Below are 56,504 nucleotides of genomic sequence, written 5' to 3'. Positions count from 1 at the left end.
CTGAAGGTGTCGTGGCTCGGACACCCATGCTTCAGCTCGACGATCTCTTTCAACTCGTCTTCCCGGCCCTCCACGAATTCAGCAATGTCCACACAGCTTTTGGCACCGCACAGTGTCGCTGCAAGCGCCAGGAACAGAAGTTCAGCAAGATTATGCCGCGCATTGATATCGCGCGGATCACGAACCTCTCGCAGGATAGACATAACAAACGGCACTGCGGCCTCCTCTGCAACGAGAAAGCCTCTCAAGAATCCCTCTTTTCCTGCTTGGCAAGTGCCAATCAACTTATCTGCGATTCCCCTGCCCTCAAGGGGGGAGATTGGATGGCACGATTGCCGTCGCCAATCTCCAGCGTTGAAGAAAAGGTGCTGAGCCTCAAGCTGCCAATCTCCCCCCTTGAGGGGGAGATGGCCGGCAGGCCAGAGGGGGGTGCCTGGGCGCCAAGTTTTCCAATGACAACTCACTTGGAGACTTTCCAATGAGCACCGCCACCCGTTCCATGCCCCGCACCATCGGCGCCCACGCGATTCTGTTGACCTACACGGTGATCGCACTGTTTCCGGTGATCCTCGTCATCATGAACTCGTTCAAGTCGCGCGCGGGCATCTTCGGCGCGCCATTGACGCCGCCGACGCCAAAAACCTTCGACCTGATCGGCTACACGACCGTGATCGGCCAGGGCGACTTCATCCACTATTTCCAGAACAGCCTCGTCGTCACCGTCGCCTCGCTGTTCTTCGTGCTGTTGTTCGGCGCCATGGCTGCCTTCGCTCTGTCGGAATACCGTTTTCGCGGCAATTCGCTGATGGGGCTCTATCTGGCGCTCGGCATCATGATCCCGATCCGCCTCGGCACGGTCGCCATCCTGCAGTTGATGGTGGCGAGCGAGCTGGTCAACACATTGACGGCGCTGATCCTGGTCTACACCGCGCAAGGCCTGCCGCTTGCCGTCTTCATCCTGTCGGAATTCATGAAGCAGGTGTCCGACGATCTGAAGAATGCCGGCCGCATCGACGGCCTGTCCGAATACACCATCTTCTTCCGGCTGGTGCTGCCGCTGGTACGGCCATCGATGGCAACCGTCGCCGTCTTCACCATGATCCCGATCTGGAACGATCTGTGGTTCCCGTTGATCCTGGCGCCATCGGAGGAGACCAAGACCGTGACGCTCGGCGCGCAGCTCTTCCTCGGCCAGTTCGTCACCAACTGGAACGCCATCCTGGCCGCACTGTCGCTGGCGATCATGCCGGTGCTGATCCTCTACGTCATCTTCTCGCGGCAGCTGATCCGCGGCATCACGTCCGGAGCGGTGAAGTGAGCGGAGACCTACAAATCTCCGTTGGAGCTTTCACCCCACCCGGCGCTGCGCGCCGACCTCCCCATCAAGGGGAGGTAGAAGGTCAGCGCTTTATTCTCGATCGTCCGGGGTCTCAGTTCAGAGCAGTTTCTTTGGCAGTGGGACATTCACGCCAACGTCCTACCTCCCCTCGATGGGGAGGTCGGCGCGAAGCGCCGGGTGGGGTGACACCCTCGAAGGAAGCAACTGGAATTTGGAGTAGCTAGGTGACATCTAAACCACCTCTTCGCGTCGTCGTAGCCGGGCTTGGCAATATGGGTCGCAGCCATGCGCTGGCCTACCATACCAATCCAGGTTTCCAGATTGCGGCGCTGATCAATCGCTCCGACGTGCCGCTGCCGGACGGGCTGTCTGGTTATGGCATCAGGCGCTCCTTCGATGACGCCCTGCGCGAGGAAAAACCCGACGTCGCCTGCATCGCCACCTATTCCGACAGCCATGCCGACTATGCGGTGAAGGCCTTCGAGGCCGGCTGCCATGTCTTCGTCGAAAAGCCGCTGGCAACGACCGTGGCCGACGCCAAACGCGTCGTCGCGGCGGCCAAGGCCAATGGCAGAAAACTGGTGATCGGGTACATCCTGCGCCATCACCCATCCTGGATCAGGCTGATCGCCGAAGCGCGCAAGCTCGGCGGCCCCTACGTCTTCCGCATGAACCTCAACCAGCAATCCTCAGGACCCACCTGGGAGACGCACAAGCAATTGATGCAGACGACGTCGCCGATCGTCGATTGCGGCGTGCACTATCTCGACGTCATGCTGCAGATCACCGACACGAAGCCGGTCGAGGTGCGCGGCATGGGCGTGCGGCTGACCGACGAGGTCGCGCCGTCGATGTACAATTACGGCCACCTGCAGGTGCTGTTCGATGACGGTTCGGTCGGCTGGTACGAGGCCGGCTGGGGGCCGATGATTTCGGAAACGGCCTTCTTCGTGAAGGACGTCATCTCGCCCAATGGCTGCGTGTCGATCGTCATGAAGGAGGGTGTGAAGTCGGATGACATCGACACCCACACCAAGACCTCGACCATCCGCCTGCACAGCGCCGCGACCGGTGCGGACGGCAGGTTCGTCAAGCCGGACGAAATGCTGTCGATGGAGGGCGAACCCGGCCATCAGGACCTCTGCGACCTCGAACAGGCCTTCGTGCTGAAGGCGATCCGCGAGGATCTGGATCTCACCAAACACATGGACGACGCGGTCAAATCGCTCGCCGTCTGCCTTGCCGCCGACGAGAGCGTGCGCAGTGGAAAGGCGGTGCGATTGTGAGAGAGCAATTGCCATCGAAGGTTGCGCTCTATGGCGCCCCCCTCTGGCCTGCCGGCCATCTCCCCCTCAAGGGGGGAGATCAGATGTCGGCACTGCCTTCGCCAATTATCAGCGCTGCAAAGTGGCGCGAGGCCTCGAAGCTGCCAATCTCCCCCCTTGAGGGGGAGATGGCCGGCAGGCCAGAGGGGGGTGCCTTGGCTCCCGCTCATCAATTTGGAGGACTGCCGTGGGCTCGCTGAACATCGAGAACGTGAAGAAGGCCTTCGGGCCGGTCGAGGTGCTGAAGGGCATCAACCTCGAAGTGAACGATGGCGAATTCGTCGTCTTCGTCGGCCCGTCCGGCTGCGGCAAGTCGACCTTGCTCAGGGTCATTGCCGGACTGGAGGATTCGACCTCGGGCCGCGTCGTCATCGACGGCGCGGACGTCTCGGCCACACCGCCGGCCAAGCGCGGCATCGCCATGGTGTTCCAGACCTATGCGCTCTACCCGCATCTGACGGTGAAGAACAATATGGGCCTCGGGCTCAGGCAGGCCGGCACGCCCGCCCCGGAGATCGAGCGTCGCATCGGCATCGCGTCGTCGATGCTGTCGCTGGAACCCTATCTCGGAAGGCGGCCGGCCGAGCTCTCCGGCGGCCAGCGGCAGCGTGTCGCCATCGGCCGCGCCGTGGTGCGCGAGCCAAAATTGTTCCTGTTCGACGAACCGTTGTCGAACCTCGACGCGGCGCTGCGCGTCAACACAAGGCTGGAGATCGCGCAGCTGCATCGCCGGCTGAAGGCGACGATGATCTACGTCACCCACGACCAGGTCGAGGCGATGACGCTGGCCGACAAGATCGTGGTGCTGAACGCAGGGAAAATCGAGCAGATCGGCGGTCCGATGGAGCTCTACAATTCGCCGGCAAATGAGTTCGTCGCCGGCTTCATCGGCTCACCGAAGATGAACTTCGTCGACGGCGCCCGCCTCGGCGAAACAGCCAAGACCATAGGCGTGCGGCCGGAACATCTGACCGTCGATCCGAAATCCGGCGCCTGGAAGGGAACGGTGGTGCACGCCGAGCATCTCGGCGCCGACACCAATCTCTATCTCGATTGCGAGAAGGCCGGGCTGATCACGGTCAGGATTTTCGGTGTCTATGATGCCGAACCGGGCGCCACACTCTATGCGACGCCGGATCCGGCGAAGACGTATCGGTTTGGTGCTGATGGGAAGGTGCTGAAGTAGGCGGCGGCGCAGCCCCTCACCCAGCCTCCGCTTCGCTCGGCTGACCTCTCCCCGAGGGGAGAGGAGATTGCCAGCGCCGCCGCTCACCTCTTCTCCCCAGCGGGGAGAAGGTGGCCGCGAAGCGGCCGGATGAGGGGGCAGCGCAACCTTGCAGATCTTAAACGTCCGCCTTGAACGTCTGCTTCTGCTGGCCCAACCCTTCGATGCCCAGTTCCACCACGTCGCCAGCCTTCAAGAACACCGGCGGCTTCATGCCGAGACCAACGCCGGGCGGTGTGCCTGTCGAAATAATGTCGCCGGGGTGCAGCGACATGAACTGGCTGAGATAGGAAACCAGGTATTTGACGCCATAGACCATGGTCTTGGTCGAGCCGTTCTGCATCGTCTTGCCGTTGACGGTCAGCCACATCTTGAGGTTCTGCGGATCCGCTACCTCGTCCTTGGTCACCAGCCATGGGCCGGTCGGGCCGAACGTGTCGCAGCTCTTGCCCTTGGTCCACTGGCCCTGCCGCTCGGCCTGGAAGGCGCGTTCGGAGACATCGTGGGCAACGCTATAGCCGGCGACATAGTCGAGCGCATCGGCCTCGCTGACATATTTGGCGGTCTTGCCGATGACCACGGCCAGCTCGACTTCCCAGTCGGTCTTCTCCGAGCCGCGGGGGATCAGCACGTCATCATCCGGCCCGACAATGGCCGAGCTTGCCTTCATGAAGATGATCGGCTCCGGCGGCACGGTGGCGCCGGTCTCGGCGGCATGGTCGGAATAGTTGAGGCCGATACAGATGAACTTGCCGGTGCCGGCAACGCAGGCGCCGAGGCGCGGGCTGCCGGAAACCGCCAGCAGCGACTTCGGATCAAGCTTGGCGAGTGCCGCCAGCGATGCCGGATCGAGTGCCTTGCCACCGATATCGGTGACGTGAGCGGAGAGATCACGGATCGTTCCATCCACATCGAGCAGGCCGGGACGTTCGCTTCCCACCTCGCCATAGCGCAGCAGTTTCATCTAAATCCTTCTCCTGATTGCGGCCTCGCGGCCTTTTGCAAACTTTCCGCCAAGGCGATTGCTCCTTCAAGGAACCGGCGGACCGTACCCATCGACCTGAATAGGGACAAGCGCGATCGCCATGCAAGATAGCCGGCGCGCGGGATTTTCAGACTCTTCGATCCCCTGTTAAACGCGGGGAAAGGGCCAGATCGTCCTGCTCGCGCAAGATTTCCGCAGTCAGATCGACCAGCCGCCGTCGATATTGTAGGCCTGCCCTGACGTATAGGTGGCACCGGCCAGGTAGACGGCGAGATCGGCGATCTCCTCCGGCGTGCCGAGCCGGCCCATCGGCTGGCGGGCGATGAAGGCGGCGCGGGCGGCATCGTAGTCGCCTTGCGCATGCATGCGGTCCTGCAGCGACGGGCTCTCGACCGTGCCGGGGCAGATGGCGTTGCAGCGTATGCCCTTGCCGACATAGTCGGCGGCGATCGCCTTGGTCAGGCCGATGACGGCGGCCTTGGTCAGGCCATAGACGAAGCGGTTGGGCACGCCCTTGGTCGAACTGGCCAGCGAGGCCATGTTGATGATCGATCCGTCGCCGCGTTCCAGCATGCCGGGCAGCACGGCCCGGCTGGTGCGGATCATGGCGCGAACATTGAGGTTCAGCGCGAAATCGAGGTCGCCGTCCTTCATCTCCAGGATCGAGCCCGAATGGACGAAACCGGCGCAATTGAACAGCACGTCGACGACACCGATCTCGGCAAAGGCGGCGTTGACGGCTTCGTCGTTGAGCACGTCCAGCTTGCGGGCCTTGATCCCCGGCGTCGTGGCGAGTTCCGCCAGCAGTGCCTCGTTGATGTCGGTGGCATGGACGATGGCGCCAGCCTTTGCGAAGGCCAGTGCACTCGCTCTGCCGATGCCTTGCGCCGCTGCCGTGACGACAACGACCTTGCCTGCCAGATCCGCCATACTGCTCTCCTCGTCCACTGGGGATAGTCCGGGTCTACCTGCGGCTGGCCAAGGCGTCATGTGCCAGTCACGCGTGATCGTGCAGCCTGCGCCGTTGACCGTTCACTGATAAAGATGTTTTTTCTCGTTAAAGAACATCTGTCCGTGCGTCAACCCCGAACACGATCTCAACAGCACCGGCGGGACATCAATCGCCGTAAGGCACCCAGACATTCTTGACCTCGATGGCGCGGCGCAGGAAGGCGTCGCCGGCGGCTTCGTCGGATGTCCAGTCGAGGCCGCGGCCATTGCCGCTCCAGACCCGCTTGAGGTTGCCGATGGACTCGGCTTCCGCCTTGGCGCAGGTGTCCGCATCGGCGAACACCCAGAGCCCGTCGACATCGTCATGCTTGGCCAGCACCCCGGCAAGCTCGGCGCTGCGGCCGGTGACGATGTTGATGGCGCCGGCCGGCACATCGGAATATTCGATCACCTGGTAGAGATCGGTCGCCAGCAGCGGATAGCGCTCGGACGGCACTGCCACCACCGTGTTGCCCATGGCCAGCGCCGGCGCGACCAGCGAGATCAGGCCGAGCAGCGGCGAGCTATCGGGAGCGACGATGCCGACGACGCCGACCGGCTCGTGCAGCGCCAATGTCACAGCACGCGCCGGCGGCTGGTGCACGCGGCCCTCGAACTTGTCGGCAAGGCCGGCATAGAGGAACAGCCGCTCGATCGACTGTTCTACTTCTTCCCGCGCGGCCTTGGCGGTCGCACCCGTAAGTTCGGTCAGGCGAGCGGCGAACTCGCCGGCACGGCCGGAAAGATTCTCGGCCAGATAATAGAGCACCTGGGACCTGTTATAGGCGGTCGCCTCCGGCCAGGCCGTGGCACCGCGGGCGGCAGAGACGGCATCGCGGATATCCTTGCGGCTGCCGAGCCCAACTTCGCCGGCAAGCTTGCCCTTGGCGGTGGCGATGGCGAGCGAATAATTGCCGTCCGGCCGTACCTGCTTGCCGCCGATGAACAGCTTTGCCGTGCGGTCGATTGCCGAGCCGTCGGCCTGCTCGACTGGCTGCGCCGAGAGCGTCGCCGGCTTGATGACCGGCCCGAGCGGCAATTTCGCCGTGAGATATTCGAACATGCCTTCGCGCCCGCCTTCGCGCCCGAAACCGCTTTCGCGATAACCGCCGAAGCCACAGGCGGCGTCGAACATGTTGGTGCCGTTGACCCAGACCACGCCGGCCTTCAATTGCGGCGCGACGTGCAGGGCAAGGTTGACGTTTTCGCTCCACACCGAGGCGGCGAGCCCGTAGCGCGTGTTATTGGCAAGCTCGATCGCCTCCTCGGTGTTGCGGAAGGTCATGGTCGCCAGAACCGGGCCGAAGACTTCCTCCTGAGCCAAAATATTAGCCGGCGAAACACCGGTGGCGAGCGTCGGCAGATGGTAGTAGCCGGTGGACGGCAACGCCGCATCCGGCTGCCAGCAGACAGCGCCTTGCTTGGCGCCCTCGGCGACCAGGCCCTTGACGCGCTCGAGCTGTGTAGCATCGACCAGCGGGCCGATATCGGTGTTCTTGTCGAGCGGGCTGCCGACGCGCAGCCGGCTCATCCGCGTCTTGGCCTTGGCGATCAGGGCGTCGGCGATGCCCTCCTGCACTAAGAGGCGCGAACCGGCGCAGCAGACCTGGCCCTGGTTGAACCAGATGCCGTCGACCAGGCCTTCGACGGCGCTGTCGAGATCGGCATCCTCGAAAACGACGAAGGCCGACTTGCCGCCGAGCTCGAGAGACAGTTTCTTGCCCGAGCCGGCCGTGGCTTTCCTGATGATCTTGCCGACCTCGGACGAGCCGGTGAAGGCGATCTTCTGGATGCCGGGATGATTGACGATGGCCACGCCCGCCTCAGGCCCGCCCTGGACGATGTTGACGACGCCCTTCGGCACGCCGGCGCGTTCGCAGATCTCGGCAAACAGGATTGATGTCAGCGGCGTGAACTCGGCCGGCTTCAGCACCACGGCGCAGCCGGCGGCGAGCGCCGGCGCGATCTTCCAGGCCAGCATCAGCAGCGGAAAGTTCCACGGGATGATCTGACCGACCACGCCGACACCCTTATGGCCGGGGAAATCCTTATCCAGTGCCTGCGCCCAGCCGGCATGGTGGATGAAATGGCGGATCGCCAGCGGCACGTCGATATCGCGGCTTTCGCGGATAGGCTTGCCGTTGTCGATTGTCTCCAGCACTGCGAACAGGCGCTGGTGGCGCTGCATGGCGCGGCCGATGGCATAAAGCACCTTGGCGCGCTGATAGCCTGAGGCGGCCGACCACTTCGGCAACGCCTTGGCGGCGGCCGCAACGGCCAAGTCGATATCGGCGGCACTGGCATCCGAGACCTTGGCCAGCAGCTTGCCGGATGAGGGGTCGCTGGTCTCGAAAGTCTTGCCGCCGGAAGCGGCTTTCCAGTCGCCGCCGATGAACAGCGCCTTGCCGAAATCGCGCGCGGCAAGCCACGCATCGGCCTCGTTGCGGGCTTCCGGCGCCGGGCCGTACTCCATGGCGTGATAGCGATCGAGGATATTCATCAGGGGCCTCCTTCACCCTCCCGCCTGGGAGGGTCGATCGGCATAGCCGATCGGGGTGGGTGTGGTACGCTCAAGCCATCGCGTGGCGATGATTGGCCGAATAATGACCGGTCAGATGGTGCTCGAGCTGGCGCTCGATGTCGGTCAAGAGGCTCGAGGCACCGAAGCGGAACAGCTCGGGCTCCAGCCACGGCCGGCCAAGTTCTTCCTTCATCAGCACCAGCCAGTCGAGCGAGACCTTGGCCGTGGCAATGCCACCGGCCGGCTTGAAACCGATGAGATAGCCGGTCTCTTCGAAATAGGCCCTGATGGCGCGCACCATGGCGAGGCCGACGGGCAGCGTCGCATTGACGCTTTCCTTGCCGGTCGAGGTCTTGATGAAGTCGGCGCCCGCCATCATCGCCACCATCGAGGCCAGCATGACATTGCGCAGCGTGGCGAGGTCGCCGGTGCCGAGGATGACCTTCAGATGCGCGTCACCGCAGGCGGCGCGCATCGAGACGATCTCATTGTAGAGCTCCCGCCACTTGGCGCCGAACACCAGGCCGCGCGGGATGACGACGTCGATCTCGTCGGCGCCGTCGCGGACCGAGGCCTCGATCTCCTGCAGGCGGGTCGACAGGGGTGCCAGGCCATGCGGGAAGGCGGTGGAGACGGCGGCGACATGGATGCCGGTGCCGCGCACCGCATCGACGGCGGTGGCGACGAAGGGATGGTAAACGCAGACGGCGGCCGGGCGGATGGTTTCACCCGATATGCCGAGACCCTCGACAATGTCGCGGCGGAACGGATTGATCGCCTTGGCGCAGAGCCGGCGCACGCGCTCCTCGGTGTCGTTGGAATTCAGCGTCGTCAGATCCATGCAGGCGACGGCCTTTAGCAGCCAGGCCGCCTGGTTGTCGGCCTTGATCGAGCGCCGCTTGGTCAGGCTGGCGACGCGGCGTTCCAGTGCCGAGCGATTGACGCTGCGCACCGATTCCATGAAGCCGAGGTCGAGCTTCATGCCTGGATTGCGCGCAATACGATGGTCGTGCGGGAGGGGGGTATTGGCGGCGGCGCGCGCCGGCAGCGGCGTCACCTTGGACGAGCCGACATCGGCCTCGCGGATTGTGCTGCTCATCTCCTGCCCTTTCATTCAGCGACGTGTGCCGAAGATAGCCCGTGAAGTCGCACTTCACGAGTCCTGCGGGCGGTCATAACCGAAAAAGGCGGCGGAAGCAGCAATTTTTGACCGTGCAGTCAAAAACGTAGACTTTGAGATGTTAGGCTCGGCTCAGCCGACGAAAGCGCGCTCGACAACGAAAGTCGCTGGATGGCTCAGCGAGCCTTCCTCGAAACCGAGGCTTTCGGCCAGCTCCTTGACGTCCTTCAGCATATGCATCGAGCCGCAGATCATGATGCGGTCGGTTTCCGGGTTGAGCTTGTCGATACCGAGATCGCTGTAGAACTTGCCGGAGCCGATCAGCGCGGTGATGCGGCCCATGCATGCCGACTCTTCGCGGGTCGTCGAATTGTAGAGCGTGACGCGCCCAGTGGTCAGCTCACCGATCAGCGGGTCGCTTTCAAGTGCCGCGACCAGCTCCTGGCCATAGGTCAGCTCGGCATTGTCGCGGCAGGTATGGGTCAGGATCAGCTGATCGAATTTCTCGTAGGTGTCGGGGTCGCGCAGCAGGCTGGCGAAGGGCGCAATACCGGTGCCGGTCGAGATCATGAACAGCCGCTTGGCCGGCGTCAGCGCGTCGACCACCAAAGTGCCGGTCGACTTCTGGCGCATGATGACGGTGTCGCCGACCTGGATCTTCTGCAGTTCCGAGGTGAGCGGGCCGTCCGGCACCTTGATCGAGAAGAATTCCAGCTCTTCGTCCCAGGCGGGGCTCGCCACCGAATAGGCGCGGTAAACCGGCTTCTCGGCATTGGGCAGGCCGATCATGACGAACTCGGCGGAGCGGAAGCGCAGCGACTGCGGACGGGTGATGCGGAACGAGAACAGCCGGTCGGTGTAGTGCTTCACCGAGACGACGGTTTCGGCATAGACGTTGGCCGGAATCGGGAACTGCAGCGGGCGGGCACCGACGGTGTTGAGAGCGGATGTGGTGTTCATCAAATCCAACCTTCTGGCCCAGCTCACGGACGCGGGCGCCAAACCTTCACTTGCGCGCCCGAACCATTCAAGTTCCGGCGTGCTGTTCGCACACTGCAAAGCGGCAAGCTCTTGTGTCCGGAATTTATTAGTATACAAACGATATTTGCGTCAAGATGCTCCCTTAAAACAGCTTTCCAAACTGACGCATATCCGTAGTCCGTGCATTTCGGGTTTCGACGATGGAAGAGAATTTTTCGGCGCAAGCGCGCGATTCCCAGGGAAATGTCGTTGCCGGTATCGATGTCGGCGGCACCTTCACCGACCTGCTCCTGATCGACGGACGCGATGGTGGCAGGGTGTATCTAGCCAAGACGCCGACCACGGTCGACAACCAGGCCTTCGGTGTCGTTTCGGCACTCGGCGCCACCGGATTTCCGATCGACGGCATCGACCTTATCGTGCATGGCACGACCACCACCACCAATGCGGTGCTCGAACGCCGGCTGGCGAGAACCGGCATGATCACCACGCGCGGCTTTCGCGACGTGATCGAGCTTGGCCGGCGGACGCGGCCTCAGGCCTATGGCATGACTGGCAGCTTCGTGCCGATCATCCCGCGCAATCTCAGGCTCGAAGTGTCGGAGCGCGTCGAGGCTTCGGGCGCGATACGCACGCCGCTCGACGAGGCCGAGATGCGCGACGCCGTTCAGGCGCTGATCGCGGCCGGTTGCGAATCCCTTGTCATCCATTTCCTGCATTCCTACGCCAACCCGGCACATGAACGGCGTGCCGTCGAAATCGCCGCGGAATCCTGGCCGAACGGCTACATCACGGCAGGCCATGCTTTGCTGTCGGAAGCACGCGAATTCGAGCGCGGCGTCACCGCCTCGGTCAACGCCTCCGTGCAGCCGATCCTAGAGCGCTATGTCGAGCGGCTGCGCAAGGAATTGGGTGCAAAAGGCTATGCCCGTGATTTCCTGATCATGAACGGCAATGGCGGCATGATCTCGGCCCGCTTCGTCACACGTGAATCGGCCAAGACCGTGATGTCCGGTCCGGCCTCGGGCGTCATCGCCGCCGCCTATACGGGCAAGCGCGCCGGCTTCGAAAACCTCGTCACCTACGACATGGGCGGCACCTCGACCGATGTGGCGCTGATCCGCAATGCCGAGCCGGCTGTCTCGAACGAGATCGAGATCGAATATGCCATGCCGATCCATGTGCCGATGGTGGCGGTGCACACGGTCGGCGCCGGCGGCGGCTCGATCGCCCGCGTCGATGCAGCCGGCCTGATCCAGATCGGCCCCGAAAGTGCCGGCGCCAATCCCGGCCCGATCTGCTACGGGCGCGGCGGCCTCGAACCGACCATCACCGACGCCAATCTGGTGCTAGGCAGGCTGGCGCCGAAGAAATTGCTGGCGGTCGAAAACCCGGTCACATCAGAGCGTGTCACCGGCATCTTCGAGGAGAAGATCGGCAAGCCGACCGGCCTGTCCGGCGTCGAGGCGGCGGGCGCGGTGCTGCGGCTCGGCAACATGAAGATGGCCGGCGCCATCCGCATGGTCTCGGTGTCGCGCGGCCATGACCCGCGCGATTTCGCGCTGTTCGCCTTTGGCGGCGCCGGTCCGCTGCATGCGACCGCTCTGGCGCGCGAACTCGGCCTGCCCCGGGTGCTGGTGCCGGCGCGGCCCGGCATCACCAACGCGCTCGGCTGCGTCGTCGCCGATTTGCGCCACGACTTCGTCAACACCATCAACCAGCCGGTGGCGGTCCTCGACGAAAAGCAGCTTCACGAGGTATTGGAACGGCACCGAAACGAAGGCGAGGAGCTGATAGCCAAGGAAGCTGTGAAGCCGGAGACGATCCGCGTCACCCACTCCGCCGACATGCAGTTCGTCGGCCAGACCCACATCATCAATGTGGCGCTGCCATCGTCGTCGGTGACGCGAGCGACGCTGCAGCTTCTTTTCGAAAAGGCCTATTTCGCCCGCTTCAAGGTCGAGCTGCCGGAAATCCGCGCCAATCTCGTCAACCTCAACACGTCTGTCACCGGCGTCCGCCCGGCGATCGACCTGTCGCGGCTGATCGACCCGGCTGGGCGTGCAACAACGCTCGACGAGGCGCGGCGCGAGATCCGGCCGGTCTGGTATGCCGGCCGCTGGCACGAGACGCCAGTATACGCACGCGAAAAACTACCGCTCGACGCGGTCATCGAAGGCCCGGCGATCCTCGAACAAATGGACGCCACCACCGTGCTCGAACCCGGCGACCGCGCACGCAGCGACGCTGACGGCAACATCATCATCGATATCGGCGAGGCCTGAGATGGAAAAACTCGACGCCATCACCCTTTCGGTCCTCCAGGCGGCTCTGCAGCAGGTCTGCGACGAGATGGACCTGACCTTTTCGCGCGCCGCCTTCTCGCCTGTCATCGCCGAGGCCAATGACCGCTCCGACGGCATCTATTCGGCCGTGGACGGCTCGCTGATCGCGCAAGGCAGCCAAGGCCTGCCGGTGTTCGTCGGCGTCATGCAGTATTCGACCAGGACGGTGATCGAGATGATCGCCGATGGCCGCTGCTTGGCCCCGGAGCCGGGCGACATCTACATCGTCAACGACCCCTATCTCGGCGGCACGCATCTGATGGATGTACGCTTTGCCATGCCGGTCTACCGCAAGGGCAAGATCTTCTGCTGGCTGTCGAACACCGGCCATTGGCCCGACATTGGCGGTTCGGTGCCGGGCGGATTTTCAGCCTCGGCGACCGCGGTCGAGCAGGAAGGGCTGCGGCTGCCGCCGGTAAAACTGTTCAAGAAGGGCGTGCTCGATCCGGAAATCTATGCCATCATCTGTTCCAACATCCGCGTTGCCGACCAACGCATCGGCGACATCAGGGCCCAGGCCGCCGCACTGCTGATCGGCCAGGACCGGCTCAACGGAATCCTGGATCGTTACGGTGACGAAACCGTTGTCGAGGCGATAGCCGAACTGCGCCGCCGTGCCGCCGAACAGATGCGCGCCAACATAGCGGCCATTCCGGACGGCACCTACCATTCCAAGGCGTTTGTCGATTCCGACGGCGTGGTCAACGAGCCGCTGACCATCGCGCTCGCCGTCGAGAAACAGGGCGACACGCTGACCTTCGATTTCGCCGGCTCGTCAAAGCCGTGTGCGGGACCGATGAACAGCGTGCTGGCGACCACCTTGTCCTCGGTCTACCTCGCCATGCGCCACATTTTCCCGGATGTGCCGATCAGCGCCGGCGCTTTCGAGCCGCTGATCGTCAAGAGGCCTGATGGCACGTTCCTCGACGCCAAATATCCGCGACCTGTATCGGGTTGTGCCGCCGAGGTTTCCCAGCGCATCGCCGAGGCGGTGTTCGCGGCGATGGTGCAGGCACTGCCGGAGAAGGTGACGGCGGCGCCCGCCGGCTCCAGCGGCAATTTCGCCCTCGGCGGCAACGACCCGGCGCGCGGCCGCGATTACGTCATGTACCAGATCTCCGGCGGCGGCTATGGCGGCAATTCAGGCCATGACGGGCTGACCAATGGCTGCTCGACCATCGGCATCTCCAAATCACCGCCGGTCGAGATCATGGAGCAGGCGTTTCCGGTGCTCTACCGCCACTACGCCCTGCGCGAAGGCTCGGGCGGCGCCGGCAAGCACCGCGGCGGTTTCGGCCTCGCCTATGAGGTCGAAATCCTGCGCGGCGACGCCCGCGCCTCCTTCGTCATGGACCACGGCCGTTTCGGCCCGCAGGGCGCACTCGGCGGCAAGGATGGCGCGGTCAACACGGTCACCGTCGTCCGCAACGGCGAGGAACATGTACCGCCGCACCTATCCAAGGAGCAGGACATCGCTTTGAAGGCCGGCGACCGCGTGCGTGTCGGCACGCCGGGCGGCGGCGGCTATGGCGATCCGCGTCAGCGCGATCCGGATCTGGTGCTGCGCGACGTGGCGTTAGGTTACTATACGGCCGAGGAAGCCAGCGAAAAATTTGGCGTTGTCCTCTCGGCAGGCGAACGCGCCATCGACCGGACGGCGACGAACAAGCGGCGCGCTGGCTAACGCACCACCAATCGTGAAGGCTTGGTCCGCTCGCCGCGCCGCGATCGGCGCATGACATGTCGTTTCCGTCTCCGCCGTACGCCTGGAAGCCCGTAGACTTCCCGCTTTCAACGGGGATCTCGAACATGCGTCTTTTCGGTCGTTTCGTGCTTGCCACTTCCGTCGCTCTCACCCTTGCCACCGGCGCTGCGTCCGCCCAGGACAAAAAACTCAGGATCGGCACCGAGGGCGCCTATCCGCCCTTCAATTACGCCAGTGCCGACGGCACGCTGGGCGGTTTCGACATCGATCTCGGCAAGGCGCTGTGCGCCGAGATGAAGGCCGAGTGCGAGTTCAGCGTGCAGGATTTCGACGGCTCGATCCCCGCGCTGCAGGCCGGCAAGTTCGATGCGATCATCAACATCACCATCACGCCGGAGCGGGCCGAGAAGGTCGAGTTCACCCACAAATACTACCAGACGCCGCCGGCTATCGCGGTGCCGAAGGATTCGACCATATCAGGCACCGCGCCGGACGATCTGAAGGGCAAGGCGTTGGGTGTGCAGACCGCGACCATCCACCAGAAATTCGCCGAGCAGAAATATGCAGGCTCCACCGTCAAGGCCTATCCGACCGGCGACGACGCCCGCACCGATATGGCCAATGGCCGCCTCGACGCGATGATGGACGGCTCGATCATCCTGACCGAATGGCTGAAGAAGCCCGACGGCGCCTGCTGCAAATTGCTCGGCACGCTGACGGCCGATCCGGCCATTCACGGCCCTGGCGTCGGCATCGCGCTGCAGAAGGGCAACAAGGAGCTGGCCGACAAGCTCAATGCGGCCATCGACGCGCTGCGCGCCAACGGCAAATACAAGGAAATCAACGACAAGTACTTTTCCTTCGACGTCTACGGCAGCTGAGACCGTTTGGAAACGCTACTCTGGCGGCCATCTGAAGGCGTTTTCTGCGCTTCCGGTGCTCACGGACCTGAATGTCCGCTGCGCTCCGGTTCTCGAAACCACCATCATATGACTCGCCAGAGCGAATTTCGAAACGGTCTCGGGACGGTAATGAGTGATGGAGGCTTCCTTGGCTGAACGGCGCTCCCCTTTCTACAGCAGCATTGTCGGGTTGGGCGCGACCATGGGTCGTGTCGGCGGCGATTTCATCTCGGCCAAAACCTATTCCAGCATTGCCGACGAGCACCTCAACACCCGCAAGAATGTCGGCGTGCAGGATCTCAGCACCATGGGCAAGATGGACATCAAGGGGCCGGACGCCGAGGCGCTGGTCAACCATGTCATCGTCAATGATGCCGCCGCGATGAAGCCCGGTCAGGTCCGCTATTCCACCGTTTGCCGCGACGATGGCGGCATCATGGACGATCTCACCGTGTTCAGGCTGGCATCAGAGCATTTCATGCTGGTGACCGGTTCGGTCAACCGCCTGAAGATACTGCCCTGGCTGCTGCATCATGCGCAGGGTCGCAAGGCCTATGTCACCGACATCACCGCCGCCATCGCCTTCCCAACCATCCAGGGGCCGCGCTCGCGTGACCTGTTGAAGGCGATGATCTCGGATGCCGATCTGGATGGGCTCAAGCGCTGGGCATTCACCTCGGGGGGCGTCGGCGAGACCAAGGTGCTGATCTCGCGCACCGGCGTCACCGGCGAGCTCGGCTTCGAACTGTTCGTGCCGGCCGACGAGGCGGCCTCCGTCTGGAACGTGCTGATGCGAACCGGCCGGGACTTTGGCCTGAAACCCTACGGCGTGCTGGCGATGTTCACGCTCGGGCTTGAAAAAGCCTATCCGGCGCATGGCATCGACATGGACGAAACCCGCACGCCGTTCCATGTCGGCCTCGACCGCTGGATCAAGTTCGACAAGGGCGATTTCGTCGGCCGGCAAGCGCTGCTCAAGGTCCGCGACAAGGGCCTCGACGAGCAATGGGTCGGACTGATCCTCGACGGTGACAAGCCAGCCGCGACCGATGCCAGGGTCCTGGCCGATGGCGAGGACGCCGGCATCGTCACCTACAGCGACCACGGCTATTCCCTTGGCAAGGTGCTGGCCACCGCGCATCTGCTGCTTCCCTTCACCGCGATAGGCACCGAGCTCAGCATCGACATCGACGGCAAGCCGACGCGAGCGGTCGTGGCGCCGATACCGTTCTTCGATCCGGAAGGAGCCAGGCTACGCGGCTAGCACGGCTGTCCCGGAAATCATTTCGGTCTCTCCTAGGGTATGATATGGTTTGCGAATGAAGTCTCCTAATTCGAGAATCGGCCGTTCAGCCAAGACCGGCCAGTTCGTTCTGACCAGCGCGCGCGGCGAGAAAATCAGCGCCGTGGAAGGCATGACCTTGTCGCCTCGCATGGTTGAAATACTCAGCCAGGGTGTGCGGCGCGGGCTGTCCGGCGATGAGCGGCGTTCGCTCATCAAGGAAGAAATCCGCAAGAAGAAATAGACGTTGGTCTACGCCGCCGAGTCCGATCCGCTGTGCTACCCCGGCACGACGGTGCTCATCAATCTGCTGGACCTCCGCGACCAGGCCGAGCTTGATGAGGTCGAGCTCGCGCTGTTCCTGACTCGCGCTGACGAGCCATTGCCGGCAGGCGAACTCGACTACCGTCACTATCTCAGCCTGCACCGGCACCTGTTCCAGGATGTGTATGGCTGGGCCGGTCAGCCGCGCACCATCCGCATCTGCAAGGCCGGCAGTTGGTTCTGCTATCCCGAACACATCCCCACCGAGATGGCGCGGGTCTTTCGCGAACTCGGCAATCCCGACCGCTTAGCTCATCTCGACGGCACCAGCTTTGCGAAGCATCTGGCGCACATCGTCGCGGAGATCAATGCCGTGCATCCGTTTCGCGAAGGCAATGGCCGTGCCCAGCTCACATTCCTTGCCATGCTCGCCGAGCACGCTGGTTTCACGTTCAACGCTGATATCCTCGACCGTGACAGGGTGATTCAAGCCATGGTCGACAGTTTCATTGGCTCCGAGGCGCCACTGAAGGCCCTCATCGAAGACATCATTCGCTAGTCTAGTTAGCCGGCTCCGCCTACCCCCGCCGGTCCAGCCTCACCACCAGCCTGTCCCCCACCCACTGGATGCCGCAGACCAGAATGATCAGCACGATGACCACAGCGATCATCACCGACGTCTCGAAACGCTGATAGCCATAGCGGATGGCGAGGTCGCCGAGGCCGCCGGCACCGATGGCGCCGGCCATGGCTGACGCACCGATCAGCGTCACCAGCGTCACCGTGAAGCCGGCGACGATGCCGGGCAGGGCTTCCGGCACCAGCACCTCGCGGATGATCGTCCAGCGGTTGCCGCCCATGGCGCGCGCCGCCTCGATCAGCCCGCGATCGACTTCGCGCAGCGACACTTCGGCGATGCGCGCGTAGTAGGGCGTAGCGGCGATCGACAGCGGCACGATGGCTGCCCATGTGCCGATCGAGGTGCCGACGATCAGCCGCGTCACCGGGATCAGCGCCACCAAAAGGATGATGAAGGGCACCGAGCGGAAGCCGTTGATGACGGCGCCCAGCGCCCGGTTGACCCACAGGCTTTCGGCAATGCCGCCGCGTTCGGTGGCAATCAACGCCAGGCCGAGCGGCAGGCCGAACACCAGCGAGATGAGGCCGGAGGCGGCCGTCATCAGCACCGTCTCCCAGATCGAACGCAGCAGAAGTTCAAACAGGATTGGCGACATGGCCAAGCACCTCCACCCGCGCCTGGCGGGCCTTCAGGAATGTGATGATGTCAGCGAGATGATTTGCATCGCTGCCGGGAACAGACAGGAACAGCGTGCCGACCGGCTGCTGCTGGATATGGTCGATGCCGCCATGGACGAGGCGGAAGGCGCCTGGAACAGCCGTGGCAAGGTCGGACAGCAATGGCCCGCTTGCCGCCTCGCCGGCCACATCCACGCGCAGGATCGTCTCCGCGCCGGCCGCCGGCAGCAGCCGGGCCGCCAGCTCGGCCGGCAGTTGCGGCCGGATGGCCCCGAGCAGGCTTTTGGTGATGTCTGATTGTGGGTCGGCAAACACCGACCAGACCGGCCCTTGCTCGACGATGCGCCCGGCATCGATCACCGCAACGCGGTCGGCGATCGAACGGATCACCTCCATCTCATGGGTGATCAAAAGGATGGTCAGGCCAAGCTGCCGGTTGATGTCCTTGAGCAGGGCAAGGATCGAACGTGTCGTCTCCGGGTCGAGCGCCGATGTCGCTTCATCCGACAGCAAGAGCGCCGGCCGTGCGGCAAGCGCCCTGGCAATGCCGACGCGCTGCTTCTGGCCGCCCGACAGCGACGCCGGATAGGCTTTTGCTTTCTCCGACAGGCCGACGAGATCGAGCAGTTCGGCCGCACGTGCCAGCCGCTCGGCTTTCGGCCGGCCCTCGATCTTCAGCGGCAGCGCCACATTGTCCTCGACCGTCTTGGCCGACAGCAGGTTGAAGTGCTGGAAGATCATGCCGATGCGCCGCCGCAGCGGCTGCAGATCGCGCTCGCCGAGCCGGCTGATCTCGCGGCCCTCGATGAACACCTCGCCGGAATCAGGCCGTTCCAGCCCGTTCAGGCAGCGGATCAGCGTCGACTTGCCGGCGCCGCTGCGGCCGATAATGCCGAGGATCTCGCCCTTGCGCACGGTCAGCGAAATGCCGTCGAGCGCCGCCGTCACACCGAAGCGGCGCTTCAACTCGACGAGGCGCACGACATCCTGAGATGCGTCGGGCCGGGCGCGGGTCGGATCGGTGGTGTCCCCGGATGCCGTGATATGCTGGTTCATGAATGTTCCTGTTCCCGAAAACGCAATCGCGGCCCGCGCCTGAGCGCGGACCGCTGTTGCTCTCGAACGGGGCGTCCGGTCGAGGATCGGATCAATAGGCGCTGAGGCCGGTGCCCTTGTAGACCTTGTCGAACTCGGCCTTCACCGCCTCGTTCTGATAGGAGGCGACCAGCGTCTTCACCCAGGCCTCGTTCTCGTTGCCGGTCTTCACCGCGATGAAGTTGCGGTACGGATTGTCGGCGATGGGCTCCTGCGCGATGCGGTTTTCCGGCGAAAGGCCGCTTTTCAGCGCCCAGTCGGTGTTGACCACGGCCGCGTCGAGATCCTCGACCGAGCGGCCGACGATGCCGGCGTCGAGTTCCTTGATCACCACCTTCTTCGCATTCTCGGCGATGTCGGCGGTGGTGGCCAGAATGCCGGTGCCATCCCTGAGCTTGATCACGCCCTCATTCTGCAGCACGCGCAGTGCCCGGCCTTCATTGGATGGGTCGTTCGGCACGCCGACGATCGCGCCCTCGGGCAGGTCGGCGACCGCTTTATACTTCTTCGAATAGAGGCCGATCGGCCAGACGCCGGTGTAGCCGACGCGCACGATGTGGTAGCCTTGGGTCTTGATCTGGTTGTCGAGATAAGGCTGGTGCTGGAAGGCGTTGGCGTCGATCTCGCCGCGCTCCAGCGCCTCGTTGGGCTGGGTGTAGTCGTTGAACACCACGGTCTCTATTGCGAGGCCCTTTTCGGCGGCTTGCGCGACGACGACGCGCCAGACATCCTCGTCCTCGCCGCTGATGATGCCGACCTTGATCGCCTTCTTGTCCTCGGCGAACGATGCGCCGGGCGCCATCAGGCTGCCGATCGCGACGGCCGAGGCGAACAGCAGAGCCAAGCCGCTGCGCCGGTTGACGGTTGACCCGAGGGAAGATGTCCAAGTGTTCTTGAAGTCGGTCATGATTGATCTCTGCGGTTGTGAAGTCATGGCAGCGAGGCGGATTACCTAGCCTTGGTCACATCCTCAGAAATTCTAACTGTTATATCAAAGAACGCGTTTCGCCGTTCTCGCCAAAGCCGGGAATATTCTCTCAAAATTCTCGCGTGAGTGAGAACGAGACGCCATTGAATCGATCGCGGTGGGCTACGCTTCGATCCGCTGTGCTTCGCAAGCAAGGTCAGATACTCGGAAAAAACCGGCGCAGCCGCCAGCCTCAAAGGGCGATCCAGGCCGTCTTGAGTTCCAGATATTTCTCCAGCGCGTGCAACGACTTGTCGCGGCCGAAGCCGGACTGCTTGACGCCGCCGAGCGGCACGGTGATGTCGGCGCCGCCATAGGTGTTGACGTGGACGACGCCGGCATTGATGGCGCGCACCATGCGATGCGCGGTGGAGAGGTTGGCGGTCCACACCGCAGAGGCAAGCCCGTAGACGGTCGAATTGGCAAGCCGCACCGCCTGCTCCTCGGTCTCGAAGCGCATGACGCCGAGTACCGGCCCGAACACCTCCTCACGCGCCAACTGCATGTCTTGCGTGACGTTCTCGAAGATGGTCGGCGCCATGTAGCTGCCGCCGGTCTCGGTCAGGATCCGTTCGCCGCCAGTGACGAGACGGGCGCCTTCTTCGGTGGCCCTGGCGACGAAGCCGAGATTCTTGTTCAGCTGTTCCGCGCTCGACACCGCGCCGACATCACTGGCCAGATCGAGCGGATCGCCGACTTTCAGCCGCGTCGTCGCCGAGAGCAGTTCGTCCATGAAGCGGTCATAGACCGCCGCCTGGACGAGGAGGCGGGAGCCGGCGACGCAGACCTGGCCGGAATTGCGGAAGATACCATTGGCCGAGACGACCGCCGCCTGCTTCAGGTCCGGGGCGTCGGCAAAGACGATGTTCGGCGACTTGCCGCCGAGTTCGAGGAAGATGCGCTTCAGGTTGGAGCGGGCGGAATATTCGAGCAGCCGCCTGCCGACCGGCCCGGAACCGGTGAAGGCGATGGCGTCGACATCCATGTGCAGCCCGAGCGCCTCGCCGGTGACCGCGCCGCGCCCGGTGACGATGTTGAGCACACCGGGAGGCAAACCGGCCTCGCTTGCCAGTTCGGCCAGCCGCAGCAGCGTCAGCGAAGCGATTTCCGGCGGCTTGACCACCACGCAATTGCCGGCGGCAAGTGCGGGCGCGATCTTCCAGGCGCCGATCATCAGCGGAAAATTCCACGGCACGATGACGCCGACGACGCCGAGCGGCTCCTTGTGGATCAGTCCCAGCACATTGTCGGCTGTCGGCGCAATCTCGCCATAGACCTTGTCGATCGCCTCGGCATAATAGCGGATGGTGCCGGCGGTCGACAGCGGTTCGGCCTTGTAGGCCATGCCGATCTCGGTGCCATTGTCGCGCACGCCGAGCACGGCCAGCTCGTCGGCATGCTTTTCGACCAGCTCGGCGAATTTCGTCAGCACCTTCTTGCGAAACGCCGGTGCGGCGCGCGACCACGAGCCCTTCTCGAACGCCTCGCGCGCCGACTTCACGGCGCGGTCGATATCGGCGGCGTTGCCGTCGGCGATGCTGGCGAAAGGCCGGCCGTCGATCGGCGACGTCACCGGCAGGCTTGCGCCGCTTGTTGCCTCGATCCGCACGCCATCGATGAACAGGCCCCGCGCGCCGATCTCTGCCTTGCGCAGCGTGTCGATGGCGTTCTGGCTGATCATGGGTGACGGACTCCCAGGGAAACATGCAATGTGGTTGGCGCGCGGAATTCCCAGCCGCGAAACACCGGCTCCTTGCCCGGCACCAGGCGGAGATCGGGGAAGCGTTGGAGCAGCAGCCTTACCGCGAGGCACATCTGCTCGCGCGCGAAAAACCGGCCCGAACAGAAATGATGGCCGAAGCCGAAGGCGGCATGGTTGCCTTCATCGCGGTTGATGTCGAAGCGGTCGGGATCGGCAAAGCGGCTCTCGTCGCGGCTTGCCGAAGAGACGAGGGCGGCGACGGCAGCACCGGCAGGGATCGTCACGCCGCCAAGCTCGACCGCCCGCGTCGTCTGCCGCGTCTGCGTGCCGATCGGCGCCACCCAGCGCAAGCCTTCGTCGACAGCTCTGGGCACAAAGGTCTCGGGATCGGCGAGCACTTGCCGCAATTGCTCGGGGTGGGCCAGCAGGCCGGCGAGGATCGAGCCGGCGCCATGTCCGGGCTCCTGCATGCCACCGAGCAGGATCACCTTGATGCTTGGCATCAAAAAATCGATCGGTCGCGTCGTGCCTTCCGGCATGCCGTCATGCAGCATATGCGACAGCGCCGAGTCATCTGGCTGGCGCGCAAGTCTTTCCAGCGTCGGCAGGATCGCGTCGCCGACCTCGGCGCTGATTGCGTCGGCGATCTCCTGCCGCTTCGGGTCGTTCTCGAAATTGATGGCGCCCTGGGCAAGGCCGTAGAACCAGCGGCGCAGCTTCGGCATGTCGATGTCGGCAAGGCCGAGCGAGCGCGCCAGGCTGAGCGTCGACACCGGCTCGAGATAATCGGCCATCAGCTCGGCGGAGCCCTGGTTGGCGATCCGATCGAGAAAAGGTTCGGCAATCGACCGCACGAGGTCGCCGGCATAGGCGGCGACGGTGCGCGGCCGGTATTTCGGGTCGGCGCCCTGGCGCAGTTGCTTGTGCATCTCGCCATCGGTGGTCAGGATGGTGGGCTTGCCGAAGGACCGCTCGACCGGTGACGAGCCGACCACGGCGGAGAAGATCTCGGGCGACTTGGCAACGCTCTCGACATCCTTCCAGCGGGTGACGAACCACAGATTGACCGCCGGCACGAAAGCGACAGGCGCGCTGCGCCTGAGTTCGGCATAGATCGGGTAGGGATCGGCTTCCAATGCCTCGACGGTGATATTTTCGGCAAAGCTCAAATCCGCCACTCCCTTTGTGGTGTAAGGGCGGCGTGGCACGCCGCCCCTTTGCTTTTCTCAATCTTTCAGCGGCTGGCCGAGGTTTTTGAACGCGACCGGATCGCGGCTCTTGAGCGCGCTGGCCAGCAGCAGGCCGACGATCGCGGCGATCAGCACCAGCCCCGGCAGGAACACGCCAAGGAAACCGCCGGCCCCGGACAGGCTGCCGAAATTGATGACGATCAGGTAGATGATGATGACGAAGGCGATGAAGGTCAGCCCGGGCAGGATGGTGGTCTTCATCGCGTTCTCCTGCGTCGATGGATTGGCGCGGAAGAACATCACCATGGCGAGCGAGGCCACCGCCATCATGACGATGACGCCGAGCGTCGCGACATTGGTCAGCCACGAAAACAATGCCAGCACCGGATCGAGGCCGAGCACGGCGAACAGCCCGACGACGACCGCGGCGAGCACGCTCTGGATGACGGAAGCGACATGCGGGCTCTGGTGCACCGAATGCGTCACGCCGATCGTCTGCGGCAACAGCTTTTCGCGGCCCGAGACATAGATGTAGCGGGCCACCGCATTGTGGAACGCTAGCACGCCGGCAAACAGGCTCGACACGAACAGGATGCTCATCGCCTGCGACAGCATCGTTCCGGCGTAGCGGTCGGACAGGCCGAACAGGAAGGTCGTCGGATCCTGCAATCCCTGCAGCGTCGGCAGCAATTTGTCGACACCGGCGCCAACCGCCATCAGCCATGCCGTGAGCATGTAGAAGACGCCGATCAGCACGACCGAGAAATAGGTGGCGCGCGGAATGGTGACCTTTGGATCACGGGCTTCCTCGGCATAGATCGTCGTCGCCTCGAAGCCGATGAAGGCGGCAAAGCAGAACAGGATGGCGATGGCCGGCGAGCCGCTGACGATCTGGCTCCAGCTGAACGGCGCCGCCGACAGGCCGCTATCGCCGCCGGTCTTCAGGATGGCGATGTCCAGGACCAGCACCACCAGATATTCGCACAGCACCAGCACCGTCAGGATCTTGGCGGAGAGGTCGACCTGTCGGTAGCCGAGCACGGCCACCAGCGCGATGGCGATGAAGCTCCATACCCACCAGGGCAGATTGATGCCCCAGCCGGCGAACAGGCCTGATGTCGCGGCACCCAGGAGACCCATGACCCCGATCTGCATGGCGTTGTAGGACAGGATGGCGATCAGCGCCGTGGCGCCGCCGGCCATGCTGCCGAGGCCGCGCGCGGCATAGGCATAGAAGGCGCCGGCATTGCCGACATGGCGTGACATGGCGACATAGCCGACCGCGAACAGAAGCAGCAGCACCGTCACGATCAGATAGGTGCCGGCAAAGCCGGCGCCATTGCCCATCAGCATGCCGAGCGGGGTCCCCCCGGCGACCGCGGTAAGCGGTGCGGCCGCCGAAATCACCATGAAGGTGATGGCGCCGACGCCAAGACTGTTCTTGCGCAGCCTGTTGGCCGGCGCCTGTTCCGAGACTGCTGTCATTGATCCCTCCTATTTACCGGCCGAATGGCCTGTCCCATGCACTCTGGTGGTCGGTTCATTATTTGAACCATTATTTTGAATATAGACTTGCAAACAATGCCGATGCCTGTCAAGTTAATTCACACGTTAAATGATTGTGCCGAACCGGGAGGCAAATTTGAGTACGGTCGGAAAAGCGATCTCGCTTCTGGAGCTGTTCAGCGTCGACGAGCCCGAGCTCGGCCTGTCCGACCTGGCGCGCCGCTCGGGCTTCGACAAGGCGACGACAAGGCGGCTGCTGGTTGCGCTGGCGGGCCATGGTTTCGTCGAGCAGGATACCGGCACGCGGCACTACCGCCTCGGCGCCGGTCTGTCGCGGCTGGCGCGCATCCGCGAGGCGCGCTTTCCCTTCCTGCAGACGGCTGTTCCGCTGGTGCGGGACCTGGCGGCATTGACGGTCGAGACCGTGCATTTGTCGGAATTCGGCGTCGACAGGCTGGTAACCGTCCATGTCGAGCATCCGGCATGGGCAAACCGGGTCAACATCGACATCGGCCAGTTGCTGCCCCTGCATTCGACCGCGTCGGGCATCGCCTATCTGGCCTTCGCCCGCGACGAGACCGTCAAGGCGTGCCTGACGGGTTCGCTCGACGCCTTCACGGCCCATACGCTGATCGAGGCGGCCGCCATCTCAAGATCCATGGGCGAGGCGCGCGAGCGTGGCTATTCGATCTGCGACCAGGGCTATGAGGAAGGTGTGATCAGCGTCGCGGCGGCAATCCGCGGGGCGGATGGCTTTGCGCTCGGCACCATTGCGGTGGCGGCACCAAAGGCCAGAACGACGGCAGCCGCGATCGCCGAACGGGGACTTGCCGTGAGGACGGCGGCACGGGAGGTTTCCATGCGCCTCAACGGCGAAAACCTGCAAATCTTGAGGAGGCAGGCCTGATGCCCTCGGAGACTGCGCCCCGCATCCTGGTCATCGGCACGGGCGACACAAAGGCCGAAGAGCTGTTGTACATGAAACAGTGCATCGAGCAGTCAGGCGGCAGCGCCGTGATGATGGATGTCAGCGTGCTGGGCGACCCGCCCTACAGCCCGGACCACGACAAGCATGCCGTGGCGCGGGCGGTCGATGTGACGATCACCGAGATCGTCTCGAGCGGTGACGAGAACACCGCCATGACGCTGATGGCCGGCGGCGCCGTGCAGCTGGTGCGCAAGCTCCATCAAAACGGCGAGATCGACGCCTTCATCGCCATCGGCGGTTCGATGGGGACCGATCTGGCGCTCGACGTGGCGCTTTGCCTGCCGCTCGGCGTACCGAAATTCGTCGTTTCGACCATCGCCTATTCGCACCTCATCCCGCCCGAGCGCGTCGCGCCCGACCTGATGATGATCCTCTGGGCGGGCGGGCTGTACGGCCTCAACAGCATATGCAGGCTGGTCCTGTCACAGGCCTGTGGTGCGGTCGTCGGCGCGGCCAGGATCGTGCTGGAGACCCGCATGTCGGCTCTGGCAATCGGGCCGACCATCGGCATGACCTCGCTCGGCAGCAGCTGCCTGCGCTACATGAAGACGCTGAAGCCGGCGCTGGAACAGCGCGGCTATGACGTTGCCGTCTTCCACACCACTGGAATGGGCGGCCGCGCCTTCGAATCGATTGCCGGTCAGGACCATTTTTGCGCGGTGTTCGACTTCAGCCTGCAGGAAATCACCAATCATCTCGCGGGCTCCGTCGTCAGTTCCGGCACCGACCGGCTGGAGAATGCCGGCGCTCGCGGCACTCCGCAGATCGCCGCACCCGGGGCGGTCGACATGGTCGATCTGCCGACCTGGCAGGATTTGCCGGCTAAATTCTCGACGCGGCCGTTCCATGCCCACAACAGGCTGATCGCTTCGGTCACCGTCGATGCCGACGATCGCCGCCAGGTCGCCAGGACTATCGCCGCCAAGCTCGGCGCCGCGAAAGGCCGCTCCGCCTTCATACTGCCAACCAGAGGCATCCAGGAATGGGACGTGCAGGGCGAGCCGCTCTATGAACCCGAGGCTCTCGCGGCCTTCGCCGATGAAATGCGCAGGGCTATTCCCGCCGGGGTCGAGTTCCACGAGATCGACGCTCACATCAACAGCGACGACTTTGTCGGCAAGGCGCTCGAGATATTCGACCGCTGGGTCGAGGAAGGCATCGTCCCGCGCGGCAAGCCGGCCAAGGGAGTGGCAGCGTGAGTGCTGTTCCCGCCCAGGCGCTTGTCCTTGATTTCGGCGGCGTCGTCACCCGCACACTGTTCGAGACCCACGCCTTGACCGAACAGGCGCTCGACCTCACGCCGGGGATGCTGCAATGGCGCGGGCCGTTCGATCCGGACGGCGATCCGCTGTGGCGCGCCATGCAGGCCGATGAGATCAGCGAACGTGACTATTGGCGCACCCGCACCAGCGAGGTCGGCCGTCTGGTCGGCGAGAACTGGCAGGCGATGGAAACCTTCGTCCGGCGCGCGCGTGGCGCCGAGCCGGAAAAGGTGGTGCGGCCGGAGGCTGACAGCGCCATTCGCACGGTGCATGCTGCCGGTTTTCGATTGGCCATCCTGTCCAATGAACTCGACCTGTTCTACGGCGCCGACTTCCGCGGGAGGCTGCCGTTGCTCGGCCTGTTCGACGTGATCGTCGACGCCACTTACACCGGCATCCTCAAGCCCGATCCGCGCGCCTATGCCTTCGTCACCGAGGCGCTTCACCTGCCAGCCGGCGCTTGCGTCTTCGTCGACGACCAGCGGCGCAATGTCGATGGCGGCTGTGCTGCCGGCATGCGCACGGTTCATTTCGACGTCGCTCGCCCGGCTCATTCCTATGCCGAGGCCCTCGGCCATTTTGACCTCGTCCCAGTTGCCTGAGATTTTTGCGGAGTCCTTTATGCGCGACATCAATTTTCTCACCGAAACCAACGCCAAGCCGATCTGGCACCCGATGGCGCATCCGGCCGAGATGCGGGCCAATCCGCCAAAGGTGATCATGAAGGGCGAGGGCGTGATGGTCACCGACATAGCCGGCAACACCGTGCTCGATGCCGTCGGCGGCCTGTGGAACGTCAATCTCGGCTATAGCTGTGACCCGATCAAGCAGGCGATCGCCGACCAGCTTTCGGCGCTGCCCTATTATTCCGGTTTTCGCGGCACCTCGACCGGCCCGTCGATCGAGCTCGCCTACGAACTTAGCGAATGGTTCGAGCCAGAAGGCATGGTGCGGACGTTCTTCACCTCGGGCGGTTCGGATTCGGTCGAAACAGCACTTCGGCTGGCGCGGCAGTACTGGAAGATCCGCGGCCAGGCCGACCGCACAAAATTCCTCGCCTTGAAGAAAGGCTATCACGGCACGCATTTCGGCGGCGCCTCGGTCAACGGCAACGCCAATTTCCGCCGCAACTACGAGCCGCTGCTGCCCGGTGTCTTCCACATCCCGGCACCCTGGACCTTCCGCAACCCGTTCGACGAGACCGACCCGGCGCGGCTGGCGAAACTGTGTGCCAAGGCACTGGAGGACGAGATCGCCTTCCAGGGCGGCGACACCATCGCCGCTTTCATCATGGAGCCGGTGCTCGGTGCCGGCGGCGTCATCGTTCCGCATGAGAGCTTCATGCCGCTGGTGCGCGAAATCTGCGACCGCCACGAGATTCTTTTGATCGCCGACGAGGTGGTGACGGGCTTCGGCCGCACCGGCGCCTGGTCGGGCTCACGGCTGTCCGGCGTGAAGCCGGATTTCATGACCATCGCCAAGGCGATCACCTCAGGCTATTTCCCGCTCGGCGCCACGCTGATCGGCGCCAAGGTCGCCGACATCTTCGAAGCCGACAAGACCAGCTTCGGCGCGATCGGCCACGGCTACACCTATTCCGGTCACCCGGTCGGTTGCGCGGCGGGCCTGGCTGCCCTTGCCGAGACCAAACGGCTGCGCCTCAACGAGAACGCGGCCGCGCGGGGTATCGAACTCGCAGCCGTGCTGGAAGGGTTGAAGGCCAGGCACGCGATCGTCGGCGATGTCAGGTACAAGGGCCTGATGGCGGCGCTGGAACTGGTCTCTGATCGCGCCACCAAGAAGCCGGTCGACAAGAAGACCATGACGGTGGTTTCGGACGCGGCCTACGAAGCCGGCGTCATGCTGCGCGTCTCCGGCAACGCCATTATCCTGTCGCCGCCGCTCATCATCAGCGCCGCTGATGTGACGAAGATCGGCGAAGCGCTGGATGCCGGCCTGTCGAAGGTCTGACGTTTAGCTGACACAACGGAGTTTCGAGACGCAAATGACTCAATCGCAAGAAGCGCTGGTTGGCCGGCGCTCGCGCCTGCTCGGTGCGAAATCGCAATTGTTCTATGACGAGCCCGTGCATCTGGTGCGCGGTGAGGGCGTCTGGCTCTACGACGCCGACGGCCGCAAATATCTCGACGCCTACAACAATGTCGCCCATGTCGGCCACTGCCACCCGCATGTGGTCGAGGCCCTGTGCCGGCAGGCAAGCCTGCTCAACACCCATACGCGCTATCTGCACACCGCCATCCTCGACTATGTCGAGCGGCTGACCGCGACCTTCGATGCCAGCCTGTCGACCGCCATCCTGACCTGCACCGGCAGCGAGGCCAACGACATCGCGCTGCGCATGGCGCAGGCGGCTACCGGCCGCATGGGCATCATCGCCACCGATGCCACCTATCACGGCAACACCACGGCGGTTTCGCAGCTCAGCACCCGCATGCCGCCGGTCGGCGGCCGTGCCCGCAATGTCAGGCTGGTGCCGGCGCCTGACAGCTATCGCCATCCCGATGCGATGGCCAATGGCAAGGCTTTTGGCGGCGCGGTGCGCGAAGCCATCGCCTCGCTGGCAAAGGACGGCATAGGCCTGTCCGGCATCATCCTCTGTCCGCTGCTCGCCAATGAAGGTTTTCCGGCGCTCCCCTCCGGATTTTTCGACGACGCGATGCGCGCGGTGCGTGACGCCGGAGGGCTGGTCATCGCCGATGAGGTGCAGCCCGGTTTCGGCCGCACGGGCAGCCATTTCTGGGGCCACCAGCGCGCCGGCTTCGTTCCCGACATCGTCACCATGGGCAAGCCGATGGGCAACGGTCATCCGGTCGCCGCCGTGGTCACATCAAGGGAGATATTGGCAACCTTCCGCAACGCTTTCCGCTACTTCAACACCTTCGGCGGCAACCCGGTTTCCTGCGCGGTGGCAAATGCCGTTCTCGATGTCATCGAGCAGGAAAATCTCGTCGCCAACGCACGCGATGTCGGCGCCTATGCACTCGGCCTGCTGCGCCCGCTGGCCGATCGCCATGAATGCATCGGCGAGGTCAGGGGCGCCGGCCTGTTCTTCGGCGCCGAGCTGGTTCATGACCGCGAGACCCGCGAGCCTGCGCCCGACATTGCCGAGCATGTCGCCAACCGTATGCGCCACCGTGGCGTGCTGATGGGCAAAACCGGCATCCATGGGAACGTGCTGAAGATCCGCCCGCCGATGCCGTTCTCCCGCGACAATGCCGACGTCCTGATCGGGCTGCTCGACGAGGTGCTGGGTGAAGTCGGCGGAGTGAAGGCGTGAGTGCTGTTTCCGCGCAGTCCGAGCCCGAGACGGCAGCCGATGTCGCCGCGCTTGCCAGGCGCGCGCTCGCTCATTGGGGCATTGATGAGGGTGAGCCGGAGCTGCTGAAATTCCGCGAGAACGCGGTCTTCCGCATCCGCTTGCCCGACGGCCAGCCGGCCGCCATGCGCATTCACCGGCTCGGCTATCACACGGACGCCGCACTGCGCTCGGAACTGCAATGGATGGGCTTTCTGCAATCGGCCGGCATCGCCACGCCATCTGCGGTCGCCACGCCGGCCGGCGATCTGTTCGTGCTTGTCAGCGCGAACGCCTCGATGCAATCCCGGCAAGTCGATTGCCTGAGCTGGCTGGAAGGCCGCGCCGTCGGCGCGCGAGGCGTGCCGCTCGATTTTACGCCCGAGGAGGCAAGGCAGGTCTTCACGGCAATTGGGCGAACCATCGCCCGCATGCACAATGTCACGTCCACCTGGGAGCCGCCCGCCGGCTTTGCCCGCCATGCCTGGAATTTCGACGGCTTCTTTGGCGCGAACCCGAACTGGGGCCGTTTCGAGACCTCGCCCTTCCTCGACGGCGCCCGTCGCGAATTGGTTTTCCAGGCGCGGCAAAAGGCCGTGCAGGCGCTTTCGGCGCATGAACGCAGTGCCCGCAATTTCGGCATCATCCACGCCGATCTGGTGCGCGAGAACGTGCTCGTCCATGAAGGTGCGATCCGCATCATCGACTTCGACGATTGCGGCCATGGCTGGCACATGTACGACCTTGCCGTCGCGCTTTACCAGAACCGCGAGGAGGCGATCTACCCGCTGATCGAGACCGCTTTGCTGGATGGCTATCGGCAGGAACGGGAACTGACGGCCCAGGACATCGCCGCGCTGCCGTTGTTTTCGGCCTTGCGGGCCTTCGCCTTCCTCGGCTGGGTGCAGAGCCGCGTCGAAGGCGACATCACCGGGGAGGTCGGCCTGCGTATGTCGGCCATAGCCGCCGATGTGGTGATCGCCTATCTGCGTGGCGAATAGGCACTGCCGTGCGGACTGACCACGAAACCGTCAGCCCTTCGCGAAATGGATGCTGACGGTTCCCGAACTGCCGAAATCGGCGACGATCGTGTCGCCGGGCCGCGCCTCGACCGGCCGCACGAAGGAGCCCGACAGCACCACCTCGCCGGCCGCGATCGACATGCCGTAGCGGGCGAGCCGGTCCGCAAGCCAGGCGATGCCCATGGCGGGATGGTTGAGCACGCCGGCGCCGAGCCCGGTTTCCTCGACCTCTGCGTTGCGCGAGACGATGGCGCCGATCCAGCGCATGTCGGCCTCGTCAGGCCGCTGCGGCCGCCCGCCGATGACGATGCCGGTATTGGCGGCATTGTCTGAAATCGTGTCGAAGAAGGTGCGCGCCTTCTTCGTCTCGGCATTGACGCGCTCGATGCGCGTGTCGAGGATTTCGAGCGCCGGGGTGATGTAGTCGGTGGCGTTGAGCACGTCGGAGATGGTCACTCCGGGACCTTTCAGCGGCGCTTTCATGACGAAGGCGATCTCGGCCTCGACGCGCGGCTCGATGAAGCGGCCGGCGGGAACCGTCGCGCCGTCATTGAAGAACATGTCGTCGAACAGCACGCCGGAATCCGGCGTGTCGATGGCCAGCGCATACTGCATCGCCTTGGAGGTCAGCCCGATCTTCCAGCCCTTCGGCTTCAGCCCGGCATCGATCTTGCGCGTCACCAGCGCTGCCTGGATGCGATAGGCATCCTCCATGGTCGCTTGCGGGTAATCGAGGCTGAGCAGACGGATCTGGCGGCGCGAACGCTCGGCCTCGAACAGTCTTGCCGCGGCGTCTTCCACTTGCTCCGGCGTCATTGTCCTGCCTCGTCGACAACGCCGTTTCTGAGCACGCCGATACCATCGGCCTCCACCTCGATCGCATCGCCCGGCTTCAGCCAGATCGGCGGCTCGAAGCGGGCGCCGGCACCCGTCGGCGTGCCGGTGACGATGATATCGCCCGGCACCAGCGTGGTGAAGGTCGAGACATAGGCGATGATTTTGCGGAACGAGAAGATCATCCGGCTGGTGCGGTCCTGCTGGCGCACCTCGCCATTGAGGCGGGTGGTCAGCGCAATGTCGGCGATCTGCGCCTCGTCCGTGAACGGCACCAGCCAGGGGCCGATCGAGCCGCTGCGGTCGAAATTCTTGCCTTGCGTGACATTGAACTTGGCATGGCGCACCCAGTCACGGATGGTGCCTTCATTGCACAGCGACAGCGCCGCGATATGGCCGAGCGCATCGGCTTCCGGGATGCGCCGCCCGCCCTTGCCGATGACGATGACGACCTCGCCCTCATAATCGAGCTGCGGTGATTCCGGCGGCCGCACCAGCGGCGCGCCATGGCCGACGAAGGAGCGGGGAAAACGGATGAACAGCGACGGATTCGCTGGTGCCGCCTGGCCGTCCTTGTACTCCTCGTTGCGGTCCGGATAGTTGACGCCGACGCAGATGATCTTTTCCGGTGACGGGACAGGGATTTCGTAGGCGATGGCGTCGAGCGGGAGGTCCGGGGCGAAGGCTTCGGCCTCCTCCGCCAGCCGCCGCAAGGCGCCAGCCTCGATCACTTCGCGCAGCGTCGGCCATTGACCGTGGCGCGCCGACAGGTCGACGACACCCTTGCTCGTGATCGCGCCATAGCGCCCCTTGCCGTCGACGGTGAAGGTGGCGAGCCGTGCGGGACTCATGCTGCAACTCCGCCATCGGTGGTGGGGGAGGTGGGAGCTCTACAGCGCCCCCCTCTGTCCTGCCGGACATCTCCCCCTCTTGGGGGGAGATTGGCAGCGTCGGCATTGGCGCCATTTTCTTCAACTTTGAAAATTGGCGAAGGCAGGGATGACATCCGATCTCCCCCCTTGAGCGGGAGATGGCCGGCAGGCCAGAGGGGGGCGTCGTAGAACAATGACATCAACCAGGTATCCATCACGGCGCAATGATCGGCGAAGCCGCCAGATCCGGCTGGCGTGCCTCTGCACCGGCAAATGCACTGCCTTCCTCGAACCAGCTTTTCGGCGCCGGCGCGCCCCACAGCGTCTGGCGCTGCGGGTCCTTGAGATCCCACTTGATCGGCTCGAGGTCCGGATCCACAGTTTGGTAGTCCGAACAGTAGATCTCGATCCTGTGATTGTCCGGATCACGGACATACAGGAAGAAGGCGTTGGAGATGCCGTGCCGGCCGGGGCCGCGTTCGATGTTTGCGAGATAGCCCGTCGTCGCCATCAGATCGAGCAGGTCGATGATGTTGAGCGGCGTCGGCACCCAGAAGGCGACGTGGTGCAGGCGCGGTCCGACGCCGTTGGTGAAGGCGATGTCGTGCACGCCGCCCTTGCGGTGTGTCCACGCCGCCCACAGTCTTCCGCTCCCGGCATCCTCGGTGTATTCGGTCACCCGGAAGCCGAGCTCGTTGTAGAAGGCGACGGACTCGTCGACATTGGGCGAGAAGCAATTGAAGTGGTCGATGCGCAGCGGCTTGACGCCCTTGTAGAGCGCATACTTCTGGTGGATCGGCGGCAGCCGCTCCATCTGGGCGTAGAATTCCAGCGGAATGCCATGCGGATCGCGCGTGCGGAAGGTGCGCGACTGGTAAGGTCGCTCGACCCACTCCACCGGCAGGCCGTTGCCCGTGAAGAAATGTTCCGCCTTGTCGAGGTCCTCGTCAGAAAAGACCTTGAAGCCGAGGTCCCGCGCCTCGGCAACTGCTGCCTTCTTCAGCACGATGCAATGGTGCCCGCGCTCCTCCAGCGCCCTGAGATAGATGGCGTCGGATGTCTCGTCGGTGACCTGCAAGCCGAGCGTATCGACATAGAAGGCGCGGGACTTGGCGAGGTCGGTGACGGCCAGCTCGACATGGCTGAGGCGCACGATGTTGAAGGCGGGGTAGAGATTGGGCTTGGGCAAGGGCATCTGATTTCCTCCGGTCAGCCGCCAAGTTTCTGGATCGCGTGCGCCGTCGTCGCGAAGGCTACGTTCTTCGTCTCCATGTAGAAATCGAAGGAATGGTCGCCGCCGTCGCGGCCGATGCCGGAATTCTTGACGCCGCCGAACGGCGTCGGCAGATGCCGTACATTCTCCGAATTGACCCAGATCATGCCGGCATCCAGCGCGTCGGTGAAGCGGAAGGCGCGGGTGACGTCCGAGGTCCAGAGATAGCCGGTCAGGCCATATTGCGTGTCATTGGACAGCGCCAGCGCTTCGGCTTCGTCGCGAAACGGAATGGCGCTCAGCACCGGCCCGAAAATTTCCTCCTGCGCGATCCGCATGCCGTTGGTGACGTTGGTGAACAGGGTCGGGCCGACATAGCAGCCGCTGCCCGGCCCATCGACCTTGCCGCCGCCGACGGCGAGCGTCGCCCCTTCCGACCTGCCGATGTCGATATAGGACAGCACCTTCTTTTCATGCACCGGATGGATGAGCGGTCCGACCACCGTTTTCGGATCGAGCGGGTGGCCGACGACGATGCGCTTCGCCCTCTCCGCGACCTTGGCGGTGAAGCTCTCATAGACCGAGGCTTCGACCAGCAGGCGCGACGACGAGGTGCAGCGTTCGCCATTCAGCGAATAGATCATGAACACGGCGGCGTCGGCGGCGCGCTCGAGATCGGCGTCGGCAAAGACGATCACCGGGTTCTTGCCGCCAAGTTCGAAATGCACGCGCTTCAGCGTGTCGGCACCCTGTTTCATGATCATCGAGCCGGTGCGGCTTTCGCCAACAAAGCCGATCGCCTTGATGTCGGGATGCTCGGTCAGCGCCTTGCCGGCATCTTCACCGAGGCCGTTGACCAGATTCCAGACGCCTTTCGGCAGGCCGGCCTCCTCGGCGATCTCGACCAGCAGGCGGGCTGTCAGCGGCGAGAATTCAGCCGGCTTATGAACCACGGTGCAACCGGCCGCCAGTCCCGGCGCGATCTTCCAGGTCGAGAGCATGAACGGCGTGTTCCACGGCGTGATGATGCCGACCGGACCGATCGGAACGCGGCTTGTGATGTTGACCTGGCCAGATGTCCGCAGCGTCTCGCCGTCGCGCGCTTCGGGCGCACGGTCGGCGAAGAAGCGGAAATTCTCGGCACCCCGCAACGCCGCCTTGGCCATGAACTTCAGCGCTTGGCCGGTATCCATGCATTCGACGAAGGCGATCTCTTCGGCGCGCGCTTCGATCGCGTCGGCGATTTTGTGCAGCAGCTTCTTGCGCGCTTCGCCAGGCAACGCGGCCCAGGCCGGGAACGCCGCCTTGGCCGCCTTGGTGGCGCGGTCGATGTCGGCAGCCCCGCCGCGCGCGACCTTGCCTAGTGGCTTCAGGTCGACCGGCGACAGCGTTTCAAATGTCGCGCCGTCGAGCGCGGGCACCGCCTCGCCGCCGATCTGGTTCAACACGCCATCGCGCTTGAAGCGGGCCAGATAGGCCTCGGCCTTGTTCAGATTGCCTTGCAGGTCGGACATGTCGGGTTCCGTCACTTGCCGCGCAGTCGCGGGTGAATTGCGTTTTTCTTCCAGCTGAGCACCGGGTCGATTTCCCGGATCTCGAGCGACAGGGCGAAATGCGGGGTCTCGAACAGGGTGGCAAGGTATTCGCTCACCGCCGCAAAGACAGCCTCGCCAGTCCGCTTCTTCTCGTCCGGGCTGCGGCCGACCCCGATGCGAAACGACATGTCGAGAAAAGCATTTTCCGGCAGGCTGTCGGCCATCGCGTAGGCCTCGGCACGAAATGCCCGCACCCGCACGGCGCCGGTCTCGAACAGCCCGGTGTCCAGCACCGTGCGCAACACCAGCGCGCACAATTCGCCCATATCGACCTTGGCATCGAGATTGGCCGAATACTCGATGGAGAGGTGAGGCACGGCGTTCCCTGGTCTATTGCTTTTGTTGTAGTTAACGCGTTAATTACATGCAGCGCCGACGAAGTCAAGTCTTGCATCGGCCTTGGCGCAACGATACGGGATGGCAGGAACGGGCCCTGGCAGGCGGATTCGGCCGAGGAAGGCCTGTTTCGATCGCAAGCGTGGGAGGCTCTTTTTCTTGCTGCCTGAAAATACCCGTCGTTCCCTGCCTATGGCGCTGCTTCATGCCCGCGAAGCGGTGATGGCGCGGTTTCGGCCGATGCTTGCGGCGCATGACGTGACCGAACAGCAATGGCGCGTGCTGCGTGTGCTCAGCGAAGCCGGCCCGGTCGAGGCGACGGAACTTGCCGATCGCGCCTCGGTTTTGCCGCCCAGCCTGACGCGCATCATCAAGGCGCTCGAGGGCCGCAAGTTCATCACCCGCAACAAGGCCGAAGGCGATGGACGCCGCGTCGTGCTGACCATTGCGCCCGCCGGGTCCACCCTGATCGACGCCCTGTCGCCCGAGCGTCGCGTCATCTATGACGACATCGAACAGCGTTTTGGTCACGAGAAGCTTGAGCAGTTGCTGGATCTCCTGGAGAGCCTGATCGAGGGTGAGGGCTGAGCCCTCGGCGCAGATGTGTCGACGGGTCGCTTGCGTTGAGGCCGTCGCATACCTTGGCGATTAACTGAAACATCAATCGCTTCGTCATCCACGGGCGGAGCAAGGAGCGCAGCGACGCGGCGCAGACCCGAGGATCCATGCCGGGACTCCTGAGCGCTACAGCGGTGCAGAATCCTGCTCCGTTGCACTCTATGCCTGAGGTTGCGGCATGGATCCTAGGGTCTCCGCGACGGAGCTTCGCTCCTGCTTCGCCCTAGGATGACGACGTTGGGGAGGCTTCGGCTCCAACCCGTCAAGCGGAGGCGCCATCTGAAAACTCACCCGCCAAAGCTCCCAAGCCGCGTCGGCTGCGTGTAGTTGCGGTCGACATAGAGCAGGGCCGAGCCGCCGCTGCCGTGCCGGACATCGATGACGCGGCCGATCATGACATTGTGCGTGCCGACAACATGCACAGTCTCGATCTCGCAATCGAAATTGACGATCGCATCCGACAGCGCAGGCGTGCCGGAGGTCAGCGTCTGCCAGCGCGCGGCGGAGTAGCGCGCTTCCATATCCCTGGTTGCCCCGGCAAACTTTCCCGCCAGATGCATGTGGTCATGTGTCAGCACGTTGACGCAGAAGCGCCGGTTGGACAGGAACATGGCGGCCTGCGTCGAGCGCCCATTCATGCACACGAGCAGCGTCGGCGGCTCGTCGGAGACGCTGCACATGGCGGTAGCGGTGAAGCCGCCGCGCCCTGCCGGCCCATCGGTAGTGACGATGTTGACCGGCGCGCAGACCCTTGCCATGGCGTCGCGGAAATCGGCTTTCGAAATCTGCGTGGCCATCTGGTTTCACTCGGCCATTGAGGCAAGCGGGTTGAGCCAGGTATCTCCGGTCCAGCCATTTTCGTCGTAATCGGCCATGCAGGTGTCGACCAGTTCCTCCATCGCCTTCAGCCGCCCGCCGCGTTCGGCGCCCTTCAGCACCTGCAGCCGCACCTCCTCCGGCGCGCCGGCATAGTTGAGCTCATAGAGCGCGTGACGGCCGCCGAACTCGGTGCCGGTCGCATCCCACAGCAGCTTCATGATCTTGATGCGTTCGATGTGGCCCATGTCGTTGGAGCCGCGCACATACTGCGCCAGGTATTTGTCGATCGCGGGGTTGTTGAAGTCGCGCACCGACGACGGCAGGTAGATCAGCCCCGAGGCGATCACCCGGCGCACGGTGTCGATGACGCGCGGATAGGCTTCCGACATGAAGGTCCGGTAGGCGAGTGCCGCATCGAGATTGGGCAGCACCGCGCCATTCGCCCATGGGATCGGGTTGTAGGCCATGGCGTTGGAAAAGCTCCAGAACATGTGCCTGAGCGCGATGACCTCGCCAAGTGCCGCCTGGTTGCCGCGGAAGGCATCGCCGCCGGTGGCGCGCAGCGCCTTCGCCAGCAGGCCGGCAAGAAAGTCGAGCTTGACGGCGAAGCGCGTACAGCCCTGAAAACAGTAGCCATGCATGAAGCCCGATGCCGGATGGAAGGACAGGATTTTCTGCGCGTCGCGCAGCACCAGCACGTCCTCCCAGGGGATGAAGACATTGTCGAGCACCAGGATCGCGTCGTTCTCGTCGAAGCGCGACGACAGCGGATAGTCGAAGGGTGCCGCCACCGTGTTGGCCGTCTGCTCGTAGGAGACGCGGCAGAACATCTTTATCCCCGGCGCATTCATGGGCACGATGAACATCACCGACAGCGACGGATCCTCGGTGACCGTCGCTGAGCCCTGCGCCAGGAAATTGTAATGGGTCAGCGCCGATGACGTCGCCACCACCTTGGCGCCGGAGACATAGATGCCGGCATCCGTCTCCCTGGTGATGTGGACGAAGACGTCCTTCACCTGTTCGGCCGGCTTGTGGCGGTCGATCGGCGGGTTGACGATGGCGTGGTTCATGAACAGTGCTGCTTCCTGCGCACGTTTGTGCCAGGACAGCGCATTGTCCTTGAACGGCCCGTACCAGTCGGCATTGGCGCCGAGCGTGTTCATCAGCGCCGCCTTGTAGTCGGGTGTGCGGCCCATCCAGCCATAAGACATGCGCGACCACTCGGCGATCGCCGTCTGCTGCGCGGCGAGTTCGCCCGCGGATTTGGCAACGCGGAAATATTTGTGGGTGTAGCCGCCCGAACCGGTGTCGGTCGGCGAGGTCAGCGCGTCTCGCCGCTTCGGATCATGCAGTGCGTCGTAGAGGCGGGCCAGCGACCGCGCCGAATTGCGCATCGCCGGATGCGTGGTGACATCGGCGATCCGTTCGCCATTGATATAGACCTCGCGGCCGTCGCGCAGGCTCTCCAGATACTCGGCCCCGGTGAACGGGCGTGCCTTATCAGTGCGGTAGTCTTCCGATCGCATGATATTCCTCCACTTTCGGTAACAACCGTAGCGCCTGGATGAGAGATCGGTTATGGACGGAACGGCAAAACCGATTGGACTTTTTCCGGCGCCATGAGCCAGAACTCCATCCCCGACTTCTTCGTCTATGGCGAGCCGGTGCGGCCGCTCGATGTCGGTTTCCTGCATGTCGAGACGGTGCTTGCGCGCAGCAACATCCATCTTGGCCAAGTCGCGGCGCACAAGCACCCGCAGATGGGCCAGATCACTTACTGGACCGGCGGCTCCGGCACCTACCGCATTGAAGACCGGTCTTGGGACTTTTCAGCGCCGGCCGTCAGCTTCGTGCCGAGCACTATCGTGCACGGCTTCTCGATCGGACCCGGCACCGACGCCATCGTCGTCTCGGTCGCTGACGATGCGCTCGCGGCAATCGCCGCTCACAGCCTGCTGCCGCTGGACCGGCCAGTCTTTGCCGACGGTCTGCCGCGGCACGCGGCGTGGGCCAGATTGGCGGCGGTGCTGGAGATGATCGCCGCCGAATACGCCGAGGCGCAAGCCGGCAATGACAGGGTCCTGCCGGCGCTGATCGCCGTTGCGCTCTCCCACATCGCGCGCCTCAGTCCCGAGACAAAGGATGCCACCGGGTCTTCCGATGCCACACTGGCGCTCGGCCTGCGTCGGCTCGCCGATGCGCATTTCCGCGATAACTGGCCGGTCGACCGCTACGTCGAGGCGCTGGCCACCACGCCGCATCTCCTCGACAAGGCCAGCCGCATGGTGCTGGGCGCCGGCGTCAAGCGGGTCGTCAGCGATCGGCGGCTGCTGGAGGCCAAGCGGCTGCTGCTGTTCACCGTGCGCACGGTCGAGGACATCGCCTATGAAATCGGCTTTGACGACCCGGCGTATTTTTCACGGTTCTTTCGCGCGCGGGTCGGCGAAGCGCCCGCCGCCTGGCGGCGGAAACAGTTGCAGGGCCATTGATCCGCCCGCGGGAGGATGCGGCCCTTGCGGCTCGCATCCGGTTTCCGATGGCCGCCCCCGGCGCGAGCCCGCTTCCCAGCCGCCGGCCATGATGCGGCCATGGCCACTTTTTCGTGAAGCCGCACGGGTTGATCCGATCGCCTGTTTGACTAGGTAAAAGGAGCGGCCGGGCGCCACGCAAATTCGCAATCGGGCAAATCCTATAATCGGTATGACATTTTCCTGTATTCGAAAGCTTGCCCTTCCTGTTCTCTTCGTCGGCATCCAGTCTTCCTGCGTCGTCCCCGACGATACGTCGCGTATCGCCAAGCCTGACCCCACTGCGGCGGCTGCCCGCAAGGAGATGGTCGGCCTCAGCGAAGCCGATGTTCGAATGTGCGCCGGGTTTCCGACCGCCACCGCCGACGCTGGCCGATCGGGCCAGATCTGGACCTACAAGCGCATCGTCCAGCGCGGCAATCTCAGCATTGTGGTTCCGACTTTGGCGGTCGGCGCGATCCCGGCGGTCGGCGGCTCCGTCAACGTCGCTCCCGGCGGTTATTGCGACACGCAAATTCGCATGGTCGACGGCCGCGTCGCCGAAGTCGCCTACGCCGGCGACAACAATTTACCGAACAGGCGCGACGCGCTTTGTGTCAGCACGGTGGACGCCTGTGTGGCCTACGCCCGCCAACACAGTCAGAGGCCGGCGGCCAGATAGTTGGTGGCAACGAAACAGCGATGGCATGAGTGTTGCACACTGATATCGTTGAGGGCTTGACTGACCGCCCGTACCGAATAGGTTAGAGGTCGGAAAAATACCGGCTCTGATCGCCGGGCGGCAAGAATGCCTCGTATGCCTCGCCCCTCCGGCGCTGGCTGCGGGGCATTGTTATTTTTGGGGATCTGTTTGAAACGGCGCATCGAGATCGGCATCCTCTATTCCCGCTCGGGCAGCTATCAGCTCGTCTCGGATGCGTGCCGCATGGGCGCCATGCGCGCGATCGCCGACATCAACGCCGACCGCCAGCATGGCATCGAGCTGGTGCCGGTCGAACGCGATCCGCAAAGCAATGCCGATCGCTACGCGACGCTCTGCGAGGACATCTTCAAGACCAGCAGCGCGCGCCATGTCGTCGGCTGCGTCACCTCGTGGAGCCGCAAGGAGACCATCCCGGTTCTGGAAAAAGCCGGCGGCATGCTCTGGTACGCCTGCCCCTATGAGGGCTTCGAGGCCAACGAGCACGTCGTCTACATGCACGCCTGCCCCAACCAGCATCTGGTGCCGCTGATGGCGCATGTCGTGCCGCGTTTCGGCGCCAACGGCTTCCTGCTCGGCTCGAACTACATCTGGGGCTGGGAGATGAACCGCGTCGCGCGCGACCTGATCGCGGATGCCGGCGGCAAGGTGCTGGGCGAACGCTATCTGCGCATCGGCGAGACCGATGTGACGCGGCTGATCGCGGAGATCCGCGCCACGCGGCCGAACTTCATCCTCAACAACCTGATCGGCACCTCGTCCTACGCCTTCCTCGCGGCCTATCGCGACCTGGGTCACGAAGATGCCGCCTTCAGTCCCGAGACTTGCCCCGTCATCTCCTGCAACCTCACCGAAGGCGAACTGCCGGCGATCGGTGAATCCGGCAAGGGACATCTGTCGGTCGGGCCGTATTTCGCGCCGCGGCCGGCCGCCTTCGCCTCGTCCTTCGAGGCCTCCGCCTATGCCTCCGTGCAGGTGATGGCCGACGTGCTCTCGCACGATGCAGATGCCGGTCCGACGGAGTTTTCCAAAGCCTTCGCCGAACGGCGCTTCTCCACCCGGCTCGGGCCGATCGCCATCGATGCGCACTCCCAGCACGCGACATTGCCGGTGATCATCGGGCGCATCGCGGACGGCTTCTTCGAGGTCGTCAGCCGCGAAGACGAAGTCGCGCCGGATCCGTATCTGTCGCGCTACGATCCTGCGAAAACATTCGGTCGGCCGCGGCTGAGGGTGGTGTCGTGACCAGGGCGCCACGCATCCCCAACCTCGGCGGTGCCAGGGCCTTCATCCTGCATCGCCCGCACCCGACGGTGCAGGCGATCACCAGGCAATTGTCGGCCATCGGCCTGATTGCGCTGGACTGCTGGCCGGAACTGCCGCCCGAGGCGCTGGCCGCCGATTTCGTCTTCTTCGACGCCGATCTCGGCTTTGACGAGCAATTCCCGTGGAAGCCCGGCGAAGCGCCGATGCCGCTGGTGGCGCTCATCGGTTCCGAGGCGCCGGGCCGCATCGAATGGTCGCTGTCGCACAAGGCCGACGCCCAGCTGCTGAAGCCGGTCGGCAATGCCGGCGTCTACAGCGCACTGCTGATCGCAAGGCAAAGTTTCGAGGCGCGCAAGCACCTGGCCGGCGAGATTGCCTCGCTTCGCCAGCGCGTCGCCGAGCGCCAGACCATCGTGCGCGCGGTGACCGCATTGTCGAAAGGCACCGATGACGGCCGTGCCTATGCGCAGCTTCGCTCGCTGGCGATGAGCTGGCAGATCAGCGTCGAGGATGCCGCGCGCCGGATCGTGGCAATGACAAGTGAAGAAGCAACGGGGGAAGAAGGCGGCGATGACCAGTCCCATCGCGCCTGACCTCCCGGCTGCCGGGCGCATGCCGGTCAAGCCGCGCGCCGGCGTCTGGCGCCGGCTGGTCAGGCGCCGTCTGGCGCTGCTTGGGCTGGTCATCGTCGCCATTGTCGTTGCCGGCGCCGTGCTGGCGCCATGGCTGACCGGCTATGACCCCAACGAGCAGATGTTCGACGGCCTGACCATCGAGGGCTCGCCCTTGCCGCCGGATGCAAAATTCTGGCTGGGCACGGACCTGCTCGGCCGCGACCTGTTGACCCGCATCCTCTATGGCGCGCGCACCTCGTTGATCATCGGCATCGTCGCCAATGGCGTGGCGCTTCTGATCGGCACGCTGGTCGGCGTCACCGCAGGCTATTTCCGGGGCTGGATCGGCAGCGCGCTGATGCGCTTCACCGACCTGATGATGGCGTTTCCAGCGCTGCTGCTCGCCATTTGCCTGGCGGCCGTGTTCGAGCCCAGCCTGTGGATCGTCGCCATGGTCATCGCCCTGGTCAACTGGGTGCAGACCGCGCGCGTCATCTACACCGAGACCTCATCGCTCGCCGAGCGTGAGTTCATCGACGCCGAACGCACCATCGGGGCGAGTGCACCGCGCATCCTGTTTCGTCACATCCTGCCGCATCTGCTGCCGACCATCATCGTCTGGGGTACGCTCGGTATTTCGACCACCGTGCTGCTCGAAGCAACGCTCAGCTTCCTCGGCATCGGCGTGCAGCCGCCGACGGCGTCGTGGGGCAACATCATCTTCGAGAACCAGACCTATTTCCAGGCCGCACCCTGGCTGGTGTTCTTCCCGGGTGCGGCGATCCTGGCGCTGGCGCTGGCCTTCAACCTGATCGGCGATGCGCTGCGCGACATTCTCGATCCGACGCAAAGGGGCCGGGCATGATCGCCTATCTCGGCCGCCGCCTGATCCAGTCGCTGCTGATCCTGCTAGGCGTCTCGCTGATCACCTTCGCGCTGCTTTATCTCCTGCCGGCCGATCCGGTGCGCCAGATCGCCGGCCGCAGCGCCACGCCGCAGACGGTCGAGAACATCCGCCAGCAGCTCGGCCTCGACCAGCCGTTCGTCGTCCAGTACTGGCGTTATCTGACCAAGCTCGTCAGCGGCGATCTCGGCCGCTCCTACATCCAGCGCTCCGAGGTCACCGAGCTGATCGTCTCGCGGCTGCCGGCCAGCCTGTTGCTGATGGTCGGAGCCATCCTGTGCGAGCTGTTGCTCGGCCTGAGCATGGGCCTGATCGCAGCCGTCAGGCGCGGCACCGCCACCGACCAGACACTGATGGTCGCTTCCTTCGTCGGCGTCTCGGCGCCGCAATTCGTCGTCGGCCTGCTGCTGCTCTACGTCTTTGCGGTCAGGCTCAGCTGGTTTCCGATCGGCGGCTACGGCACCTGGCGTCATCTGGTGCTGCCGTCGCTGACCATGGGCATCCTCGGCGCCGGCTGGTACGCGCGCATGATGCGCTCGTCGATGATCGACGTGCTGCGCCAGGATTATGTCCGCACCGCCCGCGCCAAGGGCCTGGCGAGGCGCGCCATCATTTTCCGCCACGCTTTGCCCAACGCCATACTGCCGGTCATCGCCATGATCGGCATCGACATCGGCATCTTCATGGGCGGTATCGTCGTCGTCGAAAGCGTATTCGGCTGGCCCGGCATCGGCCAGCTCGCCTGGCAAGCCATCCAGCGCGTCGACATACCGATCATCATGGGCGTCACGCTGGTCTCGGCCTTTGCGATCGTGCTCGGCAATCTGGTGGCCGACATCATCGCGCCGTTCATCGACCCCCGTATCAAACTCAGATGAAACCAAGAAAACAAACAGAGAAAGGGAACATAACAATGAAAAAGTTTCTCGCATCAACGGTAGCGGCATCGGCGCTGGCGCTGATGCTCGGCATGACAAGCGTTCGCGCCGAGGACGCCGTCGATCCGAACGCCAAGCAGGGCGGCGCCATCACCATCACCTACAAGGACGATGTCGCCACGCTCGACCCAGCGATCGGCTATGACTGGCAGAACTGGTCGATGATCAAGAGCCTTTTCGACGGGCTGATGGACTATGAGCCGGGCACCACCAATTTGAAGCCCGACCTCGCCGAAAGCTACGAGATCGCGCCCGATGGCAAGACCTTCACCTTCAAGCTGCGCCACGGCGTGAAATTCCACAATGGCCGCGAGATGACCGCCGACGACGTGAAATATTCGCTCGACCGCGTCACCAATCCGAAGACGCAGAGCCCCGGCGCCGGCTTCTTCGGCTCGATCAAGGGCTATGACGATGTCGCGGCCGGCAAGGCCGAAGGCCTGTCGGGCGTCACCGTCGTCGATCCCTACACGGTCAAGTTCGAACTGACCCGGCCCGACGCCACCTTCCTGCATGTCATGGCCATCAACTTCGCGCATGTCGTGCCGAAGGAGGAGGTCGAGAAATACGGCGCTGATTTCGGCAAACATCCGGTCGGCACCGGCGCCTTCAAGCTCGCCGAGTGGACGCTCGGCCAGCGCATCGTTTTCGAGCGCAACGCGGATTACTGGCACAAGGGCCTGCCACATCTGGACAAGATCACCTTCGAGATCGGCCAGGAGCCGATCGTCGCGCTGCTGCGCCTGCAGAAGGGCGAGATCGACGTGCCCGGCGATGGCATTCCGCCGGCCAAGTTCCAGGAGGTGATGGCCGATCCCGAGCAGAAGGCGCGCGTCGTCGAAGGCGGCCAGCTGCACACCGGCTACGTCACCATGAACACCACCATGGCGCCGTTCGACAATGTGAAGGTGCGCCAGGCGGTCAACATGGCGATCAACAAGGCGCGTGTCATCCAGATCATCAACGGCCGCGCCGTGCCGGCCAACCAGCCGCTGCCGCCGTCGATGCCGGGCTACGACAAGGAATACAAGGGCTACCCCTATGACGTCGCCAAGGCCAAGGCGTTGCTGGCCGAGGCTGGCCACCCCGACGGCTTCGAGACGCAATTGTTCGCCATGAACACCGATCCCAACCCGCGCATCGCCCAGGCGATCCAGCAGGATCTGGCGGCGATCGGCATCAAGGCCAGCATCCAGTCGCTCGCCCAGGCCAACGTCATCGCCGCAGGCGGCGACAAGGCCGGCGCGCCGATGATCTGGTCCGGCGGCATGGCCTGGATCGCCGACTTCCCGGACCCGTCGAACTTCTACGGGCCGATCCTCGGCTGTGCCGGCGCGGTGCCGGGCGGCTGGAACTGGTCGTGGTATTGCAACAAGGATCTCGACGCCAAGGCAGCCGAGGCCGACTCGGTGGTCGACCCGGCCAAGGCTGGCGAGCGCGACAAGATGTGGAGCGCCATCTACGACAAGGTGATGGAGGACGCACCCTGGGCGCCGGTCTTCAACGAGCAGCGTTTCACCATGAAATCGGCGCGCATGGGCGGTGCCGACAACCTCTATGTCGACCCGGTCCATATCCCGATCAACTACGACAATGTGTACGTAAAAGATGTGCAATAACTGCGACTACACCATCCATGGGCGCCATCACCATTTCGGTTGGGACAATTCGTTTGCCCCGGTCGAGCGGGTGGCGCCCGGCTCGACCATCGAGTTCCAGTGTCTCGATGCCGGCGGCGGTCAGCTGAGGCCTGACAGCACCGTTGCCGACGTCGCCAAGCTTGATTTCGCCAAGGTCAACCCGGTGACCGGGCCGATCTTCGTCGAGGGTGCCGAGCCGGGTGACGCGCTGAAGGTGACGATCGAGATGTTCAAACCGTCCGGCTTCGGCTGGACGGCCAACATTCCCGGTTTTGGCTTGCTCGCCGACGACTTCAAGGAGCCGGCGCTGAACATCTGGAAATATGACGCCACCTCGCTGGAGCCGGCGCTGTTCGGCAAGAACGCCCGCGTGCCGCTGAAACCGTTCGCCGGCACCATCGGCAACGCGCCGGCTGAAATGGGCCACCATTCGGTGGTGCCGCCTCGCCGCGTCGGCGGCAATCTCGACATCCGCGATCTCGCCGCCGGCACCACGCTCTATCTGCCGGTGGAGGTGGCCGGCGCGCTGTTTTCGGTCGGCGACACGCATGCCGCACAGGGTGACGGCGAGGTCTGCGGCACCGCGATCGAGAGCCCGATGGATGTCGTGCTCAAGCTCGACCTGGTCAAGGATGCCAGGTTGAAGACACCGCGCTTCACCACGCCGGGCCCGGTGACGCGCCATCTCGACGGCAAGGGCTATGAGGTGACGACCGGCATCGGTCCGGACCTGATGGCGGGCGCCAGGGAGGCCGTCGCCCAGATGGTCGACCTGCTCGCCGGTCGTTACAAGATTGACCCGGTCGAAGCCTACATGCTGGCCTCGGTGTGCGGCGATCTCCGCATCAGCGAAATCGTCGACATGCCGAACTGGGTGGTGTCGTTCTACTTTCCGCGCTGCGTGTTTGAATGAGAGGTCGGCGCCAAGACACCCCCCTCTGCCCTGCCGGGCATCTCCCCCTCAAGGGGGGAGATTGGCAGCTTCTCCGCCTCGCCCATTCTTCACCGCTGAAAATTGGCGAAATCCGTTGTGGCGTCCAATCTCCCCCCTTGAGGGGGAGATGTCCGGCAGGACAGAGGGGGGCGTGCCGGAATAAACCTTTCAGAACTCTGCCTTTGCAATGACCTCAACCCCCAAACCCATCCTCGACATCGCCAACCTCTGCGTCAGCGTGCGCGGCGAGGATGGCGAGCGCGAGGTCGTCTCCGACCTGTCGCTGACGCTGGCGCGTGGCGAGACACTCTGCATTGCCGGTGCATCCGGCTCCGGCAAATCGATGACCGCGCTCGCGATCATGCAGCTTCTGCCGAAGCCTGCCGCCCGGATTTCATCCGGCAAGGTCCATCTCGGCGATACAGATCTGACAGCTCTGGACGAGCGCCGGATGCGGCGCATTCGCGGCGACCGCATCGCCATGATCTTCCAGGAGCCGATGACATCGCTCAACCCGGTGCTGTCGATCGGCCGGCAACTCACCGAATCCATCGAGGCGCATACCAGCCTGTCACAAAGCGAGGCCCGTCAGCGCGCCATCGAGGCGTTGAAGGCGGTGCGCATTTCGGAAGCCGAAAGCCGGCTAAAGCAGTTTCCGCACGAGCTCTCCGGCGGCATGCGCCAGCGCGTGATGATCGCCATGGCGCTGGCGCTCGAGCCGGATGTGCTGATCGCCGACGAGCCGACAACGGCGCTCGATGTCACCGTGCAAGGCGAAGTGCTGGAGCTTCTGCGCGACCTGCAGCGTCAGCGTGGCACCAGCGTCATCCTGATCACCCACGATATGGGCGTGGTCGCCGAAATGGCCGACCGCGTCATCATCATGCGGCATGGCCGCATGGTCGAAGAGGGAAAAACCGCTGACATTTTTGCCAGGCCGCAAGCCGACTACACGCGCGAGCTGCTGGCCGCGGTGCCGCGCATCGGCAGCGGTGTCGGCCGCCAGCAATCCAGGGATGCCGAGACGGCGGCGCCGGCCGATGTCGCGGAGGTCAAGGACCTGTATGTCCGCTTCGACCTGCATGGCGGCTTCTTCGGCCGGGTCACTCGTCGCGTCCACGCCGTCGAAGGCGTCAGCTTCTCGATCGCGCCCAACGAGACGCTGGCGCTGGTCGGCGAATCCGGCTGTGGCAAGTCGACCACCGCCAAGGCGCTGGCCGGACTGGTGCCTTACAGCGGCGACATCGCCATTGGCGGGCGCAATCTGTCGGGACTCGGCCGCGACGAACGCAAGGCGGTGCGCCGCGACGTGCAGATGATCTTTCAGGACCCCTACGCCTCATTGGACCCACGCATGCGCGTCGGCGACCTCGTCGCCGAGCCGCTGCTGATCCATGGCATCGCCTCGAAGGAAGAGCGCCACGCCCGCGTGGCGGCGCTGTTCGAGCGTGTCGGCCTGTCGGCCGATCAGATGGAACTCTATCCGCATGAATTCTCCGGCGGCCAGCGCCAGCGCGTCTGTATCGCACGCGCCCTTGCGCTGCGGCCGAAGCTGATCATCGCCGACGAAAGCGTCTCGGCGCTCGACGTCTCGGTGCAGGCGCGCGTGCTCGATCTGTTGAAGGAATTGCAGCGCGAATTCGGCGTCGCTTATCTGTTCATCTCGCACGACATGGCGGTGGTCGAGAACATCTCCGACCGCGTCGCCGTCATGTATCTCGGCCAGATCGTCGAGATGGGCACGCGCGACCAGGTCTTTTCCAACCCGCGCCACCCCTACACCAGGCGCCTGATCGAAGCCGTGCCCGTGCCCGATCCAGGCAAGCGCCGAAGCCGCTTCGCCCGCCTCGACCAGGAGATCCCGAGCGCCACCCGCAGGATCGGCGAGGCGCCGTTGAAACTGGCGCTGAGGGATGTCGGCAACGGCCACCTCGTCGCCGCCGAGGGCTGAGGCAAGTACTGCCGCAGGTCGCGGTTCACGTGGTTGTGTTTCTATCTCGGGCCCAAGGCCGGCGTTCTGTCCCCAAAGCGCATCGCTTCGATCACGAAATCCGGGACGGCCTCTTGCCCTATGTCCCCTTCTTCCTCATGTTCAATACCATTGCAGATGATCGATCGTAGGGGGCGGCCGGATTCATCGTAATGGGAGGAAGTCAACCATGAAGGTAAGCCATTTCGTTTCTGCCGCGCTTCTCGTCGCATCCTCATTCCCCGCCTCGGCCGCCGAAATTTCCGACGGCAAGGTCAAGATCGGCATCCTCAACGACCAGTCGGGCGTCTATGCCGATTTCGGCGGCAAGTGGTCGGTCGAGGCGGCCAAGATGGCGGTCGAGGATTTCGGCGGCAAGGTGCAGGGAGCACCGATAGAAATCATCAGCGCCGACCACCAGAACAAGCCGGATATCGCCTCCAACATCGCCCGGCAGTGGTATGACACCGAGCAGGTCGATGCCATCATGGAACTGACGACCTCTTCGGTGGCGCTCGCCGTCCAGGGGATTTCCAAGGAAAAGAAGAAGATCGACATCGTCACTGGCGCGGCGACCACGGAGCTGACCGGCAAACAATGCTCGCCCTATGGCTTCCACTGGGCCTATGACACACATTCGCAAGCGGTGGGCACCGGCGGCTCTCTCGTGCAGCAGGGCGGCGACAGCTGGTTCTTCGTCACCGTCGACTATGCATTCGGCTATTCGCTGAAAGAGCAGACGACCAAGTTCGTCGAGGGCCATGGCGGCAAGGTGCTGGGCGAGGTGCGTTATCCCCTCGGGTCGACCGATTATTCGTCCTTCCTGCTGCAGGCGCAATCGTCGGGCGCCAAGGTCATCGGCCTGGCCAATGCCGGCCTCGATACCTCCAACTCGATCAAGCAGGCGGCCGAATTCGGCATCGTGCAGGGCGGTCAGCGTCTTGCCGCACTCCTGTTCACGCTGGCCGAGGTGCATGGGCTTGGCCTTCAGGCGGCGCAGGGCGTCGTGCTGACCGAAGGCTATTACTGGGATCGCGATGACAAGAGCCGCGAATTCGGGCAGCGCTTTTTCAAGCACACCAACCGCATGCCGAACATGATCCAGGCCGCGACCTATTCGGCGGTGACGCAGTATTTGAAGGCGATCGACAAGGCCGGCACGGACGAGACCGAAGCCGTCGCCAAGCAACTGCATTCGATGCCTGTGGACGATGCGGTGATAACCAACGGCAAGGTGCAGGCGGACGGCAACATGGTCCACGACATGTATCTCTATCAGGTCAAGGCGCCAGCCGAGAGCACCAAGGATTGGGACTACTACAAATATCTCGCCACCATTCCGGGCAAAGAGGCCTTCCTCAGCGAAAAGGAAAGCGGCTGTCCGACGGCCGGCCAGTGATCGGCGCGGCCATGGCGCCGCCTGACCTGAACGCGAACGAGCCGCCTGTGGTGCTTTCCGCCCGCGGGTTGCGGCGTGACTTTGCCGGCTTCATCGCCGTGAAAAACGTCGATCTGGATGTCCGCCATGGCAACGTCCATGCCCTGATCGGACCCAACGGCGCCGGCAAGACGACGGTCTTCAACCTGCTCACCAAGTTCCTGGCGCCGACCAGCGGCAGGATCGAACTGCTTGGCCACGACATCACCCGCGCGTCGCCGGCCAGGGTCGCGCGGATGGGCCTGGTGCGCTCGTTCCAGATATCGGCGATTTTTCCGCACCTCAGCGTGCTCGACAATGTCCGCGTCGCGCTGCAGCGGCCGGGCGGGCTCAGCGTTCAGTTCTGGCGCTCGCTGGCGGCGCTCGACCGGCTGACGCCGCGCGCCGAGGAATTGCTGCGCTCGGTCGGTCTGGATGACGCCAGGAACAGGCTTGCCGGCGATCTTTCCTATGGCAGGAAACGCGTGCTCGAGATCGCCACGACCTTGGCGCTCGATCCGAAAGTGCTGCTGCTGGACGAGCCGATGGCCGGCATGGGGCATGAGGACGTGGCCACCGTTTCCGACCTCATCCGTTCGGTGGCCAGGGATCGCGCCGTGCTGATGGTCGAGCACAATCTGACCGTGGTGGCCGACCTTTGCGACTGGATAACGGTCATGCAGCGCGGCGAGGTGCTGGCCGCCGGCGATTACGCCACGGTCAGCTGCGACGAGCGCGTCAAGATCGCCTATATGGGTACCGCCGATGACTAGCGCCGCACCCCTCCTTACGGTCGGCGGCCTCAACGCTTGGTATGGCGAGGGCCATGCGCTGCACGGCGTCGACCTGGAAGTGTTTTCCGGCGAGACGGTCACGCTGCTTGGCCGCAACGGCGTCGGCAAGACGACGACGCTGCGCGCCATCATGGGGCTGATCCGCAAGCGGACCGGCCGGATCGCTTTCGACGGCAAGGATCTGATGCGGCTGCCGCTGCACCGCACCGCCCATCAAGGCATCGGCTTCGTGCCCGAGGAACGCGGCATCTTCGCGACGCTGACCGTCGACGAGAACCTGCTGCTGCCGCCGGTCGTCGCCGAGGGCGGCATGAGCGTCGAGGAGATATTCGATCTCTTCCCCAATCTGAAGGAGCGCCGCAACAGCCCCGGCACGAGGCTATCGGGCGGCGAACAGCAGATGCTGGCGATCGCACGCATGCTGCGAACCGGCGTCAAAATGCTGCTTCTCGATGAGCCGACGGAGGGTCTCGCTCCCGTCATCGTACAGCGCATCGGCGCGTTGCTGGCGACGTTGAAAAAGCGCGGCATGACGATCCTGCTGGTCGAGCAGAACTTCCGCTTCGCCAGTCGTGTCGCCGATCGTTTCTATCTGATGGAGCATGGCAAGGTCGTGGCAGGGTTTCCGGTAGGCGAACTGCCGGACCGCATGACGCAGCTCCACGAAGTCCTGGGTGTATGATGGCGCCATGACGATGATCTTCGGCATCCCCGTGCAGGCATTCCTCGGCCAGTTGCTGGTCGGCCTGATCAACGGCTCTTTCTACGCCATGTTGAGCCTCGGGCTGGCCGTCATATTCGGCTTGCTGCGCGTCATCAATTTCGCCCATGGCGCCCAGTATATGCTCGGCGCCTTCGTCGGCTATCTGCTTCTCACCCATCTCGGCATCGGTTACTGGCCCGCCTTGATCCTTGCGCCGCTGATCGTCGGTGTCTTCGGCATCGTGATCGAGCGCCTGGCGCTGTCGAGGCTGTACGAGCTCGATCCGCTCTACGGCCTGCTCTTCACCTTCGGCCTCGCGCTCGTGCTCGAAGGCATCTTCCGCTACTATTACGGCGTCTCGGGAAACCCCTACGCCGTGCCGCCGCTGCTTGCCGGGGGCACCAATCTCGGCTTCATGCTCCTGCCCAACTACCGCGGCTGGGTGGTGGTCGCCTCGCTGATCGTCTGCTTCGGCACCTGGGCGCTGATCGAGAAGACCAGGCTTGGGTCCTATTTGCGCGCGGCAACGGAGAATCCCCGTCTCGTCCAGGCTTTCGGCGTCAACGTGCCGTTGCTGCTGACCCTGACCTATGGTCTGGGCTCCGCGCTTGCCGGTCTTGCCGGAATTCTGGCAGCACCGATCTACCAGGTGAGCCCGCTTATGGGATCGGATCTCATCATCGTCGTCTTCGCGGTCGTCGTGGTCGGCGGCATGGGATCGATCCTCGGCGCGATCGTCACCGGCTATATGCTTGGCCTTGCCGAAGGGCTGACCAAGGTCTTCTACCCCGAGGCCTCCAACCTCGTGGTCTTCGTCATCATGGCCATCGTGCTTCTGGTCCGGCCCGCCGGCCTGTTCGGAAGGGACGCCTGACATGTCGGAAGGGACATCCGACATGTCGGAACTGACGCATCGCGAGGCATCGGCCAAAACCTCGGCACGGCTTGAATGGACGCTGGTCGGGCTCGGCATCCTGGCGCTGCTGGTGGCGCCTTTCCTGGTCTATCCGATCTTCCTGATGAAGATGCTGTGCTTCGCGCTGTTTGCCTGCGCATTCAATCTCCTGCTCGGCTATACCGGGCTCCTGTCGTTCGGCCACGCCACCTTCTTCGGCGGCGCCGCCTATTTCACCGCGCATGCCGTCAAGGTCTGGGGCTGGCCGCCGGAAGCCGGCATCCTGCTCGGCATGGCGGGTGCGGCCCTGCTCGGCCTTGTCATGGGCTTTTTCGCCATTCGCCGGCAGGGCATCTACTTCGCCATGATCACGCTGGCGCTGTCGCAGATGTTCTTCTTCTTCTGCGTTCAGGCGCCCTTCACGCAAGGCGAGGACGGCATCCAGGGCGTGCCGCGCGGCATGCTGCTTGGGGTCCTCGACCTGAACGTCTCGCTGAACATGTATTACTTCGTGTTGGCGGTGTTCCTGATCGGCGTCTTCGCCATCTGGCGCATCGTCAATTCGCCGTTCGGCATGATCCTGCGCTCGATCCGCGAAAACGAGAACCGCGCCATTTCGCTGGGCTATTCCGTCGCCAACTACAAGCTGGGCGCCTTCGTCATGTCGGCGGCGCTGGCCGGGCTGGCCGGCTCGCTCAAGGCGATCGTCTTCCAGTTCGCCACGCTCACCGACGTCACCTGGCAGATGTCGGGCGAGGTGATCCTGATGACGCTTCTCGGCGGCATCGGTACGATGGTCGGGCCGATCATCGGCGCCAGCCTGGTCATCGGCCTGGAAAACACGCTTGCCACCTCCGGCTTTCCGGTGACCATCGCCACCGGCCTGATCTTCATGGTGTGCGTGCTCGTCTTCCGGCGCGGCATAGTCGGCGAATTTTACGCGCGGTTTTTCAAGCGGGCGGGCAAGGACTGATCAGTTCAAGCTGGCGCCTGAATACCTGAACCGCTCGATTGCCCGGTTGCGTTTAGCTGTGCCATGTAAGGAGCTCGGAATCCGGAGGCCGCACGCCAATGTTGGACAACTACGCGGTGGACGGGTTTGGCGTGATCCACCAGGTCGACTCCAAACCGATCAAATACGACAAGCAGTACATTTCCTATTACGAGGACCTGAGTGACCGGACCATCAAGCTCGGATATCAGCGACTTGGCTGGGTGCTGGGACTCACCGGCGCGATTCCGCGGTCCGTGCTGGAGATCGGATATGGCACCGGCACATTCATCGAAGCCGCGAAAATAACCGGGGTCGCCGACTGCGCCGGCTGCGACATAACCAGGTTTCCGCTGCCCAAGGGCGTGCGCTTCGTCGATTGGGACGAGGCGCTCTCCAGCTCGTGGGATCTCGTCGCCATGTTCGACGTGCTTGAGCACATCCCGGATCTGGGTTTCCTCGCCCGGCTTAAGGCCCGCTACCTTGCCGTCGCCGTCCCTTACTGCCGCTGGCGCGAGCTCGGCGCCGACGGCGACGCGTGGTTCCGGACGTGGCGTATGCGTCTTCCCGACGAGCACCTCCACCACTTCGACCGCGACTCGCTGGTGGCACTCCTCGCACACAGCGGCTTCGAATGCGTGACGCTGAACTGTTTCGAGGATGGGATCAGACTGCGGCCCGGTGAAGCGGGTCCGAATATTCTGTCCGGATTCTTTAGAAAGCTATAGACCTCGATCAAATCGATGCGACTGCTTGGGACCTGGGGGCAATCGCGACAACAGTCCGATCGGTACGGGGAGCACTGCTGTGGGCAAATCGTGATGCGCGCATTCTTTCGATTGGTTGCGGTTATGACCGTGCTGTCCGGCGTGACCGGCTGCACCAGTGTTTCCTACTACGCGCAGTCCGTGAAGGGTCATCTGCAGATCATGACGGCGCGCCAGGATGTCGGAAAGCTGATCGAGGATCCTTCGACGCCGAAGGCATTGCGCGCTCGAATGGCATCGGCGAGCGCTATACGACAGTTCGCAACGGATGAACTGGCGCTGCCCGACAACAACAGCTACCGCAGCTATGTCGACATTGGTCGGGATTCGGTGACATGGGCCGTCTTCGCCGCGCCGGCATTTTCGCTGACGCCGCGAACATGGTGTTTTCCTGTTTTCGGCTGCGTTCCCTACCGGGGATATTTCTCCAGGAAGTCCGCGACTGAAACCGCTGTCGAACTTCAAGGACAGGGCATGGACGTCTATGTGACGGGCATCACTGCATATTCCACGCTTGGCTGGTCAAGTGACCCGCTGCTAAGCACGATGTTCGGCCAGGATGAAACCTATCTTGCAGCGCTGGTGTTCCATGAACTCGCCCATCAGCGCGTCTACGTACACGACGATTCCGCATTCAACGAGGCGTTCGCTGTCGCCGTCGAAACAACCGGCGTTAGAAAATGGCTGCGCGCGACTGGCGATACCGCCGCATTGCGCCGCTACGAAGCCGCCCGGAGACGCAAGGCTGAATTTCTTGCGCTGGTGTCGCGGACCCGGGACGAGTTGGCGAAAGTCTATTCCAACGCCGGCACCTCGGAGCAAAAGCTGGCCGCAAAGACGGCCGCGATTGAACGGCTGCGGATGCGCTACCGACACATGCGCGACAGGCGCTGGGGCCGATACAGGGGATACGATGCCTGGTTCGCGTCCCCAATCAACAATGCAAAGCTCGCCGCGACTTCCGTCTATAGCGATCGGGTGACCGCGTTTCTCCGCCTGTTCGACTTGTGTTCGGGCGATTATGTCAGGTTCTATGCGTCGGTCCGGCGGATTGGCGCACTGGACGAAGCTCACCGTGCCGAGGCACTTGCGGCGGCAGATCGCTGTTATTGAGTCAGCCCGTGAGGCGCGCGCGAAACAACGTGCAGCCGTCCGTCAGGCGCGACCTGGAGATATCCCGGAATCCAGCCTCGGTCATCCATGCGCGATACTGACCTTCAGTGTACGATTCGCCATGGCGATAGAGGTTCAAGAAGGTGAGATTGAGAAAGACACCCTCAGGCGGGCCGAGGCGGTCGTCATCGACGACACCCCACCCCGCAATTGCGATCTCGCCGCCTTGTGTGAGGCAACGTGCCGCGTTCAGGATCGAACTGCGCGCCTGGTCCCGCGGAAGCACCTGGACGACGGCCTTCAGGATCGCCAGATCGTGCCGACCGATCGATGGCGCGACGGTTATGTCCCCCTCTTCGACAACCACGTCGTCGGCACCGTATTCAGACAGGATAGCTGGCGCGACCGCTGCGACCGTTGGGAGTTCCATCAGCGTCGCCGCAATGTGCGGCCACCGCTCGCGAAGCCCGACCAGTATGGTCCCGGCGCCTCCGCCGATGTCGATCACCGAACCGACCGCCGAGAGGTCCATCTCCCGGGCCAGATTTCGGCCGAAAATCACCCCGCCCGGCGCGAGCATGCGGCTGAAAGCCGCCACGGACTCAGGTCCCGCATCGGAAAAGTCGTGCAGCGCAGCCGGCCGGTTCTGCCGCAGTGACTCTGCAGTCAGCAGGTCGGCTCCCCAAAGCTCGCGCAGCAGCGCATGATCACCGCCGCGATAGGTCGGCTTGGACGCGTCGAGGAACTCCGAC

The 56,504-nt window shown here is 63.9% G+C and carries 52 protein-coding genes (1 of these 52 only partly in view); 32 read left to right on the top strand and 20 right to left on the bottom strand.

Annotated elements, in window-relative coordinates:
- Positions 1–248 (bottom strand): transposase family protein (locus EOA16_RS25180; RefSeq protein ID WP_245456018.1); only part of this gene is annotated, 248 nt, incomplete at its 3' end.
- Positions 249–478: 230 nt separating this feature from the next.
- Between EOA16_RS25180 and EOA16_RS25170 the strand changes: the two genes are divergently transcribed.
- The 3 genes from EOA16_RS25170 (at position 479) to EOA16_RS25155 (ending at position 3,850) form a co-directional block, all read left to right on the top strand.
- On the top strand, positions 479–1,318 hold the full coding sequence (locus tag EOA16_RS25170; RefSeq protein ID WP_127260611.1) for a carbohydrate ABC transporter permease: 840 nt from the start codon (positions 479–481) through the stop codon (positions 1,316–1,318).
- A 245-nt stretch (positions 1,319–1,563) separates the two neighbouring features.
- Positions 1,564–2,625 (top strand): Gfo/Idh/MocA family oxidoreductase, encoded by a 1,062-nt coding sequence (locus EOA16_RS25165; RefSeq protein ID WP_127260610.1) that lies wholly within the window; start codon positions 1,564–1,566, stop codon positions 2,623–2,625.
- 226 nt (positions 2,626–2,851) lie between these two features.
- Positions 2,852–3,850, top strand: coding sequence for an ABC transporter ATP-binding protein (locus EOA16_RS25155; RefSeq protein ID WP_127260608.1), 999 nt, complete (start codon positions 2,852–2,854; stop codon positions 3,848–3,850).
- A 157-nt stretch (positions 3,851–4,007) separates the two neighbouring features.
- Here the strand turns inward: EOA16_RS25155 and EOA16_RS25150 are convergent, their stop codons facing one another.
- The 5 genes from EOA16_RS25150 to EOA16_RS25130 form a co-directional block, all read right to left on the bottom strand.
- Complete coding sequence (locus EOA16_RS25150; protein ID WP_127260607.1) at positions 4,008–4,853, bottom strand: fumarylacetoacetate hydrolase family protein; 846 nt, start codon at positions 4,851–4,853, stop codon at positions 4,008–4,010.
- A gap of 219 nt (positions 4,854–5,072) precedes the next feature.
- On the bottom strand, positions 5,073–5,804 hold the full coding sequence (locus EOA16_RS25145; RefSeq protein ID WP_127260606.1) for an SDR family oxidoreductase: 732 nt from the start codon (positions 5,802–5,804) through the stop codon (positions 5,073–5,075).
- 187 nt (positions 5,805–5,991) lie between these two features.
- Positions 5,992–8,364 (bottom strand): aldehyde dehydrogenase family protein, encoded by a 2,373-nt coding sequence (locus EOA16_RS25140; protein WP_127260605.1) that lies wholly within the window; start codon positions 8,362–8,364, stop codon positions 5,992–5,994.
- Between the two features lie 70 nt (positions 8,365–8,434).
- Positions 8,435–9,484 (bottom strand): deoxyribose-phosphate aldolase, encoded by a 1,050-nt coding sequence (gene deoC / locus EOA16_RS25135; RefSeq protein WP_127260604.1) that lies wholly within the window; start codon positions 9,482–9,484, stop codon positions 8,435–8,437.
- A 153-nt stretch (positions 9,485–9,637) separates the two neighbouring features.
- Positions 9,638–10,465: a ferredoxin--NADP reductase gene (locus EOA16_RS25130; protein ID WP_127260603.1), complete on the bottom strand. Its 828-nt coding sequence runs from the start codon at positions 10,463–10,465 to the stop codon at positions 9,638–9,640.
- A gap of 221 nt (positions 10,466–10,686) precedes the next feature.
- Between EOA16_RS25130 and EOA16_RS25125 the strand changes: the two genes are divergently transcribed.
- The 6 genes from EOA16_RS25125 (at position 10,687) to EOA16_RS25095 (ending at position 17,543) form a co-directional block, all read left to right on the top strand.
- A complete protein-coding gene (locus tag EOA16_RS25125) occupies positions 10,687–12,771 on the top strand; it encodes a hydantoinase/oxoprolinase family protein (protein ID WP_127260602.1) in 2,085 nt (694 codons plus the stop codon).
- A 1-nt stretch (position 12,772) separates the two neighbouring features.
- Positions 12,773–14,515, top strand: a complete 1,743-nt coding sequence (locus EOA16_RS25120; RefSeq protein WP_127260601.1) for a hydantoinase B/oxoprolinase family protein — start codon at positions 12,773–12,775, stop codon at positions 14,513–14,515.
- 125 nt (positions 14,516–14,640) lie between these two features.
- Positions 14,641–15,417: an ABC transporter substrate-binding protein gene (locus EOA16_RS25115; RefSeq protein WP_127260600.1), complete on the top strand. Its 777-nt coding sequence runs from the start codon at positions 14,641–14,643 to the stop codon at positions 15,415–15,417.
- Positions 15,418–15,586: 169 nt separating this feature from the next.
- The gene (locus EOA16_RS25105; RefSeq protein ID WP_245456017.1) at positions 15,587–16,702 is read left to right on the top strand and encodes an aminomethyltransferase family protein; all 1,116 of its coding nucleotides are present in this window, start codon (positions 15,587–15,589) and stop codon (positions 16,700–16,702) included.
- A 55-nt stretch (positions 16,703–16,757) separates the two neighbouring features.
- A complete protein-coding gene (locus EOA16_RS25100) occupies positions 16,758–16,964 on the top strand; it encodes a hypothetical protein (protein ID WP_127260597.1) in 207 nt (68 codons plus the stop codon).
- 3 nt (positions 16,965–16,967) lie between these two features.
- Positions 16,968–17,543: a Fic family protein gene (locus tag EOA16_RS25095; RefSeq protein ID WP_127260596.1), complete on the top strand. Its 576-nt coding sequence runs from the start codon at positions 16,968–16,970 to the stop codon at positions 17,541–17,543.
- 19 nt (positions 17,544–17,562) lie between these two features.
- Here EOA16_RS25095 and EOA16_RS25090 read toward each other — a convergent pair whose 3' ends face one another.
- The 6 genes from EOA16_RS25090 to EOA16_RS25065 form a co-directional block, all read right to left on the bottom strand.
- A complete protein-coding gene (locus EOA16_RS25090; RefSeq protein WP_127260595.1) occupies positions 17,563–18,219 on the bottom strand; it encodes a methionine ABC transporter permease in 657 nt (218 codons plus the stop codon).
- Positions 18,200–19,297 carry a methionine ABC transporter ATP-binding protein gene (locus tag EOA16_RS25085; RefSeq protein ID WP_127260594.1) on the bottom strand — a complete coding sequence of 366 codons (1,098 nt, stop codon included), beginning with the start codon at positions 19,295–19,297 and terminating at the stop codon, positions 18,200–18,202. The genes EOA16_RS25090 and EOA16_RS25085 overlap by 20 nt, the downstream gene beginning before the upstream one ends.
- Before the next feature lie 91 nt (positions 19,298–19,388).
- On the bottom strand, positions 19,389–20,243 hold the full coding sequence (locus EOA16_RS25080) for a MetQ/NlpA family lipoprotein (RefSeq protein ID WP_127260593.1): 855 nt from the start codon (positions 20,241–20,243) through the stop codon (positions 19,389–19,391).
- Positions 20,244–20,496: 253 nt separating this feature from the next.
- Positions 20,497–21,984 (bottom strand): aldehyde dehydrogenase, encoded by a 1,488-nt coding sequence (locus tag EOA16_RS25075; protein WP_127260592.1) that lies wholly within the window; start codon positions 21,982–21,984, stop codon positions 20,497–20,499.
- Complete coding sequence (locus tag EOA16_RS25070) at positions 21,981–23,174, bottom strand: cytochrome P450 (protein ID WP_127260591.1); 1,194 nt, start codon at positions 23,172–23,174, stop codon at positions 21,981–21,983. The genes EOA16_RS25075 and EOA16_RS25070 overlap by 4 nt, the downstream gene beginning before the upstream one ends.
- 57 nt (positions 23,175–23,231) lie before the next feature.
- A complete protein-coding gene (locus tag EOA16_RS25065; protein ID WP_127260590.1) occupies positions 23,232–24,680 on the bottom strand; it encodes an APC family permease in 1,449 nt (482 codons plus the stop codon).
- Positions 24,681–24,837: 157 nt separating this feature from the next.
- Here EOA16_RS25065 and EOA16_RS25060 point away from each other — a divergent pair, with 157 nt between their 5' ends.
- From EOA16_RS25060 to EOA16_RS25035, 6 genes are read left to right on the top strand one after another with little or no spacing between them, the layout of a single operon-like run.
- Positions 24,838–25,608 carry an IclR family transcriptional regulator gene (locus EOA16_RS25060; protein WP_127260589.1) on the top strand — a complete coding sequence of 257 codons (771 nt, stop codon included), beginning with the start codon at positions 24,838–24,840 and terminating at the stop codon, positions 25,606–25,608.
- Entirely contained in the window at positions 25,608–26,888 is a 1,281-nt protein-coding gene (locus tag EOA16_RS25055) for a Tm-1-like ATP-binding domain-containing protein (RefSeq protein ID WP_127260588.1), read from the top strand. The genes EOA16_RS25060 and EOA16_RS25055 overlap by 1 nt, the downstream gene beginning before the upstream one ends.
- A complete protein-coding gene (locus EOA16_RS25050) occupies positions 26,885–27,553 on the top strand; it encodes an HAD-IA family hydrolase (protein WP_127260587.1) in 669 nt (222 codons plus the stop codon). Before EOA16_RS25055 ends, EOA16_RS25050 begins: the two co-directional genes overlap by 4 nt.
- A gap of 19 nt (positions 27,554–27,572) precedes the next feature.
- Entirely contained in the window at positions 27,573–28,922 is a 1,350-nt protein-coding gene (locus EOA16_RS25045) for an aminotransferase class III-fold pyridoxal phosphate-dependent enzyme (protein WP_127260586.1), read from the top strand.
- 34 nt (positions 28,923–28,956) lie between these two features.
- Positions 28,957–30,249, top strand: a complete 1,293-nt coding sequence (locus EOA16_RS25040; RefSeq protein ID WP_127260585.1) for an aminotransferase class III-fold pyridoxal phosphate-dependent enzyme — start codon at positions 28,957–28,959, stop codon at positions 30,247–30,249.
- On the top strand, positions 30,246–31,268 hold the full coding sequence (locus EOA16_RS25035; protein ID WP_127260584.1) for a phosphotransferase: 1,023 nt from the start codon (positions 30,246–30,248) through the stop codon (positions 31,266–31,268). Before EOA16_RS25040 ends, EOA16_RS25035 begins: the two co-directional genes overlap by 4 nt.
- A gap of 30 nt (positions 31,269–31,298) precedes the next feature.
- On the opposite strand, the gene hpaH is transcribed toward EOA16_RS25035, so the two are convergent.
- The 5 genes from hpaH to EOA16_RS25005 form a co-directional block, all read right to left on the bottom strand.
- Positions 31,299–32,105, bottom strand: a complete 807-nt coding sequence (hpaH, locus tag EOA16_RS25030) for a 2-oxo-hept-4-ene-1,7-dioate hydratase (RefSeq protein WP_127260583.1) — start codon at positions 32,103–32,105, stop codon at positions 31,299–31,301.
- Entirely contained in the window at positions 32,102–32,974 is an 873-nt protein-coding gene (locus tag EOA16_RS25025) for a fumarylacetoacetate hydrolase family protein (protein ID WP_127260582.1), read from the bottom strand. The genes hpaH and EOA16_RS25025 overlap by 4 nt, the downstream gene beginning before the upstream one ends.
- Before the next feature lie 235 nt (positions 32,975–33,209).
- Positions 33,210–34,190 (bottom strand): 3,4-dihydroxyphenylacetate 2,3-dioxygenase, encoded by a 981-nt coding sequence (hpaD, locus tag EOA16_RS25015; RefSeq protein WP_127260581.1) that lies wholly within the window; start codon positions 34,188–34,190, stop codon positions 33,210–33,212.
- 14 nt (positions 34,191–34,204) lie between these two features.
- Positions 34,205–35,722 carry a 5-carboxymethyl-2-hydroxymuconate semialdehyde dehydrogenase gene (gene hpaE / locus EOA16_RS25010; RefSeq protein WP_127260580.1) on the bottom strand — a complete coding sequence of 506 codons (1,518 nt, stop codon included), beginning with the start codon at positions 35,720–35,722 and terminating at the stop codon, positions 34,205–34,207.
- An 11-nt stretch (positions 35,723–35,733) separates the two neighbouring features.
- Entirely contained in the window at positions 35,734–36,120 is a 387-nt protein-coding gene (locus EOA16_RS25005; RefSeq protein ID WP_127260579.1) for a 5-carboxymethyl-2-hydroxymuconate Delta-isomerase, read from the bottom strand.
- A 211-nt stretch (positions 36,121–36,331) separates the two neighbouring features.
- Here EOA16_RS25005 and hpaR point away from each other — a divergent pair, with 211 nt between their 5' ends.
- Positions 36,332–36,727, top strand: a complete 396-nt coding sequence (gene hpaR, locus EOA16_RS25000; protein WP_245456019.1) for a homoprotocatechuate degradation operon regulator HpaR — start codon at positions 36,332–36,334, stop codon at positions 36,725–36,727.
- A gap of 317 nt (positions 36,728–37,044) precedes the next feature.
- On the opposite strand, the gene EOA16_RS24995 is transcribed toward hpaR, so the two are convergent.
- Entirely contained in the window at positions 37,045–37,554 is a 510-nt protein-coding gene (locus EOA16_RS24995; RefSeq protein WP_027040156.1) for a flavin reductase, read from the bottom strand.
- Between the two features lie 6 nt (positions 37,555–37,560).
- Positions 37,561–39,105, bottom strand: a complete 1,545-nt coding sequence (locus EOA16_RS24990; RefSeq protein WP_127260577.1) for a 4-hydroxyphenylacetate 3-hydroxylase N-terminal domain-containing protein — start codon at positions 39,103–39,105, stop codon at positions 37,561–37,563.
- Between the two features lie 93 nt (positions 39,106–39,198).
- Between EOA16_RS24990 and EOA16_RS24985 the strand changes: the two genes are divergently transcribed.
- The 16 genes from EOA16_RS24985 to EOA16_RS24905 all read left to right on the top strand — a co-directional run bounded on the left by EOA16_RS24985 (position 39,199) and on the right by EOA16_RS24905 (position 55,752).
- Complete coding sequence (locus tag EOA16_RS24985; protein ID WP_127260576.1) at positions 39,199–40,068, top strand: helix-turn-helix domain-containing protein; 870 nt, start codon at positions 39,199–39,201, stop codon at positions 40,066–40,068.
- 211 nt (positions 40,069–40,279) lie between these two features.
- A complete protein-coding gene (locus tag EOA16_RS24980; RefSeq protein ID WP_127260575.1) occupies positions 40,280–40,768 on the top strand; it encodes a hypothetical protein in 489 nt (162 codons plus the stop codon).
- Positions 40,769–40,957: 189 nt separating this feature from the next.
- Entirely contained in the window at positions 40,958–42,052 is a 1,095-nt protein-coding gene (locus EOA16_RS24975; protein WP_127260574.1) for a transporter substrate-binding protein, read from the top strand.
- The gene (locus tag EOA16_RS24970; protein ID WP_127260573.1) at positions 42,049–42,666 is read left to right on the top strand and encodes an ANTAR domain-containing protein; all 618 of its coding nucleotides are present in this window, start codon (positions 42,049–42,051) and stop codon (positions 42,664–42,666) included. Before EOA16_RS24975 ends, EOA16_RS24970 begins: the two co-directional genes overlap by 4 nt.
- A gap of 19 nt (positions 42,667–42,685) precedes the next feature.
- Complete coding sequence (locus tag EOA16_RS24965; RefSeq protein WP_206517363.1) at positions 42,686–43,552, top strand: ABC transporter permease; 867 nt, start codon at positions 42,686–42,688, stop codon at positions 43,550–43,552.
- A complete protein-coding gene (locus EOA16_RS24960) occupies positions 43,549–44,469 on the top strand; it encodes an ABC transporter permease (protein WP_127260571.1) in 921 nt (306 codons plus the stop codon). Before EOA16_RS24965 ends, EOA16_RS24960 begins: the two co-directional genes overlap by 4 nt.
- Positions 44,470–44,504: 35 nt before the next feature.
- Positions 44,505–46,148, top strand: a complete 1,644-nt coding sequence (locus tag EOA16_RS24955; protein ID WP_127260570.1) for an ABC transporter substrate-binding protein — start codon at positions 44,505–44,507, stop codon at positions 46,146–46,148.
- Positions 46,138–47,082: an acetamidase/formamidase family protein gene (locus EOA16_RS24950; RefSeq protein WP_127260569.1), complete on the top strand. Its 945-nt coding sequence runs from the start codon at positions 46,138–46,140 to the stop codon at positions 47,080–47,082. Before EOA16_RS24955 ends, EOA16_RS24950 begins: the two co-directional genes overlap by 11 nt.
- Positions 47,083–47,290: 208 nt before the next feature.
- On the top strand, positions 47,291–49,054 hold the full coding sequence (locus tag EOA16_RS24940) for an ABC transporter ATP-binding protein (RefSeq protein WP_127260568.1): 1,764 nt from the start codon (positions 47,291–47,293) through the stop codon (positions 49,052–49,054).
- Positions 49,055–49,262: 208 nt separating this feature from the next.
- Positions 49,263–50,471, top strand: a complete 1,209-nt coding sequence (locus tag EOA16_RS24935) for an ABC transporter substrate-binding protein (RefSeq protein ID WP_127260567.1) — start codon at positions 49,263–49,265, stop codon at positions 50,469–50,471.
- An 11-nt stretch (positions 50,472–50,482) separates the two neighbouring features.
- Entirely contained in the window at positions 50,483–51,262 is a 780-nt protein-coding gene (locus EOA16_RS24930) for an ABC transporter ATP-binding protein (RefSeq protein WP_127260566.1), read from the top strand.
- Positions 51,255–51,965 (top strand): ABC transporter ATP-binding protein, encoded by a 711-nt coding sequence (locus EOA16_RS24925; protein WP_127260565.1) that lies wholly within the window; start codon positions 51,255–51,257, stop codon positions 51,963–51,965. Before EOA16_RS24930 ends, EOA16_RS24925 begins: the two co-directional genes overlap by 8 nt.
- Before the next feature lie 7 nt (positions 51,966–51,972).
- On the top strand, positions 51,973–52,860 hold the full coding sequence (locus tag EOA16_RS24920) for a branched-chain amino acid ABC transporter permease (protein ID WP_127260564.1): 888 nt from the start codon (positions 51,973–51,975) through the stop codon (positions 52,858–52,860).
- Between the two features lie 22 nt (positions 52,861–52,882).
- A complete protein-coding gene (locus EOA16_RS24915) occupies positions 52,883–53,854 on the top strand; it encodes a branched-chain amino acid ABC transporter permease (RefSeq protein ID WP_127260616.1) in 972 nt (323 codons plus the stop codon).
- 98 nt (positions 53,855–53,952) lie between these two features.
- Complete coding sequence (locus EOA16_RS24910) at positions 53,953–54,600, top strand: class I SAM-dependent methyltransferase (RefSeq protein WP_127260563.1); 648 nt, start codon at positions 53,953–53,955, stop codon at positions 54,598–54,600.
- 93 nt (positions 54,601–54,693) lie between these two features.
- Positions 54,694–55,752 (top strand): aminopeptidase, encoded by a 1,059-nt coding sequence (locus EOA16_RS24905; protein ID WP_127260615.1) that lies wholly within the window; start codon positions 54,694–54,696, stop codon positions 55,750–55,752.
- A gap of 1 nt (position 55,753) precedes the next feature.
- Here EOA16_RS24905 and EOA16_RS24900 read toward each other — a convergent pair whose 3' ends face one another.
- Positions 55,754–56,504, bottom strand: partial view of a methyltransferase gene (locus EOA16_RS24900; RefSeq protein WP_127260562.1) — the 3' portion only. 236 nt of this gene lie beyond the right edge of the window; 751 of the gene's 987 nt are visible here — the last part of the coding sequence; its start codon lies beyond the right edge, outside the window; the stop codon is at positions 55,754–55,756.

Origin of the sequence: Mesorhizobium sp. M7A.F.Ca.US.008.03.1.1 (assembly GCF_003997495.1) — a bacterium.
Taxonomy (GTDB): Bacteria; Pseudomonadota; Alphaproteobacteria; order Rhizobiales; family Rhizobiaceae; genus Mesorhizobium.
The sequence above is the reverse complement of the archived record's forward strand: the minus strand, read 5'-3'. Positions and strand labels throughout refer to the sequence as shown.

Bases quoted from the DNA above. Each gene is read 5' to 3' on its own strand.
- EOA16_RS25120 (WP_127260601.1), top strand. From the start codon at position 12,773: ATGGAAAAACTCGACGCCATCACCCTTTCGGTCCTCCAGGCGGCTCTG.
- hpaD (WP_127260581.1), bottom strand. From the start codon at position 34,190: ATGCCCTTGCCCAAGCCCAATCTCTACCCCGCCTTCAACATCGTGCGC.
- hpaE (WP_127260580.1), bottom strand. From the start codon at position 35,722: ATGTCCGACCTGCAAGGCAATCTGAACAAGGCCGAGGCCTATCTGGCC.
- EOA16_RS25090 (WP_127260595.1), bottom strand. From the start codon at position 18,219: ATGTCGCCAATCCTGTTTGAACTTCTGCTGCGTTCGATCTGGGAGACG.
- EOA16_RS24980 (WP_127260575.1), top strand. From the start codon at position 40,280: ATGACATTTTCCTGTATTCGAAAGCTTGCCCTTCCTGTTCTCTTCGTC.
- EOA16_RS25125 (WP_127260602.1), top strand. From the start codon at position 10,687: ATGGAAGAGAATTTTTCGGCGCAAGCGCGCGATTCCCAGGGAAATGTC.
- EOA16_RS25055 (WP_127260588.1), top strand. From the start codon at position 25,608: ATGCCCTCGGAGACTGCGCCCCGCATCCTGGTCATCGGCACGGGCGAC.
- EOA16_RS25115 (WP_127260600.1), top strand. From the start codon at position 14,641: ATGCGTCTTTTCGGTCGTTTCGTGCTTGCCACTTCCGTCGCTCTCACC.
- EOA16_RS24965 (WP_206517363.1), top strand. From the start codon at position 42,686: ATGCCGGTCAAGCCGCGCGCCGGCGTCTGGCGCCGGCTGGTCAGGCGC.
- EOA16_RS24990 (WP_127260577.1), bottom strand. From the start codon at position 39,105: ATGCGATCGGAAGACTACCGCACTGATAAGGCACGCCCGTTCACCGGG.
- EOA16_RS24910 (WP_127260563.1), top strand. From the start codon at position 53,953: ATGTTGGACAACTACGCGGTGGACGGGTTTGGCGTGATCCACCAGGTC.
- EOA16_RS24950 (WP_127260569.1), top strand. From the start codon at position 46,138: ATGTGCAATAACTGCGACTACACCATCCATGGGCGCCATCACCATTTC.
- hpaH (WP_127260583.1), bottom strand. From the start codon at position 32,105: ATGACGCCGGAGCAAGTGGAAGACGCCGCGGCAAGACTGTTCGAGGCC.
- EOA16_RS25100 (WP_127260597.1), top strand. From the start codon at position 16,758: ATGAAGTCTCCTAATTCGAGAATCGGCCGTTCAGCCAAGACCGGCCAG.
- EOA16_RS24915 (WP_127260616.1), top strand. From the start codon at position 52,883: ATGTCGGAACTGACGCATCGCGAGGCATCGGCCAAAACCTCGGCACGG.
- hpaR (WP_245456019.1), top strand. From the start codon at position 36,332: ATGGCGCTGCTTCATGCCCGCGAAGCGGTGATGGCGCGGTTTCGGCCG.
- EOA16_RS24935 (WP_127260567.1), top strand. From the start codon at position 49,263: ATGAAGGTAAGCCATTTCGTTTCTGCCGCGCTTCTCGTCGCATCCTCA.
- EOA16_RS25150 (WP_127260607.1), bottom strand. From the start codon at position 4,853: ATGAAACTGCTGCGCTATGGCGAGGTGGGAAGCGAACGTCCCGGCCTG.
- EOA16_RS25025 (WP_127260582.1), bottom strand. From the start codon at position 32,974: ATGAGTCCCGCACGGCTCGCCACCTTCACCGTCGACGGCAAGGGGCGC.
- EOA16_RS24985 (WP_127260576.1), top strand. From the start codon at position 39,199: ATGAGCCAGAACTCCATCCCCGACTTCTTCGTCTATGGCGAGCCGGTG.
- EOA16_RS24960 (WP_127260571.1), top strand. From the start codon at position 43,549: ATGATCGCCTATCTCGGCCGCCGCCTGATCCAGTCGCTGCTGATCCTG.
- EOA16_RS25130 (WP_127260603.1), bottom strand. From the start codon at position 10,465: ATGAACACCACATCCGCTCTCAACACCGTCGGTGCCCGCCCGCTGCAG.
- EOA16_RS25085 (WP_127260594.1), bottom strand. From the start codon at position 19,297: ATGAACCAGCATATCACGGCATCCGGGGACACCACCGATCCGACCCGC.
- EOA16_RS25145 (WP_127260606.1), bottom strand. From the start codon at position 5,804: ATGGCGGATCTGGCAGGCAAGGTCGTTGTCGTCACGGCAGCGGCGCAA.
- EOA16_RS25075 (WP_127260592.1), bottom strand. From the start codon at position 21,984: ATGATCAGCCAGAACGCCATCGACACGCTGCGCAAGGCAGAGATCGGC.
- EOA16_RS25040 (WP_127260585.1), top strand. From the start codon at position 28,957: ATGACTCAATCGCAAGAAGCGCTGGTTGGCCGGCGCTCGCGCCTGCTC.
- EOA16_RS25140 (WP_127260605.1), bottom strand. From the start codon at position 8,364: ATGAATATCCTCGATCGCTATCACGCCATGGAGTACGGCCCGGCGCCG.
- EOA16_RS25080 (WP_127260593.1), bottom strand. From the start codon at position 20,243: ATGACCGACTTCAAGAACACTTGGACATCTTCCCTCGGGTCAACCGTC.
- EOA16_RS24920 (WP_127260564.1), top strand. From the start codon at position 51,973: ATGACGATGATCTTCGGCATCCCCGTGCAGGCATTCCTCGGCCAGTTG.
- EOA16_RS24905 (WP_127260615.1), top strand. From the start codon at position 54,694: ATGCGCGCATTCTTTCGATTGGTTGCGGTTATGACCGTGCTGTCCGGC.
- EOA16_RS24925 (WP_127260565.1), top strand. From the start codon at position 51,255: ATGACTAGCGCCGCACCCCTCCTTACGGTCGGCGGCCTCAACGCTTGG.
- EOA16_RS25045 (WP_127260586.1), top strand. From the start codon at position 27,573: ATGCGCGACATCAATTTTCTCACCGAAACCAACGCCAAGCCGATCTGG.
- EOA16_RS24930 (WP_127260566.1), top strand. From the start codon at position 50,483: ATGGCGCCGCCTGACCTGAACGCGAACGAGCCGCCTGTGGTGCTTTCC.
- EOA16_RS24995 (WP_027040156.1), bottom strand. From the start codon at position 37,554: ATGGCCACGCAGATTTCGAAAGCCGATTTCCGCGACGCCATGGCAAGG.
- EOA16_RS25170 (WP_127260611.1), top strand. From the start codon at position 479: ATGAGCACCGCCACCCGTTCCATGCCCCGCACCATCGGCGCCCACGCG.
- EOA16_RS24940 (WP_127260568.1), top strand. From the start codon at position 47,291: ATGACCTCAACCCCCAAACCCATCCTCGACATCGCCAACCTCTGCGTC.
- deoC (WP_127260604.1), bottom strand. From the start codon at position 9,484: ATGAGCAGCACAATCCGCGAGGCCGATGTCGGCTCGTCCAAGGTGACG.
- EOA16_RS25065 (WP_127260590.1), bottom strand. From the start codon at position 24,680: ATGACAGCAGTCTCGGAACAGGCGCCGGCCAACAGGCTGCGCAAGAAC.
- EOA16_RS24955 (WP_127260570.1), top strand. From the start codon at position 44,505: ATGAAAAAGTTTCTCGCATCAACGGTAGCGGCATCGGCGCTGGCGCTG.